The organism is bacterium (assembly GCA_020444065.1).
Classification (GTDB): domain Bacteria; phylum Sumerlaeota; class Sumerlaeia; order SLMS01; family JAHLLQ01; genus JAHLLQ01.
Window position 1 is genome coordinate 1 of sequence record JAHLLQ010000012.1, and the last position, 57,671, is coordinate 57,671.

The 57,671-nt window shown below is 58.7% G+C and carries 46 protein-coding genes, 1 tRNA gene and 1 pseudogene (1 of these 48 running past the window's edge); 23 read left to right on the top strand and 25 right to left on the bottom strand.

The features are described from left to right. Nucleotides 1–39: 39 nt before the first annotated feature. On the bottom strand, nt 40–723 hold the full coding sequence (locus KQI84_19115; GenBank protein MCB2156994.1) for a tetratricopeptide repeat protein: 684 nt from the start codon (nt 721–723) through the stop codon (nt 40–42). Nucleotides 724–783: 60 nt separating this feature from the next. Between KQI84_19115 and KQI84_19120 the strand changes: the two genes are divergently transcribed. Then, entirely contained in the window at nt 784–927 is a 144-nt protein-coding gene (locus KQI84_19120) for a hypothetical protein (protein ID MCB2156995.1), read from the top strand. A gap of 356 nt (nt 928–1,283) precedes the next feature. On the opposite strand, the gene KQI84_19125 is transcribed toward KQI84_19120, so the two are convergent. Next, nucleotides 1,284–2,489, bottom strand: coding sequence for a hypothetical protein (locus KQI84_19125; protein ID MCB2156996.1), 1,206 nt, complete (start codon nt 2,487–2,489; stop codon nt 1,284–1,286). Nucleotides 2,490–2,773: 284 nt separating this feature from the next. On the opposite strand from KQI84_19125, the gene rpsF reads away from it, so the two are divergent. From rpsF to KQI84_19155, 6 genes are all read left to right on the top strand, one after another. Continuing rightward, complete coding sequence (gene rpsF / locus KQI84_19130; protein ID MCB2156997.1) at nt 2,774–3,271, top strand: 30S ribosomal protein S6; 498 nt, start codon at nt 2,774–2,776, stop codon at nt 3,269–3,271. A 100-nt stretch (nt 3,272–3,371) separates the two neighbouring features. Beyond that, nucleotides 3,372–3,851, top strand: coding sequence for a single-stranded DNA-binding protein (gene ssb, locus KQI84_19135; protein MCB2156998.1), 480 nt, complete (start codon nt 3,372–3,374; stop codon nt 3,849–3,851). A 44-nt stretch (nt 3,852–3,895) separates the two neighbouring features. Then, complete coding sequence (gene rpsR, locus KQI84_19140) at nt 3,896–4,261, top strand: 30S ribosomal protein S18 (protein MCB2156999.1); 366 nt, start codon at nt 3,896–3,898, stop codon at nt 4,259–4,261. Nucleotides 4,262–4,293: 32 nt separating this feature from the next. Next, nucleotides 4,294–4,902, top strand: coding sequence for a 50S ribosomal protein L9 (gene rplI / locus KQI84_19145; protein MCB2157000.1), 609 nt, complete (start codon nt 4,294–4,296; stop codon nt 4,900–4,902). A 201-nt stretch (nt 4,903–5,103) separates the two neighbouring features. Beyond that, a complete protein-coding gene (locus tag KQI84_19150; protein ID MCB2157001.1) occupies nt 5,104–6,240 on the top strand; it encodes an LptF/LptG family permease in 1,137 nt (378 codons plus the stop codon). Between the two features lie 46 nt (nt 6,241–6,286). Beyond that, nucleotides 6,287–7,045: a low molecular weight protein arginine phosphatase gene (locus KQI84_19155; GenBank protein ID MCB2157002.1), complete on the top strand. Its 759-nt coding sequence runs from the start codon at nt 6,287–6,289 to the stop codon at nt 7,043–7,045. 100 nt (nt 7,046–7,145) lie between these two features. On the opposite strand, the gene pulA is transcribed toward KQI84_19155, so the two are convergent. The 4 genes from pulA to KQI84_19175 form a co-directional block, all read right to left on the bottom strand. After that, the gene (gene pulA, locus KQI84_19160) at nt 7,146–9,698 is read right to left on the bottom strand and encodes a type I pullulanase (GenBank protein MCB2157003.1); all 2,553 of its coding nucleotides are present in this window, start codon (nt 9,696–9,698) and stop codon (nt 7,146–7,148) included. Nucleotides 9,699–9,816: 118 nt separating this feature from the next. Next, a complete protein-coding gene (locus KQI84_19165) occupies nt 9,817–10,872 on the bottom strand; it encodes a hypothetical protein (protein ID MCB2157004.1) in 1,056 nt (351 codons plus the stop codon). Continuing rightward, complete coding sequence (locus KQI84_19170; GenBank protein MCB2157005.1) at nt 10,847–12,268, bottom strand: MBOAT family protein; 1,422 nt, start codon at nt 12,266–12,268, stop codon at nt 10,847–10,849. The genes KQI84_19165 and KQI84_19170 overlap by 26 nt, the downstream gene beginning before the upstream one ends. 190 nt (nt 12,269–12,458) lie before the next feature. Next, on the bottom strand, nt 12,459–17,090 hold the full coding sequence (locus tag KQI84_19175; protein MCB2157006.1) for a DUF5110 domain-containing protein: 4,632 nt from the start codon (nt 17,088–17,090) through the stop codon (nt 12,459–12,461). A gap of 248 nt (nt 17,091–17,338) precedes the next feature. Between KQI84_19175 and KQI84_19180 the strand changes: the two genes are divergently transcribed. The 5 genes from KQI84_19180 to KQI84_19200 all read left to right on the top strand — a co-directional run bounded on the left by KQI84_19180 (nt 17,339) and on the right by KQI84_19200 (nt 23,232). Then, the gene (locus KQI84_19180; GenBank protein ID MCB2157007.1) at nt 17,339–18,514 is read left to right on the top strand and encodes a substrate-binding domain-containing protein; all 1,176 of its coding nucleotides are present in this window, start codon (nt 17,339–17,341) and stop codon (nt 18,512–18,514) included. 70 nt (nt 18,515–18,584) lie between these two features. Continuing rightward, complete coding sequence (locus KQI84_19185) at nt 18,585–19,070, top strand: LURP-one-related family protein (protein ID MCB2157008.1); 486 nt, start codon at nt 18,585–18,587, stop codon at nt 19,068–19,070. Between the two features lie 124 nt (nt 19,071–19,194). Then, nucleotides 19,195–20,439, top strand: coding sequence for a YgeY family selenium metabolism-linked hydrolase (locus tag KQI84_19190; protein MCB2157009.1), 1,245 nt, complete (start codon nt 19,195–19,197; stop codon nt 20,437–20,439). Nucleotides 20,440–20,607: 168 nt separating this feature from the next. Further along, complete coding sequence (locus tag KQI84_19195) at nt 20,608–22,008, top strand: hypothetical protein (GenBank protein MCB2157010.1); 1,401 nt, start codon at nt 20,608–20,610, stop codon at nt 22,006–22,008. Between the two features lie 120 nt (nt 22,009–22,128). Next, the gene (locus KQI84_19200; GenBank protein ID MCB2157011.1) at nt 22,129–23,232 is read left to right on the top strand and encodes an FAD-binding oxidoreductase; all 1,104 of its coding nucleotides are present in this window, start codon (nt 22,129–22,131) and stop codon (nt 23,230–23,232) included. Nucleotides 23,233–23,304: 72 nt separating this feature from the next. On the opposite strand, the gene KQI84_19205 is transcribed toward KQI84_19200, so the two are convergent. The 10 genes from KQI84_19205 to KQI84_19250 all read right to left on the bottom strand — a co-directional run bounded on the left by KQI84_19205 (nt 23,305) and on the right by KQI84_19250 (nt 37,120). Beyond that, nucleotides 23,305–24,633, bottom strand: coding sequence for a citrate synthase (locus KQI84_19205; protein ID MCB2157012.1), 1,329 nt, complete (start codon nt 24,631–24,633; stop codon nt 23,305–23,307). 138 nt (nt 24,634–24,771) lie between these two features. Beyond that, nucleotides 24,772–26,136, bottom strand: coding sequence for a DUF2029 domain-containing protein (locus KQI84_19210; GenBank protein MCB2157013.1), 1,365 nt, complete (start codon nt 26,134–26,136; stop codon nt 24,772–24,774). Then, the gene (locus KQI84_19215) at nt 26,129–27,820 is read right to left on the bottom strand and encodes a hypothetical protein (GenBank protein ID MCB2157014.1); all 1,692 of its coding nucleotides are present in this window, start codon (nt 27,818–27,820) and stop codon (nt 26,129–26,131) included. The genes KQI84_19210 and KQI84_19215 overlap by 8 nt, the downstream gene beginning before the upstream one ends. Before the next feature lie 4 nt (nt 27,821–27,824). Next, the gene (locus tag KQI84_19220) at nt 27,825–28,223 is read right to left on the bottom strand and encodes a bifunctional nuclease family protein (GenBank protein MCB2157015.1); all 399 of its coding nucleotides are present in this window, start codon (nt 28,221–28,223) and stop codon (nt 27,825–27,827) included. A 105-nt stretch (nt 28,224–28,328) separates the two neighbouring features. Beyond that, nucleotides 28,329–28,808: an NUDIX hydrolase gene (locus KQI84_19225; protein ID MCB2157016.1), complete on the bottom strand. Its 480-nt coding sequence runs from the start codon at nt 28,806–28,808 to the stop codon at nt 28,329–28,331. A 166-nt stretch (nt 28,809–28,974) separates the two neighbouring features. Then, entirely contained in the window at nt 28,975–30,696 is a 1,722-nt protein-coding gene (locus tag KQI84_19230; GenBank protein MCB2157017.1) for a hypothetical protein, read from the bottom strand. An 8-nt stretch (nt 30,697–30,704) separates the two neighbouring features. Next, on the bottom strand, nt 30,705–31,154 hold the full coding sequence (dut, locus tag KQI84_19235; GenBank protein ID MCB2157018.1) for a dUTP diphosphatase: 450 nt from the start codon (nt 31,152–31,154) through the stop codon (nt 30,705–30,707). Then, nucleotides 31,154–32,242: a PilT/PilU family type 4a pilus ATPase gene (locus KQI84_19240; protein MCB2157019.1), complete on the bottom strand. Its 1,089-nt coding sequence runs from the start codon at nt 32,240–32,242 to the stop codon at nt 31,154–31,156. The genes dut and KQI84_19240 overlap by 1 nt, the downstream gene beginning before the upstream one ends. Before the next feature lie 234 nt (nt 32,243–32,476). Continuing rightward, the gene (locus tag KQI84_19245) at nt 32,477–35,185 is read right to left on the bottom strand and encodes a formylglycine-generating enzyme family protein (GenBank protein MCB2157020.1); all 2,709 of its coding nucleotides are present in this window, start codon (nt 35,183–35,185) and stop codon (nt 32,477–32,479) included. 189 nt (nt 35,186–35,374) lie between these two features. Then, complete coding sequence (locus tag KQI84_19250; protein ID MCB2157021.1) at nt 35,375–37,120, bottom strand: hypothetical protein; 1,746 nt, start codon at nt 37,118–37,120, stop codon at nt 35,375–35,377. Nucleotides 37,121–37,500: 380 nt separating this feature from the next. Between KQI84_19250 and rplS the strand changes: the two genes are divergently transcribed. The 4 genes from rplS (at nt 37,501) to KQI84_19270 (ending at nt 42,708) form a co-directional block, all read left to right on the top strand. Then, nucleotides 37,501–37,983, top strand: coding sequence for a 50S ribosomal protein L19 (gene rplS / locus KQI84_19255; GenBank protein ID MCB2157022.1), 483 nt, complete (start codon nt 37,501–37,503; stop codon nt 37,981–37,983). A 96-nt stretch (nt 37,984–38,079) separates the two neighbouring features. Then, nucleotides 38,080–39,465: an MATE family efflux transporter gene (locus KQI84_19260; GenBank protein MCB2157023.1), complete on the top strand. Its 1,386-nt coding sequence runs from the start codon at nt 38,080–38,082 to the stop codon at nt 39,463–39,465. 177 nt (nt 39,466–39,642) lie between these two features. Beyond that, complete coding sequence (locus KQI84_19265; protein MCB2157024.1) at nt 39,643–40,662, top strand: dipeptide epimerase; 1,020 nt, start codon at nt 39,643–39,645, stop codon at nt 40,660–40,662. A 66-nt stretch (nt 40,663–40,728) separates the two neighbouring features. Beyond that, entirely contained in the window at nt 40,729–42,708 is a 1,980-nt protein-coding gene (locus KQI84_19270) for a hypothetical protein (protein MCB2157025.1), read from the top strand. Between the two features lie 2 nt (nt 42,709–42,710). Here KQI84_19270 and pth read toward each other — a convergent pair whose 3' ends face one another. From pth to KQI84_19285, 3 genes are all read right to left on the bottom strand, one after another. Beyond that, a complete protein-coding gene (gene pth / locus KQI84_19275; protein ID MCB2157026.1) occupies nt 42,711–43,295 on the bottom strand; it encodes an aminoacyl-tRNA hydrolase in 585 nt (194 codons plus the stop codon). 87 nt (nt 43,296–43,382) lie between these two features. Next, the gene (locus KQI84_19280; GenBank protein ID MCB2157027.1) at nt 43,383–44,120 is read right to left on the bottom strand and encodes a type II secretion system protein GspG; all 738 of its coding nucleotides are present in this window, start codon (nt 44,118–44,120) and stop codon (nt 43,383–43,385) included. A gap of 147 nt (nt 44,121–44,267) precedes the next feature. Next, on the bottom strand, nt 44,268–45,398 hold the full coding sequence (locus tag KQI84_19285) for a hypothetical protein (GenBank protein MCB2157028.1): 1,131 nt from the start codon (nt 45,396–45,398) through the stop codon (nt 44,268–44,270). Nucleotides 45,399–45,637: 239 nt separating this feature from the next. Between KQI84_19285 and nusA the strand changes: the two genes are divergently transcribed. From nusA to KQI84_19300, 3 genes are all read left to right on the top strand, one after another. Then, a complete protein-coding gene (nusA, locus tag KQI84_19290) occupies nt 45,638–47,176 on the top strand; it encodes a transcription termination factor NusA (GenBank protein ID MCB2157029.1) in 1,539 nt (512 codons plus the stop codon). Between the two features lie 68 nt (nt 47,177–47,244). Beyond that, the gene (locus KQI84_19295; protein MCB2157030.1) at nt 47,245–48,069 is read left to right on the top strand and encodes a hypothetical protein; all 825 of its coding nucleotides are present in this window, start codon (nt 47,245–47,247) and stop codon (nt 48,067–48,069) included. A gap of 17 nt (nt 48,070–48,086) precedes the next feature. Then, nucleotides 48,087–48,671: an aminodeoxychorismate/anthranilate synthase component II gene (locus KQI84_19300; protein ID MCB2157031.1), complete on the top strand. Its 585-nt coding sequence runs from the start codon at nt 48,087–48,089 to the stop codon at nt 48,669–48,671. On the opposite strand, the gene gluQRS is transcribed toward KQI84_19300, so the two are convergent. From gluQRS to KQI84_19325, 5 genes are read right to left on the bottom strand one after another with little or no spacing between them, the layout of a single operon-like run. Next, nucleotides 48,668–49,636, bottom strand: coding sequence for a tRNA glutamyl-Q(34) synthetase GluQRS (gene gluQRS, locus KQI84_19305; GenBank protein MCB2157032.1), 969 nt, complete (start codon nt 49,634–49,636; stop codon nt 48,668–48,670). The genes KQI84_19300 and gluQRS overlap by 4 nt on opposite strands. A 6-nt stretch (nt 49,637–49,642) precedes the next feature. Continuing rightward, nucleotides 49,643–50,710, bottom strand: a complete 1,068-nt coding sequence (locus KQI84_19310) for a 3-isopropylmalate dehydrogenase (protein MCB2157033.1) — start codon at nt 50,708–50,710, stop codon at nt 49,643–49,645. Nucleotides 50,711–50,749: 39 nt separating this feature from the next. Continuing rightward, nucleotides 50,750–51,832, bottom strand: a complete 1,083-nt coding sequence (locus KQI84_19315) for a class I SAM-dependent methyltransferase (GenBank protein MCB2157034.1) — start codon at nt 51,830–51,832, stop codon at nt 50,750–50,752. Continuing rightward, the gene (locus KQI84_19320) at nt 51,829–52,584 is read right to left on the bottom strand and encodes a hypothetical protein (GenBank protein MCB2157035.1); all 756 of its coding nucleotides are present in this window, start codon (nt 52,582–52,584) and stop codon (nt 51,829–51,831) included. Before KQI84_19320 ends, KQI84_19315 begins: the two co-directional genes overlap by 4 nt. 24 nt (nt 52,585–52,608) lie before the next feature. Continuing rightward, nucleotides 52,609–53,286 (bottom strand): riboflavin synthase, encoded by a 678-nt coding sequence (locus KQI84_19325; GenBank protein ID MCB2157036.1) that lies wholly within the window; start codon nt 53,284–53,286, stop codon nt 52,609–52,611. Between the two features lie 240 nt (nt 53,287–53,526). Between KQI84_19325 and KQI84_19330 the strand changes: the two genes are divergently transcribed. The 4 genes and pseudogenes from KQI84_19330 (at nt 53,527) to KQI84_19345 (ending at nt 56,330) form a co-directional block, all read left to right on the top strand. After that, nucleotides 53,527–54,525, top strand: coding sequence for an OB-fold nucleic acid binding domain-containing protein (locus KQI84_19330; GenBank protein ID MCB2157037.1), 999 nt, complete (start codon nt 53,527–53,529; stop codon nt 54,523–54,525). Between the two features lie 264 nt (nt 54,526–54,789). Beyond that, a pseudogene (locus KQI84_19335) lies at nt 54,790–54,882 on the top strand (prepilin-type N-terminal cleavage/methylation domain-containing protein). 760 nt (nt 54,883–55,642) lie between these two features. Beyond that, a tRNA-Pro gene (locus KQI84_19340) sits at nt 55,643–55,719 on the top strand. 395 nt (nt 55,720–56,114) lie between these two features. Continuing rightward, nucleotides 56,115–56,330 (top strand): transposase domain-containing protein, encoded by a 216-nt coding sequence (locus KQI84_19345; protein MCB2157038.1) that lies wholly within the window; start codon nt 56,115–56,117, stop codon nt 56,328–56,330. Nucleotides 56,331–56,686: 356 nt separating this feature from the next. On the opposite strand, the gene KQI84_19350 is transcribed toward KQI84_19345, so the two are convergent. Continuing rightward, a protein-coding gene (locus tag KQI84_19350; GenBank protein ID MCB2157039.1) for an ATP-binding protein crosses the window boundary here: on the bottom strand, nt 56,687–57,671 show its end. Its footprint extends 3,254 nt past the window's final position; the window shows 985 of its 4,239 coding nt (coding positions 3,255–4,239); its start codon lies beyond the right edge, outside the window — the gene reads right to left on this strand; the stop codon is at nt 56,687–56,689.

A 57,671-nucleotide genomic window follows, 5' to 3' on the forward strand; every position in this document is an offset into this window, starting at 1 on the left:
AGCGCTCTCCACCGGCGCAAGCACTTCCAAGCGTGTGCCTCACAGGACGGTTACACCGGGGTAGTTCTGTATGTAGTAGCTGTAGACCTCGATCGTCTTGTCAGTGTTGTTGTCTTTGCGGTATTCGCGGCCTAGGACAAAAAGGTCGCGATCGGCATTGGTAGCGCTCGGGCTATCATAGATCGTTTGTCCCATCCGTTCGAGAGCTTCCTGACGAGCGGCTGTGTATTTCAGGATGTTGCAAAAGTGGATGTCGACATCGTACGCGTTGATGCGCTCTGAGAATTCGTCGCGCATGCGCTTCACCGCGAGCCCCTTCTGTTCCATTCTGTTGGCATTTCCAAGAGACCGAATCAGGCCACTGTGCAGCGACAGCCGCGTGTGCGGGTTCTCGTCAATGTTGTTGAGCGCCAGGCCTTGTTCGAGTTTGGCGATGCCGTTGTCGATGTCTCCTCGTTTCGCGACGGCACGGCCGAGTTCGTTCAGTGCGCGACAGCGCATGTCATTTGAGGATGCGGAGGCGATGATGCCTTCGTAAAGGGCCTCGGCCTCGTCGCCGCGGCCGGCCTTGGAGAGCAGTTCGCCCTTCACCAGTTCGATCTCATCGGCCTCGGCGGCCGGCGGCGTTTCGGCCAGCGCTTCATCGGCGGCTTGAAGGCCGAGCGTCACGTCGCCCCGGTCAAGATAACGCTCTGCCAGCCGGTGGAGTGCCCCGCGGCGCATGGCGGCGTCACCATAGGCTTCGTCGGCAACGGCTCGAAGGTTTCGGATTTCGACGCTGGAATGACCGATTTCCTCGGCCGTGTCTGCAAGCAGGAGGAAATCCTGCTGGCGCTCGACCGCTTGTGCCCGTCGAGCCGCCTCATTCTCCAGCTCCGGAAAGGACTGAACGATCCGATCGTCGGCGATTTGGTTGCGAGGCGTTGATTTGAGGTCCTCGAGGGTGACTCTCTGGGCACAGACATTTGACGCTAGTAGAGAAGATACACAAAGCGCTCCCGAAATCAGGACGCACTTGGATAGGCGGAACCGCGTAATTTCTGCCCTCCTTCTAAATTGAATAGATGTTTATCTGCCAATTGGAGGCATGCTATATCTGTCTACTGGGGGCGCAATGTGTTCATTCAAATAATCTGGATAAATTTTGGGATACATGTAAAACGGTTTAGGACAAGTGTCATACACCACAGGCGTCAACACTGCTCCCTTATTGCTCGTGCCGGCAATAGGGAACTCAGTGGCCGGGGCATGTGAAAATGGGGTTCTGAATTTCGACTGGCCGCTCAGTGGAAGTACTTCTCGACGGCGGCGTCTACTTCTCCGGACTCCGGGGCGCTGGCCTCCCAGAGGACGTTGCCGCCTTCGTCGGCGATCATGACGTAAGGCAGGCGGACGATGCGTTTTTGCCGCAGCGTTTCGCGAAACTCGTGCGCAGGGGTCTTCAGGACGATTCCCCGCTCCAGGCGACTGCGCAACACATCATCGTCATCCAGGTGATTGAGAAAATCTTCGCTGGGCTTCGAGCCGGGCAGGGCAATCACCCAGAAGACGGCCGTGTGCCGGAGTTTGGCCTGACGGAAGCCTTCGTCCATCCGGGTGATCCAGTTGATTCGGCCGGAGTCCCAGACCCATTCGCCGCGCGGCTTGTCCGGGTCGAACCGAGGTGTATAAACCGCCTTCCACCCATCGCTCGCTTTTTCGATGCGGACGATGGAATTCCCGTGGCTGTTGGTTTCCTCCACCACAGGGTCGGAGAGCCAGTTCTTCCTGTCTACGACGAACTTATATTGGATTTCGCCCATCGGAAGAGGCCCGGCCACGTACTCATAGACACCATTGATGGGAGTTTCCCGCATGCGCTGGCTGTCGTCGGAAACGAATGTGTTGCCGGCACCTTTCCAGTCGTTCCAGGACCCGAGCATGTGAACGGTCTCTGCCGAGGTATCATAGAAACGGACGCGCAGGAAGGGCTTCCCGTCCCTGGTGATCACGGTGGGCATCATCTGGCGGCTGCACAAGACCGGCGGCCACGGCGGCTCGTCCAGGCGGAACTGCAGGATAGAGCCTTTCAGGTTGTGAATCTCCTCGCCGCCTTGCTCCTCGAAGAACTCGCTCGCTTTCGGATCGCTGGAGTGTCCATAGATCCGTTTGTTGAAGTCCCCGTTCAGGCAGAACATATAGGCGTACGTTCCCGGCACGAGCGGGTAGTAGAGTTCATAGACTCCATCGGCATCCGGTCCATACATGCGGTCGTTGGCATTCACCGGATCTTCAGCCGCGAACTGATCTCCCCAGCCGTTATGGGTTCCGACGACGAAAACGGACTGAATCGCCGGATTGGTGACCTTAATCCGGAACAGGGCGCCATCCTGTTGGATCTCGACGGGCAGGGGCTCGACGCCTTCGTAGGAGTCCAACTGAGCCGGCGCCAAGACGGGCAGCATCAAACTCAGCACAAGCGCAACTATAGACAGGTGTATGCGAGACATTCCTGAACCAGCCTCCTCCGAATTTGAGGTCCTTCTTCCCAATTCCCTCCAAGAGGAATAGCGACCCGAGAGGGAGTGGTCGAGGCAAAAGCGCCATCTTGCTTCGAGATGATCTTGTCGGAGGCTTTGGCGACGGGAATTATGCCTTGACATCGGCGGGCCCGGGGGCGTGTCTAGGCGCCCGCCTGGAGTAGCTTTCGCTGCTCCGGGTGCCATATTCCCTGCCTCGCAGACTCCCATGGAGTTTCTCCGAGGCCATTTGTCCGAAGGGAGGTCAAACCTCAGTGACAAAATACGAAATGGTCGTGGTCTTGGACCCTAACAAGACCGAGGAAGAGCAGCAGACGGTTCTGGCAAAGCTCGATGAGGTGATCACCAAGAATGGTGGCACGATCGAGAGTCGGGACGTCTGGGGCAAGCGCCGCCTGGCCTATTCAATCGGCAAGCGTCGCGACGGGTACTACGTGTTGTACCTGTTCGATGCGGATCCGAGTGGCTCCGCGCTGCCGGAACTCAACCGCTACTTGCGCATCTCTGAAGATGTGCTCCGCTCGCTGGTCACCAAGGCGGTGGTCGGCAAGTCGACGGGCAAGGCCCCGTCGGAGATGGAAGGGCACGGCCCGTACCGCGGCCGTCCGTCGTTTGGTCGCGATCGCGATTCCCGACCCGATCGGGAGTATCGCCGTCCGAGCAATAGCGATAGCAACAGCAGCGACACGAGCGAGTCTGCCGACGCCGAGAAGAAGGAAGAAGCGCCGGCCTCCACAGAGTCCGCTAGCTGACGATCGCCGTCGATACCACGCAGCACCGGCCGGCTGGACCTCCGCGGTCCCAATGGCCTCGTCGCGATGCCACCCGCTCCCCTAGCCTGGAGGCAAACAGATGGAACTGAATAAGGTCCTTCTTATCGGAAACCTCACTCGTGATCCCGAGACGCGCTTCCTGCAGTCCGGAAGTCAAGTCTGCAAGCTGGGGCTGGCGTCCAACCGACGCTGGCGGGGACGTGATGGCAATCAAGGCGAAGAAACGCTGTTCATCGATGTCGACGCATGGGGAAAGACGGCCGAACTCTGTGGCCAGTATCTGCGCAAAGGCAGCCAGATCCTGGTCGAAGGCCGACTGAAGATGGATCAATACCAAACGTCTTCGGGAGAGAATCGGACGAAGTACGTGATCGTGGCCGATCGCGTGCAGTTCGGTGCTCGCTCGGAAGGCAGCCAGGGCGGCGGCGGACCACGCCAGCAGTCCGGCGGTGGCGGTCAGTCTTCCGGTAGTGGCTGGGGTTCCAGCCACGATTCGTCCCCGAATTCTTCGGATTCCGCTCCCTCGCACGAGGAAACGGAAGACGATCTGCCCTTCTAACCATCGACGATCAACGATGTATGATATCAGGAGGCTGAATGCCCATGAGTGACGAACAAACAACTCGTAATGAGAATAGCGGCGGCCGCGAATCTGGCCGCGATAGTGGCGGTGGTGGCCGAGACAACCGCGATTTCCGTGGTCGTGGCCCTCGCGGCGGTGGCCGTGGCGATCGCCCTCAGCGTGGCCGCCGGCGCTTCCCGCGCCGCAAAGTGTGCTACTTCACCATGATCGGTGCGGAGTACATCGACTACAAGGATACGAAGACGCTGCAGCGTTTCATCACGGATCGCGGCAAAATCATGCCGCGCCGTATGACTGGAACGAGCGCCAAGTTCCAGCGCATGCTGACCACCGCCGTGAAGCGGGCCCGGCACCTGGCCCTGCTTCCCTACGTGACACAAGACTAATCACCCGCCAAAGCAGATAGAGGAGTAGACCAATGAAAGTGGTACTTTTCAAGTCCGTGGATAATCTCGGGGCTGCCGGCGAGGTGGTTGATGTCAAGCGGGGTTACTTCCGCAACTACCTTGGACCGCGCGGCTACGCCAAGATGGCGACCCGTGGAAATCTGGCCCTCGTTGAGAGCCAAAGGAAGAAAATCGAAGCCATGGTGGCGCGCGAGCGCTCCGAGGCCCAGGTCGCAGCCCAGGATATGACGGGCGTCGCCCTGACGTTCCAACTTCGCGCCAACGATCGCGGCCAATTGTTCGGCTCCGTGACAACGACCGATATCGCGAAGGCCCTGCACGAGAAGGGATACGAGGTCGATCGCCGCAAGATCGAGCTCTCCGAGCACATCAAGGCTCTGGGCGACTTCGATGTGAAGATCCGCCTGTATCCGGAAGTCTACGCCGAGGTCAAAGTCACGGTCGAACGTCTGCTTCGCCCGGACGAGATCCAGGCCCTAGAAGAAGCCGAGAAAAAGGCAGCCGAGGCTGAGGCCATCGCAGAAGCCAGCGAAGAGGCTGAGCAGCCCGCCGCGGAAGCGGAAGTGGCTGAAGAAGCCGCCGCCGAAGAGCCCGTTGCCGAGGAAAGCAAGACGGAGTGATTCCGTTTCGCAAGGATGCAATCGCCCGGCGGGAGTTGGCCTGACACCAAGGCCAACCCCGCCGCTTTGCTTTGAGTATGCCCCGAGCTGGGGAAAAAAGGCGTTGCCCCAGTAAGCCTTGGTGCTTTTGGGTATGGAGTTTAGAATGACCCTCGGGGGACGTTTCGTCCGTTATCCCGAATTGCGAGTTCCAGTCTTTACATGAATCTGATCGATCGGGAATTCATCAGCGACTTCTTCAAGGCCCTTGCGACACTGGTCTTTCTAGTGGCCATCGTGGTGCTGATCGACACGTTGCTGGACAATTACCAGGAGATTCTGGGTGGTACGCAGCACGGCGCCTACTGGGCGTTCATGTATTACGTGTGCTCGCTGCCCAAGAAGCTGGTCGAGAGCATCTCCATCGCGACCGCAGCGGCGATTCTGTGGGTTGTGACAACGAAGGCCCGTCACAATGAGATCCTGGCCTACCTGGCCGGCGGAATCAGCCCGCAGCGCCTCGCCGTGCCCCTGGTGGGCGGCGCCGTGTTGGTAGCAGTCGTGGCAATCGGCTTAAACGAGATGGTCGTCGCGCCCGCAGAACGCGAAGCCGAAGTGATCGAGCGCGTCCATATCAAGCAGAAGGACGAAAGCGTCATCACGCGCAACAAGCACATTTACCAGCGCGGCGCGGGTAGTCGAATCTACGTGATCGATAGCTTCGACAGTGCGACGGATTCGATGGTTTATCCCATCATCATCGATCGCCACAAAGAGGTCAATGTCCCGGAGCGCATTCTGCAAGCGGACAGCGCGCGCCTTGTCCAGGAACCCGGAAAGCCCGACCATTGGGAGTTTCAGAACGCGACACTCCGCACGATGGATACGCGGGCACGTATCACGAGCTTTCAAGAGTTTGGGTTGTTGAGCGATCTGGATCTGCAAGCGAAGGACGGCATGCCCAAGATGGAGCCGAACCTGCAGAAGTTCCTGAGCAAGCTGGACGATCCGGATATGATGAATTTCTGGCAGCTCTGGGAGTACACAAACCTCCTTGACTCACAAGGGAAGCAAGTCTCGAAATTGCGGACGACGATGCACATGAAGCTGGCGTTGCCATTGGCGACTGTTGTGATCGCTCTGCTGATGTGTGCACACGTGATGCGTCCAAGTTCGCGCGGCGTGTTCGTCGGTTTCGGAGGGGGAATGGCGTGGGTGATTGGTTACTACCTGACGCTGATCCTGTTCCAGAGTCTGGGTGAACAAGGATGGGGGCTGCCGCCGTCGCTCGCTGCGTGGCTGCCGAACATTGCATTTTCTGTGATTGGGATTGTCTCATTGATCCGTGGAGGACGATGAGGGACGAATGATCCGGCGCAATCGGCCGGAATTGCTGGAGGAAAGAATGCTTCTATCGAAGCGCAAGAAGAAACGAGTTGTCGTGTTTGTCTGCACCGGGAATACCTGTCGCAGTCCAATGGCGCAGGGCCTCCTGCAGGATCTTCTCGACAAAGAAAAGGTCGAGCACATCGAGGTCAAGACCGCGGGCGTCATGACGATCCCGGGTCTCCTGCCGACACCCGAAGCGGTGCAGGTGATGGAGACCGTCGAGGTTGATATCCGCAAACACCGCAGCGCGCCGCTGACCCCCGAAATGGTGCGGAAATCCGACCTGATTCTCGGCATGACGCCGTTCCATGTGCAGTTCGCTCTGCGCCTGTCCGACGATGCGCGTGGCAAGACATTCCTGCTCAAGGAATACACGAAGAGCGATCTGAAGAACTACCAGATCACCGACCCGATGGGAGCGACGCTCGAAGTCTACAAGCGCGTTTTCCGCGAGATCAAACTCGCTGTTGAGAAGCTCGGCGAGATGGACGTGATCCGCGCGCCCCTCGGCGAAGAAATCAAGCACGAGAAGTGGGTACCGCCCGAGAAGAAGCCGACAAAGAAGAAAGCCGCCGATAAGACCGAGGAAGAAGCGGAGAAGAAGCCGGCGAAGAGGAAGTCTGGTGGCAAGAAGGCCTCATCTTCGAAGAAATCCGCGTCAAAGGGCGCTGCAAAGAAATCCTCGAAGAAGAAAGCCACGAAGAAGGCAACGGCACCCAAGTCCGCCGCCAAGAAGACGACAGCAAAGAAGAAGACCACAAAGTCAAAGAAGTAGTCCGGTCTATTCGATCGACAAGAGAACGGGGGACGGAGCGGTGAGCTCCGTCCCTTTTGCATTCGAGAATCCGAAAGAGAAGACAGGCCTCAGTCGAGAACTACTCCACGGCGACCACTGCCAATCCCCTGCCGGGAACCACCAGCTTGCCGTCGACCGTATCCATGGGCTCGGTCGAGGCCTCCTGTCCAAGGATGTAGACGCCATCCTTGCCACTCAGGGGAACGGTGAAATCAAGGGCTTGGGACGTGGGATTGATCAGAATCGCAGCGTCCTTCCAGGCTTCGCCTTCGATCCCGGCGCCGTTCAGTGTGCACACGATTGTCGATGGGGCAGGGCGAATGTCGTCGCGAATCACAAAGCGTTTGCGGATCTCACCGGCATCTCGCATGCGGAAAATCGGGTGGGCCTTGCGCAGCGCGATGACGTTCGTGTGGAACTCAACGCTCGCGGCGTTATCCTTCTTCCACTCCCAGTGAATCGCGTTCACATCGTCGTTCGAGTTGTAGCTGTTTTCTGCGCCCTTCTTGTTGCGCAGCATCTCGGCGCCGCCGTGCATGAAGACTCCGCCCTGGGACACCGCAAGGATCGCGAACGTCAGATCCTGCATCTTGACGAGCTCCTCGCGAGAGGCATTCTGCGAGGAAATCTCAAGCTTGTCCCAAAGGGTCATATCGTCGTGGCAGGTTGCATATTCGATCGCGTTCGTCGGCTTCTCCGCCCAATCGGTGATCGCGCCACTGAGGCCCTTCAGAACGCCATCGCGCTGCGAGGCATTCTGCACGTAACCGGGGTCAGCACCCTTCGTCCCGCCCTTGATCGCATTGCGATAGTTGTCATTAAAGGCGGCGAGATTGGTCCCGGAGATGGCACCCTTGTCCGTCAGGTGACTCAAGCCACTGCCGCTGGCCGCCCAGGGTTCGCCATACACGAGAGCCTCGGGATAAAGCTCGGCGACATCCTTCTGAACTTGCTTCATCGTCTCCAGGTCGACCAGACCCATCAGGTCGAAGCGGAAACCGTCGACGCCGTACTCATCGATCCAGTACTTACAGGAATCGAGGATGAACTTGCGCGCCATCGGGGCCTCGCTACGGAACTCATTACCGGTGCCACTGCCATTCCAGAACGAACCATCCGGCTTCATCCGATGGTAGTACCCGGGTGCAAGGTTTTCAAACGCATTGCCGGGCGACGTGTGGTTGTAGACAACATCGATGATCACGCCGATGTTCTCATCATGAAGCGCCTTCACGAGTTGCTTGAATTCGCGGATCCGCGCATCGCCGTCGATGGTCGAGGCGTAAATGCCTTCCGGTGTGAAGAAGTTCCATGTCATGTATCCCCAGTTGTAGCCGAACTTCGTTTCGTCGTTGTGGCAGTCCATCGGCGGCATCAGTTGGACGTGAGTCACGCCAAGCGCCTTCAAGTGATCGATGCCGGTGGCAATCGTGTCATCATCTGGCAGATGCGTTCCGTGCTCGATAAAGCCGAGGTACTTGCCGGGATTCGCTACGCCCGAAGACGGATCGACAGTGAAGTCGCGCACGTGCATTTCGTAGATAATGGCATCCGTCAGCGCTCCGCCGTAATCGGGGCGCTTCACCGGACGGAAACCTTCGGGATCCGTCTTGCGAAGATTGGTGATGCGCGAACGATCCAGCCGGCCGACGGTGTTTTTCGCATAAGGATCGATGGTTTCCCGACCCATTCCGTGCTGTCGCGTGTTGGTCTTCAGAGCGTAATACCGTCCCTCCAGATCGCCTTCGACGACGGCTTCCCACACGCCATGGCCGGCGTGCTCCATGGCGATCTCCTCGCGTCCCTGCGGGCCATCGGCCTCGTCGTACAGAACAACCCAGGCCTCCGTGGACATCGGCGAGAAAAGCCGGAAAGTCGTGTTCTCCGCCGTATATACCGCGCCCATTTCGCTGTCCGAATAAAACAGGTCGCGATCGTCGAGAATGTCACGAGGGGTCAGCGGGGATTCGCCATAGCCTTCGAATGCAACCGTGTAGTCAGCAAACGGATCCATCGGCGCTGCCATCTTGATCTCAACGCCCATGCGATCGGGTGTCACATTGAGGCGCGCAATCTCGAGCTCCTCATCATCCGTAGTTGCCTTGGCGGCGTCCTTGCCAGGAGGCATTCCTTCGAGGGGATGCGAGAGCAGCAGGAAGATCTTCGACGGGCCGTCCAGGAACGCTCCGGTCATTCGTGGATGGGTATCGGGTTCCGACGTATAGATCTTCGGATCATTTCCAATCAACCAGACTTCGGAACCAAGTTCCGGCGTCCAGTAGCGGTCGGAGCCATCCTTGAAATCCCAGGAGTGCTTGAGGCGCGGAATAAAGCCGATGCGTTCTTCGGGAGAATCGTCGTTTCCATACTTGGAAAGATCGATATCGAAACGCACACCGAAGTCGCACGGCTGCGCTTGAATCTCGCGTTCTTCTTCAGGGGGCATGCGCTGGTCGCGTCCGTCCCATGTCCAAAGCCCCGCTCCACCGTAGTCGCCATCGAAGCGATGGTAGTAAATCGTCAAGTGAGCGGGTGCCTGTTCAGGCTCGGGCGCATCATTCTGGGCGGCTGCACAGGCAGCAAAGCCCCACGTCAGAGCGGCCAAACACATGATTCGAAGAAGCGTCTTCATCGGGATCCCCCCTGAGATCGATGGGTATGGCGTCCGCGGCGGTGCCGGCCGACGGACCGAGGCCTATTCGGTCGTGGCACCGTGCGGAACGCAAGCGATTTAGGGGGGGATGACCGGGTTAGCCGCCGCGCTTCTCCCGCAATATCGACATCAGGTTTTGCGAGAAAGAGAGCGCGTCGGCTCGCGTCAAGTGCGACCATTCGGGGCATTCATAGCCCGCCAGGCTTTCGTAGTCTTCGAAGTGCACCCCGACGCAGCCGCCTTGCTCAACCAGCGGGTCCCAGTATGTCTCTCGGGGGTTCGTTTCCCGCTCGAACTCGCGAATCCATCCGCTTGATGGGCAGCGGACCAGGATCACTTCCCCACCCCGGGACTGGATGGCACGAATGTCAGCCAGGACTTCCCCGCGTATCTGATCGAGCAGCGGCGGCGGCAGCGGCCTTGCGAAGGAGAACAGCACCTGCCAGATTCCTTGGACTTCTTTCTGGAAGGCCGGATCCGTCTCCATCTTCTGCCACATCTTCTCGTCGCGCTCGATCTTGACGCGCGCGAAGTATGGCGGCAGGCGTGGGGGTGCCTGATAGCCTTCGCGCCCTGGCATCGGGATGGTCCGTCGCAGAAGACCTGCAAGCGCCAGGTCCTCCTTTTGAAGAAATGCGAATACGCTCTCGGGGACAAGGGCCAGATACGCCGAAGCCTTCGCCGCGGGCGTGCGCTTCGGTTCCTTCAGAATCCAGTCCATCGTCATCTCCAGGTTCATCCCGCCTGGAGCGTGGAACAGGCTCGGGACGTACCCGAGGAAGACGGTGCCTTTGAAGGATTCGTCTTCGGCCAGCATGTGCAGAACCGGCCGCGGGACGCTTCCATTCATTGCGAGATTGATGATCGGACCATCGCCGAATTCCTCTCGTACAGTCTCGTGATCCAGATCGAATCGAATACGCGAAGAGCCTACGATAACGATCGGCTCCTTGTTCTCTGCAGCACGCAATCGATCAACGGACATGCCCCAGAGTTGAGGCGTGTCGTTGTATGATGGACCGTAGCCCCATGAGCGGACGATGCCCTCCCATGCGGCGATCGCGATCAAACTGAGGATCATCGTGACAACGAATACCCGAATCCAACGTTGATCCGGAATCGGGCGATCAGAACTGGAAGTAGATGAAGGCATCGCCGCCTCCTTGCATGAGGATAATCGAGATAATCATACCAAACCAGATCAACGACGCGAGCCACCACGGCGTGCGTTCGACAAGCCACTCATGGCTGCTGTGGCGCATCATCCAGTGTGCCAGCAGGAGTCCGGCGTTGATGATGAGAACTGCGGCAATGTCGAAGTATGGCAATACCACTGCCCCACCATCGAGAGCACCGAACATCGCCGCGATCAGTCGCCAGGCCGTGGCGAAGTCATCGGCGCGGAAGAAGACCCATGTGATCAGAACCAGGAAATACGTGAGCAGAATGAAGCACACTTCGGCGGCCATGGTCTTGACCCAGGCCTTGTGCCCCAGCCTCATCCGCAACCAGCGTTCGGCGCTGAGATACAATCCATGAAGCCCGCCCCACACAACAAAGGTCCACGCGGCGCCGTGCCACAGGCCACCGAGGAGCATGGTGATCATCAGGTTCGCGTAAATGCGCGGCGTGCTGACTCGGCTGCCGCCTAAGGGAATGTAGAGGTAGTCGCGAAGCCATGTGGAGAGCGTGATATGCCAACGCCGCCAGAAGTCTGAGAATCCAGTCGCGGCGTACGGAAATCGGAAGTTGTTTGGCAGATTGAAGCCAAGGCAAAGCGCCGCTCCGACTGCACAAGTGGAGTACCCCGCGAAGTCGCTGAAGATCTGGGCACTGAAGGCAAGGACGCCGACCCACGCATCAAAAGTCGTTACGGCGTTCGCGGCGCCAAAGACGTCATCTGCCGGCTTTGCGAGGAATCCATCAGCCAACACGACTTTCTGGAAGAGCCCGACGGTCAGCAGCACAAGTCCCCAGATGAACGCGTTGGCAGTGACCTTCGTGGGTTTCTTGCACTGAGGAAGGAACTCCGATGCGCGAACGATCGGGCCGGCGACAAGCTGGGGGAAGAACGTCACGTACAACGCATAGTCGAGGAACGAATGCCAGGGCTTCAGTTCCTTCCGATAAACATCGATCGTGTAGGAGAGAGTCTGGAAGGTGTAGAAGGAAATGCCCATCGGCAGCACAATCGATGGAGCGGCCGGATTGTAGTTGAAGCCCACCGCGTGCATCATGGCCGTGAAGTTCTCCAGCACAAACCCACCGTACTTGAAGAATCCAAGCAGCCCGAGATTCACATACAAACTGACCATCAGACCACCAATCCGGCGGCCTTTCGTCGATGCACCGGCAACCATGCGCGATGCAAACCAGTCCACGATCGTCGAAATCCAAAGGAGGAAGACGAGCGGCGGGTTCCACGCTGCGTAGAAGATATAGCTGGCGATCAGCAGATTGAACTTCTTCAGCCGCCAGGGGAACTTCAGATTGTGAAGGATCAGAACAACGACAAAGAAGACAACAAACGTCAGGGAGTTAAAGAGCAAGGGCCGGGAATCCTCTCGTGGTAGGGTGCCGCCGACTTCGTCGCGGTCCGCCCTCCCGGCCTCTCAAGTGCGCCCATTCCCAGGTTGTCGGGATGGTGCGTAAGGTTCGTGCTCTACGGCAAGCCCAAAAACGAGTGAGGCCCTCCACGTATTCGCGCAGAGGGCCTCGGGTGGGACTATGGGTTGCCTGTTACTTGCTGGGAATGCTCGCCTTCACGGCGAGAGCCGGCGTTCCATCGGGTGCGTCGACGTGAACGCCGAATTCCCAACCGGCAGCCCCCTGCGTGATCTTCAGGAGTAGTTCGTTTGTACCCTTCTTGAGATGAACCGGTACGATATCCTGCTTCGACTTGTACGGGCGGCCCACGGAGTTGCGATGGACTTCCTCGCCGTTCAGCCACGCAGCCACGCCATCGTCGGAACCGATCGCGAGGATAACATCCATCTCTTCCGGCGCTTCGAGCCACGTCACGGCATACGCCGCGGCGTACTCGTTGAAACCGCCGGTTGCCTCGTGCAGATCGACCACAAACTCATCGCTGAGATTTGTTTCCGCATCAATTGTGCGCTTGATCGGGCGCCATGATGCCGTCCGACCGTTCTTGCCAGGATACGTCGCGGCGAGGTCGATCGATTCCTCCGGCGGGAAGACCTTGTCGAGCCCATCCTCCCACGCGTTGTCGAACGGACCGATGACGTACCACTCGCTAATCGAAGGAAGCAGCAGGTCGCGGAAGGGAACGCGGAATTCACGGCCGCCATGACGAAGCAGAATCTCCGCCTCCAGGTAGGTCGTCTGCGGATTGCCGATCGGCGCGAGATCAAAGGAGGCCGTGACAGGCGCCCCAGGCTTCAACTGGCCGATGGGAACCTCGGTCGCTCCCTCGACGCGCCAGTTCTGTGGCGTCTTCAGTGAGATTGCGCCGGACAAATCGCCCGCATCGCGCAGAAGGTTCACATCGGCTTCAACTCGAATGGGATGTGTGGGATCGGCAGAACCAGTTGCCCGAAGAGCTGCCGTCAGCCCGAGCAGACGGGCCGTGGCCTGTAGCACATCGTCTGGATCCGCCTCGCTGTCGCCGATCGACTTCAAGAGCGTCAGCCAGTGCTCGCCGTCCATCGCATCGACGAGCGCATTCGGTGAGTCGGCCTGCTCGGAGAGGCTTTCCGCGAGTTCCAGCGTCGCGCGAAGTTCACTCGGAGAGTTGTCACCCAGCAGGTCGTCCGCCGCGTAGAGACAATGCAGGCGAGACTTCATGGCGTCGGCAAGATCGCTCTCCGACGGCTGGATGATGATCGTGCGCGGCTTGTTCGTCGGAGCGGATTCGATATCCACAACGGTGACCATAGCGCGCGGATCGTGATACCATCCCGCGCTGTCTGAGTTCGCTGCCTTCTGTGGAATAGCCTCGCCATCGCACGTAACCGACATTGGCGCCCAAGTGCTCTCCAGGCGCAACTGCCATGCACGGGTCGTCAGAAGGCCATCGAACTCACCCTTAATCGGTTCGATGGTGATGACAGTGCGGCCATCCTGGGTGCGCTGTGTGAACTGCGTCCATGCGCACGACCCCTTCTGATAGGCGATCGTCTCCCCATCGTCTTCGTACAGACGGCCTTCGCCTTCCACACCGGGATAGATGTGAAGAATCGCCGGATCGAGCGGCTTCTCATTCACGCGATGGCGTTTCGTTGCAGCCGGAATGATGCTGCCAGCTCGCACGAAAATGGGAACTTCGTCCAGCGTCGCAAGGCTGGTGATCACTGCGGGACCTTCGTGCGTTTCGCCGGTCAGCCAATCAATCCACTCGCCGGGAGGAAGCCATGTTTCCTTCAGCGCGCATCCGCTGACGGGGTCGCGCGGCGAGGCCACAGGCGATATCAGTAGATCATCACCGAGCATGTACTCCTCGGTGAATTCGTACGCCTCGTCGAATTTTGCCCAGTTGTAGTACATCGGCCGACACATCGAAACGCCCGTGTCGTAAGCTTCTCGCGCCGCTGTGTAAGTATACGGCAACAGGTGATAGCGCAGGTGAAAGGACTTGCGAGCGCTCTCGAAGACTTCATCCGGGAACTTCCAGATGGCGCGCACTGCGTCGGGGTGTTTGGTCGCATGTGTACGCAGGAACGGCGACAGGGCCCCTAACTGAATCCAGCGCGCATAGATTTCCGGCTCAACCGGGCCCGGGAAGTGACCGCCGATGTCGTTGCTCCAATACCCATATCCAACGTTTCCGGCGGTCGCTGTGAACTTCGATTGGAAAGCCACAGTTTCCCACGTGCTGTACGTGTCGCCTGAGAATCCAATCTGGTAGCGATGATTGCCAAGGCCTCCCCAACGACTGAAGATGACGGGGCGTTTTCCGGCGCGCGCCGGGTTCGTTTCCATGTCCGTCCAATGCATGTAGTTCAACCAGAAGAGCGGATCCAGGCCGGGCGCTCCGGACACTGAGCCCTGCTGCCAATCCAGCCACCAGAAATCGACGCCTTCATCTTCCAGAGGATGATGGAGGTACTTGAAGTAGGCGTCCATGTACTGCGGGCTCGTGCAATCGAACGGGACGCCATCGATCTTGTTCGGATCCAATCCCATCGCGCGGGCGACCTCGGGGAATGCAGCCTCATGCTTCCCGACGCCGGAATGCGGATGCAGGTTCAGCGTCACATGCAATCCCTGGTCGTGCACCCACTTCAGGAATGCCGGCGGATCGGGAAAGAGCTCCCGGTTCCAGGTGTATCCCGTCCAGCCGTTGTCGGGATACTGCTCGCCGACCAGGTGCCAGTCCATATCGACGACGAGGATATCCAGCGGGATGTCACGCTTCTTGTAGGCTTCCACGAGTTCCTTCAGTTCCTCGTCACTGTAGTTCCAATAGCGCGACCACCAGGCACCCATCAGATAGCGCGGCGGCATCGGAATCTTGCCGGCGACCTTTGTGAAATCTGCAAGAGCTTGCTTGTAATCGTGACCATGGCCGAAGAAGTACCAGTCAAGCGCCTTGTCGTTCGCGCGCATGTGGAACCACGGCAGATTCTCATCGCCGAAAAGGAGTCGTTTCGAATCGTCGACGAGAACCCAGCCGTCGCGTGAAAGCAGGCCCGGATCGAGTTCCGTCGGGCCGTTGACGCTATCGAGTGTGCGCGTTGTGCCGCGCAAATTGCCTGAATTCTCCATCCCGGGAACCCAGTGCTTCACTTCGTCGGCAACGTGGAATTCGATGGAGAGATTCTCTTTCGTGAAGCCAACTCCTACACCCGTGTAGTGCAGTTCCAGGTCGTTCGTCTTGATCAGAACGCCGTCGCCTTTGCGTTCGGTCCTAAAGGCGGGCGCGGGGAGATTTCGGTTGATGAAGGCAAACGATTGCCGGTCCTCGAACTGCCCATTCGGAGACCACTCCATGCGAATCAGTTCTGGAGTCAGCACCGTGAACCGCGCATTTCCCGCGATCACGACGGCATCCGGATTGGCCTTGCCATTGCTATTCTTGACGGAAGGAAGCAGATTGTCCTCCGTCAGAATCTTCCATCCCCAGGCAGGAAGTTCGAGTTCATTCCCTTCAACAAGATCATGCGTCAACGTCATGCGAACAGGCTCCTTGGAAAGGTTCACGACAACCAACGCCTGGTCGGTTGGACTGGTGCGTTCGAAGGCGAGAATCTTGTCAGGCTGTTCCGTCTTCAGCAGGTTGAGTTCGCCATCTTGAAGCGCGGGATGTGCATGACGCGTAGCGATCAGATCCTTCCAGAATGCGCGCAAATTGTGCGGGTCCTGAGTGAAATCGATCGGCGTGCGCGTGAAGAAAGTCGCGTCACGATCTGAGCCCTCCCCCACTTCGATTCCGGCGTAAACCAGCGGAACCCCAGGCAGCGTCATCGTCAGAACGGCAGCCGCCTTCATTGGCTCCACGCCACCGAATGCACTGATTGCCCGTGGCTTGTCGTGGTTCTCCAGGAAAAGCACCTGCATGGAGTCCTTCGGGTAATGCAATTGCCGGCGGTGACAATCCTGCCAGACGGCCAAGGCGCTCTTCTTGCCATGCACAACTTCCAGAAGATTATCGCGCAGGCCTTCGTAGTGCACCATGTCGAAGCCATTGGAGTAATGGCTGGCTTCCTGGCTTTCCGCAAACATCAGAAAGTCTGGGTCGAGGTCTCGTAACTCATCGGTGATTTCAGACCACCAGTCGCGCGGAACAAGGTCGGCAACATCGCAACGATAGCCATCAATGCCGAACTCCGTCACCCAGTATCGGAGCACCTTCGAACACTGCTCGCGCACGTCGGGGCAGTCCCAATCCAAGTCGACGATATCCGTCCAGTCGTCGTACTCTGCGCGCGGATTTCCGTTGGCATCTCGAAGGTACCACTCGGGATGCGCCTTTGCCCACACGTGGTCGTGCGCCGTGTGGTTCACGACACAGTCCATCATGACCTTGATGCCCAAGTCATGCGCGGCGGCGATGTACTCCTTGAAGTCCTCCTCCGTCCCCAATGCGGGATCGATCGCGTAGTAGTCGCTGATCGAGTACGGGCTGCCATCGGGGCCTTTGCGTTTCTCTTTTCCGATGGGATGAATGGGAAGCAGCCAGATGATGTTCGCGCCGAGGTCTTTGACCTCGGGCAGACGTTCTCGTGCCGCATCGAAGGTGCCTTCCGGCGTGTAGTTGCGCACATAGATGCAGTACATCACCAGATCGCCGTCGTCGTGCAGCGTCCGGCGCACCGGCATATCGTACCAGTCGCTGGTTTGTGCCTGAGGTGCTGGGGCAGGTTTTGCGGTTTCCGGCGCAGGGATCGCCGGAGGTTCGGGAGTCGTCATGCTGCAGCCTCCGAGAATTCCGATCAGAAGAAGGGCGAAGAGGGCGCTCGCCGGGCGCTTGGTTCGTATCAACATGGGGGTCGCTCACTCCACTGACAATGGGCCGGCGGTCCTGGTGCGAGCCGGCTGAAGACAGAGTAGACCGCTCCACCACCAGACTCAATTACGTTATTTGGCAAATGTATTACGAATTTCAGCATTGCCCGCCGGAGGTAATCAGAGGGACGATCTGATCGGAGGCACTTCCGATGACCGTCCACCGCATCGCGCTCGATATCGCCCGCACCGGATTCACGGAAACGTACCGGATCGGGGCGTTCCACGGCGTGATCCAATATGCTCGCCGGCACACGAACTGGCGACTGTTCTACAACGTGCCGAGTTTCTCACTCGTCGACAAGTTCGAGGAGTACGAAGACCTCGTCGCTCTCGGGGCTTCTGGAATCATCTTTTCGCATTGGTCGGAGGAGAAGCTCGACCGCATTCGCCGTATCGGCGTGCCCGCGGTCAGCATCTCCAACGACGAACCGGAGTGTCCCTACTCCTGCATCGTGACGGACGATCTGGAAGTCGGACGCTCGGCCGCAGAGCATTTCCTGGAACGCGGCTACCACAGCTTCGGCTTCTGCGGCTCGGAATGGGTTCCCTGGGAAACGGCCCGACGGCGAGGCTTCGAAGAGATCCTCCGCGGCCACGGCCTTGCATGCTCATCCTATCGCGACGAACCCGTTGATTCGCCCCAGACGGATATCGAAACCGCCGCCGGCATGGCCCAGTGGGTACGCGAACTGCCCAAACCCGTTGGGATTCTCGGGGCCGATGATACACGGGCTCTGCATGTTCTGGAGGCGTGCCTTGCCGAAGGCATTCGCGTGCCGGAACAGGTCGGGATCGTTGGCGTGGACGACAATCGGCTGATCTGCGAGTCGCTTCTGCCTTCGCTCTCCAGCGTCGAGCAGAACACCCAACGCGTCGGATGGGAAGCGGCCGCGCTGCTGGATCGTCTGCTGGCGGGTGAAACGATTCCGCCGCGCGTTGTGGAGATTCCGCCGCGAGGAATCGTCACCCGCATGTCGTCGGACATCGCCGCAGTCGAAGACCCTGCTCTTGCCCAGGCACTTGTCTTCATCCGCGATCACCTGGGCGATCCGCTGAACGTGCCGGCTGTCGCGCGTGCCGCGGGGATCAGCCGTAGCGCACTCGAGAAGCGTTTTCGCGCACGCCTGCACACCACCGTCAACGGCGCGATCCGCCGGCAACGCCTGGCGAAGGCCAAGACGCTCCTGATCGAATCGACATTGACCATTCAAGAAATCGCCGACGCCACCGGCTTCCGCCGCGCCACCTACTTCTGCAACGCCTTCAAAGACGACACCGGCATGTCGCCCGGCACGTGGAGGGCAAAGCATCTGCGTTCATCCTGAGAATTTGTGGCCATTGACACCTTCGCCCTGCTCGCGCGCGAATAGCGACTACTCCCCCACCGAGGCCCCGATGGTTTACCAGATCGAAGAGAAACTCTGGTCTTGGGCTGATCAATTCACGATCCGGGATTTGGATGACCGGCCGGTTTACTACGTCCACAGCAAGCTATTCTCTTGGGGGCACAAGCTGTCCTTCCAGGACCTGAAGGGCAACGAACTGGCCTTCATCGAGCAGAGGAAGTTGAGCCTGCTCCCGCGCTACCGGATCTATCGCGACGGCAAGCTGTTCGCCGAGATGACCAGGCAGTTTACATGGCTGGAGAAGAGGTTCACGCTCGATGTGCCCGGCCCAAACGATTACACGATCGAGGGCTCGCCGTCGGACCACGAGTTCATCTTCACGCGCGCCGGGCAGAAGGTCGCCACGGTCAGCCAGACGTACTTCAGCGCTACGCAGCTCTACGGCGTCCACATCGTCGACGGCGAGGACGACGTCTCCATTCTGTGCGCCTGCATCGTGATCGACCAGGTCATCGATGACGAAAAGAACGAGTAGGGGCACTCCGTTCCGAGCACCTCTCCCCCAGCTTTTTTCGGCCGGATGCGGATTTTCGTTGCTCTGCCGCTACATGTTTCGGGATGCTGAGGGGTTAAACTTTGCACGAAAGGCAAACGAGCAAATGGCAGAATCGACTACACAAGCTCCCGACGTGACGGCGGTCCGCGCCGCGGCGGAGGCGAATCGCGAGCAAATCACTCAGTTCATGATGGATGTGGTGTCGATCCCGTCCCTGTCCTGTCAGGAAGGCGACGTGATCCGCCGCATTGAGAAGGAAATGAAAGACGTCGGCTTCGACGAGGTCATCATCGACAAGATGGGCAACTGCCTGGGCCGCATCGGCAACGGCAAGACCGTCATCATGATGGACGCGCACATCGACACGGTCGACGTGGGCGACCCGGACGAGTGGACCGAGAATCCCCCCTACCCCGCCACGCTGAAGGATGGCGTGATCTACGGACGCGGCGCTGCAGATCAGAAGGGCGGCATCGTCGGCCTGGTCTACGCCGGCAAGCTGATCAAGGACCTCGATCTCGAAGACGACTTCACGGTCTGGGTCGTCGCCTCGACCCTCGAGGAAGATAGCGACGGCATCGCGCTGCTGCACATTATCGGCACCGAAGGCATCAAGCCGGACTACTGCGTGCTGACCGACTCGACGGACATGAACCTGTACCGCGGGCATCGCGGCCGCATGGAAATCAAGATCAACATCAAGGGCCGCAGTTGCCACGGCAGCGCCCCCGAGCGCGGCGACAACCCGGTCACCAAGGCCGCGCCGATCGTCCTCGACATCGACAAGCTAAACCATCGTCTGAAGGATGACGCGTTCCTCGGCAAGGGCACGATCTGCGTGTCGAAGATCGAGTGCAAGACGCCGAGCCTGTGCGCCGTGCCGGGCGAAGCGACCATCTACTGCGACCGTCGCCTGACCGCCGGCGAGACGCCCGAAGGCGCCATCCAGGAATTGAAGGATCTGGAAAGCGTCAAGGCCGCCAATGGCGTCGTGGAGATGCTTCAGTACAAGGTCACGACCTGGAATGGGTACGAGATCGGCCAGGAGAAGTTCTACCCGACCTGGGTATTCCCCGAGGATCATCCGCTGGTCCAGGTGGGCGAAGTGGCAGCCTCCATGGCAAAGGGCAGCCCGCAGAAGGCCGGAAAGTGGATTTTCTCCACGAACGGCGTCGCCTGTGCCGGCCGCATGGGCATCCCATCGATCGGTTTCGGCCCCGGAGCCGAAGCGGTCGCACACACGACGAAGGAATACTGCCCGGTTGACGACCTGGTCACCGCGGCCACGTTCTACGCCATCTTCCCGAAGATGATGGCCCAGAAGGTCAACGCCGAAGGGCTGAAATAACCCCCTGTCGAAGAGCCCTGCTCAACCGAGCCTCCCGTCGTTTGGCGGGAGGCTCGGTGCGTTTTCAGCGGCGGTGCTTTCGTATTCTGGTTGCCTACCGCTCACACATTCAGCAAATTAATAGGCTTTGGACTCGGAGCGAACTCCACGGGGATGACACGTAAGCACATGAAAACAACGATCCTGTCTCGATACACTCTCGGCTTCTGCCTGACGATACTTCTGGCGTGGACTTCGGTCTTCGCAGAACAGGTTCCAATCTCGGAGGTCGGCAGCGAACTCAAAGGACAGCAGGTAGAGATCGTTGGCCGCATCGCCAACAAGATCGCACCGATGGCCGGCGATGCGCCTTATCGCTGGTACCTGACGGATGATGAGGGCGCGATTACGATCCTTCTGGCGCAGTCAGTGGGCAAGGAACTCGACAGCCTGAACGCCGGCCAGGTGATCACAGTCACGGGACCCGTGGAACTCGATCGCTTCTCTCCAGTCATTCGCGTTTCGTCGAGTTCCCAGATCAAGCTGGGTGGCGAGCTTCTCACTGCCAAGATGAAGCGCGAGCGTGCGCGCGCCTCGCAGGCAACGCCGCGTCCGCCTGAACCGGCACGCCGCGTCCCCCCAGTCGCAACGATGGCACCGACGCCCCGGCCGACTCCCGCCGCAGCCCGTCGCCAGCAGAATCCGCCTCGCGCGCAGGCAACGCCGGACTGGGCGATGGTCACTCCGACGCCTCGGTTCTCGTCGGCTCTGATGGCAACTCCCGATCTTGACAAGGGTGACCCCTCGGCCAGCCGCTTCGATCTCAATGCCCCCTTTGAAGGTTTCCCTGGAGCAATCGCCCCTGAAGATCTGACCGAAGATATGATCGGCAAAGAAGTGACGATGACCGGCAAGATCATCAAGGTCTACGCCTCGCGCCATGACCGCATGCCGAATGCGCTCCGCATGCTGGAAGAGCCCCGCGAGATTGGCATCGTTTACTATCCGGACATCGCGCCGGAAGTCGAGCGCGGCCTTGGCGTCGCCATGCCCGGCCAGATGGTGACGGCTCGCGGCACCGTGGGAACCTACAAGGACCAGTTGCAGGTCCGCGTAACGCAGCCCAGCGACATCATTTTGCAGGGCAGTGGCCGGACGCTTGATTCGGTCAAGAATGAGCTGGTCGAGGGCGTCTCGGCAGACATGGTACAGGCCTTCCGCGCCGCCGAGTCGCTGCCTCAAGTGACGCCCGTGGGCGAAGCCGCCGATCACGTCGGCGAGGCGATCATCATCGTGGGATTCATAAACGACTTCCGCGCAGCTTGGAATGATCGTGCCCCGAACATCCTGTCTGTCCGCGATTCTTCCGGCAGCACAGAGGTCGTGTTCTGGGATGACATCGCCAAGAACTTCGACGAGGCCAAGTATGGCAAGACAACACCGATCGTCATCCATGGTATGAGCGACAAGTACCGCGATCGTCTGCAGATCAAGCCGGGTTCGATCGAGGATATCCAGATCCTGGATCCCCAGAACTTCCAGAAGCAGATCGAGGCAATGGCTGCTCGCCGGATCAGTTCCGGCCGCTGAGACAAGCACACTGAGAACAAAGTTCGGTTCCTGTCCTTGACCGGAGCGGCCCTGGCGTAGGGAATGGCCAGGGCCGTTTCGCGTTGGCCCCATCTTTTTGCCAGGATTCTCCCGTCCCTGATGTCCAGTCCCCGAGTCGTCATCATCGGAGCAGGTTTGGCCGGCGCTTCCACTGCATGGCAGTTGTCTCTCCGCGGAGTCGACCAGATCGCAATTCTCGAGAAGGAAGCTGTCATCGGTTACCATTCCTCCGGCCGCAACGCCGCGATGATTCGGCAACTGGTGGAGGACACGGAGATTGCGGCCCTCGCACGGGAAGGTGGGGCCTTCCTGCGCGATCTGCCGACCGATTGGGTGCGCCAACCGCAGTTCGACCATTGCGGATCGTACCTGCTGAGTTCAGGCGACGATCTCGGTGCGCTGCATCGAATGGTAGAAGCCGCGCAGCAAGCTGGAGTTCCAGTGGATTTGAAGGATCGCACTCAAGTCGCCGAGACCTTGAGCGTTCTGCGCGACGCAGACTTCGAACTGGCTGCCTACTCCCCCACTGACGGCGTGGTAGATGTGGCGGGGTTGCTGGGAGCTTACTTGAAGGAAGCCATCTCCGGCGGTGCGCAACTTCACGTGAATTGCCGCGTGCAACACATCGCGCGCAAAGTGAATGAGTTCATAGTTGAGACGAATCAGGGCGAGTTCACCGCCGATGTCATCGTGAATGCAGCCGGCGCATGGGCAGGACGCGTGGGTGAAATGATGGGTTCGCGCAAGCTACCTCTTCGCCCTTGCCGACGGCATCTCTACGTGACCGGACCGATGGACTGGGTCGACCCCAAGTGGCCATTCGCCTGGGATGTCGCTCATGGGCTCTACTTCCGACCGGAGTCGGGCGGCCTGCTGCTTTGTCCGTGCGATGTCGTGGATCATCCACCAGGCAGTCCTAACACAGATTCCGGCGTGACGGATCTCTTGGCCGAGAAACTCGACCGCCACATGCCTGGCCTGTCGCACGTGACAATCCAGACGTTCTGGGCGGGACTGAGAACGCTGACCCCGGACTCGCGGTTCGTGATCGGATGGGACCAGGATGTCGATGGCCTGTTCTGGGTCGCTGGCCTTGGGGGGCACGGCGTGACGACCAGCGCAGCCGTCGGGCGATTCGCCGCTGATCGGCTGTTGCGCGAAGACGCCGGCGAGAATCCTCTCGGTCCCGGACGTTTCAAGTAGTCCCGCGGCAAACAAATGCCGGGCCCGCGAGGGCCCGGCGCTTTCGTTTCAGCAAGTTGATGTGACGCTCGATCAACGGCCTTCGATGGGAACGTAGTGCCGTTCCGTCGGGCCCTGATAGACCTGGCGCGGACGGTAAATGGCCTGGTGCGGATTCTGGTGCACCTCGCGCCAGTTGGCAATCCAGCCGGGCATGCGGCCCATCGCGAAGATGGTCGTGAACATGCTGACCGGAATGCCCATCGCACGCATCAGAATGCCGCTGTAGAAATCGACGTTCGGATACAGCTTGCGCTCGACGAAGTACTCGTCCTCAAGCGCGGCGTCTTCGAGAGCCTTGGCGATCTCAAGCAGTGGGTCTTCGCGATTCAGGCTGCTCAGCACCTGGTCGGCGGATTTCTTCAGAATCTTGGCGCGTGGATCGAAGTTCTTGTAAACGCGGTGCCCAAAGCCCATCAGGCGGAAGTCGTCGTCCTTGTCTTTCGCGCGAGCGACGCACTGCTCGATGCTCATGCCGGACGTGTGAATGTCTTCGAGCATGCGCACCACAGCCGCATTCGCGCCGCCGTGCAACGGTCCCCAGAGGGCGCAGACACCAGAAGCGACGGATGCAAACAGGTTCGCGCGCGAGCTGCCGACCATACGCACGGTTGACGTCGAGCAGTTTTGCTCGTGATCCGCGTGCAAGATCAAGATCAGGTCGAGAGCGCGGGCAACCTGCGGGTTGATCGGCTTCTCGTTATTTGGCTCGTCGAACATCATGTGCAGGAAATTCTCTGTGTAGTTCAGATGCGGGTTCGGATACCGGAAAGGGCGCCCGTTCATCTTCTTATAAACATAGCTGATGATTGTGGCGGTCTTGCTCAGCAAACGTGCCGTCGCTTCCATGAAGGAGGTCTTGTCGTATGGAGACTCCAGGAGGTGGGGCGAATAGCAGGAAGCCGCGTTGATCATGGAGGAAAGCACAGCCATCGGATGCGCCGTGGGCGGGAAGCCCATAAAGTGGTGCCGCATATCTTCGTGAACGAGAGCATGCTCACGAAGGAGTTTGCGGAATTGCTCCAGTTCAACGGAGCAGGGCAGTTCGCCGAAGATGATCAGGTAGGCCACCTCAGCAAAGGTGGACTTCTCGGCGAGTTCCTCGATGGGATAGCCGCGGTAGCGCAGAATCCCCTTCTCACCGTTGATGAACGTGATCTTGCTCTGGCAAGAGCCAGTGTTCTTGTATCCGTCATCGAAAGTGATGAAACCGGATTGCGCCCTGAGTTTCGAGACATCGAGCGCCTTCTCGTTTTCGGTTCCGACAACGACTGGAAGTTCGAAGTCGGTCCCATCCAAGTTCAGCCGAACAGAGTCACCCATTATCTTTCTCCATACATCCGTTATAGTGGTGTGCCGCATGTGTGGGGGAAAAGCCAAGCAGGCGATTGCCAGGCGATGTGCCTCCGCTCCTCGCCCCTCACCTCGGTGTGCTGCGCAATTGCCTCCGGACCTCTCCAGCACATCGGATACCAAGACTTGCCAATATAAGCGCAGGAGTCAAGGATTCCCGGTCACGTCTTTGTCGATTTTGGATGCTGATTCGCGATTGCCACAAGCCGGCTGAATTTGGATCGCGCAAAGGGCAAATAAGACAAGTGTCGGCCAAAGTTTCAGGCTCATCAGAAGGTATCCTGCACCGCCCCAGGGATTGAGAGTAATGATTGGCTTCTGCAACCCAAGCAGGAAAGATCCGAGCCCCCCAGATCCGAAATTGTAGTTGAAGCAATAGATCGTAACTACTGCGATAACAGCAATTCGAGCCCACTTGACTGGAATCTTGCCATTCGAATTCCACAGCAGAATCGCCGGGATCAGAGCCTGGACCAAGTAGTGATCCCAGAGAATACTTGGCGCGAGTAGGCCAGTGAGAACGGCCAGCCCGAAGGATGCGGGATCCACAGAAGAGTCCTGGCGATCGGATGCGATCCAAGTCCTCCACGCGAACACGCCAAGCAGGCAAAGAGCCACGATCCACGTCGCTGCGTTGGCAATGCGGGGTCCTGCATTTACCCATACGGGACTTCCATCCCACGAAGCGAATATGTGATGAAAAAACGCGTTCAGGGATTGATTGAAGGGATCTCGCCAAAACGTCTGGCCGAATTCCGACCAGGTGGATTTGCCGAATCCCATGTCTGCCAGGATGGGGAGGAAGTTCAGGTGAACCTTCAGCCCCGCGACCAGAACAGTCAGGATAGTCAAGGCAATCGCCCAGGCCACCATGAAGGCGGCCTCGCGCCGGCGGCGAGAAAGCAGGAACCAGATCAGAAAAATCCCCGGCGTGATCTTGAAGAGCATCAGGAAGGCTGCAATCCCGCCTGTCGCCGCCGGGTGCCATCCGCGGACGAGACCGAAGAAGAGCAGTGCCATGCCGAAGAAGAGGACCATGTTCAATTGCCCGGCGCTGTTTTGACGGAAGATTGTCCAATTTAATACGACCGCCAGTCCGAGCAATGCCACACTCTGCCAGGTCCATTTCCACCCTGCTGCCGCCGCAGCCAGGAAGAGCCCGGCAGCCAATAGCAGATGATTGATCATCTCCCAGGTTACGGCCGCGTTGGCGAATGTGAGCTTTGAAAGCGGCCAGAGCACGATACCCGTGAAGGGAAGGTAAACGTATGGCAGGATCGTGCGAAACCGCGCGTCCTCGGATGTGAGAATTCCGGCGGTCTCCTGGACGAGTCGCGCATCGTACGGGTCTTGTCCTTCGCTTAGGAGAAGCGCGCCGATGTAGATGTGTTTGAAGTCGTTCTGATTGCTGTGGCGGAGGGTGGGAATGACCTGCGTGAAAATGTAGATGGACAGAACAACCGCGAGGGCAGCCCACGGACGCCAATCGATCCGCTTCTGCCCGTCATCCATCGGTGATGCTCCGACCGTACTGGCGACTGAACATCCGGCGAGCGCGCTCGATCAAATCTGCGTTCTTGCTGTTGTCGCGCACCCAGATCTGCCAGCCACTGCGCATGGTTCCACTGCTGAGCTCCGGCCAGTGTGCTACGAGCGCCCAGCCGGAATCGGGAGCCGACGCTTCCGTGGCCAGACCCGTGTGGCCTTTCGTGATGATCCAATTGACGTCCCAGTAATCGAGACGCGAGCGCCAGGATTCGTTGTCCGGTGTGAACTCGACGCCTCCCGAGATGATATTCTCGTCGCGAAGAATATCGCCGCCGAAGATGTCGAATCGCGAATCGCTGAAGACCAGGTGCTCTTCTGGAGCAAGACGCCAGATCAAGTAACCGGCGTAGTAGTTCTCGTTGAACATCCGGCCGTCAAAACCAACGAGCTCAATGAAGTCCACCACATCCGATGGATACGCGCCGCGCTTGTAGCCTTCCTCCGTGCGAAGGTAATCGAGATTGCGTTCAGGATACGATTGTCCCTCGGGTGGATTCCGAAGCGTAACGGCGACAATCAGAACTCCCATGCCGAGAAACAGCAGGCCGGAGTATTGACGTTTCTCGACGAGCCACTCGTGCAGTTCCAGGCGGAGCCCAGCAAGCACACGCGCCAGGATCGGCGTCATCGCCAGGCCGAACAGAACAAGGTGCCGCACGTGCTGGATTCCCTGGTGCGCGAAGAACAGCAGAATGCCGATCTCCGCGAGCCGCGGCCGATAGCCGCGAACGACAGCGAGCAGAAAGATGAGACCGAGGAGGGTGAATTCGCTAATCCACGCGAAGTAGAAGTCCGGCGAGCGCAGTTCGCCAATTCCACGGGTCAGCGCGGGCTCTGACATGACCCGGGCGGGCAGCTTGTAGAGTTCGATCCCGAATGGGTTGAACAACGTCGCCAGCAGACATGCTCCGAACAGGGCGATCCACCAGCGGGCCTTTAGACGCCCAGGCGTGTCCTCGAAGAACTCGAATTTCGGTGCAAAGCGATCTCGGAAGTACAGGAAGACATCCTGGCCAACATAAGCGGCCAGAATCACGACTCCTGCCATCCAAGCGCCATGGAGATTCGTCCACAAACCGACAACAAATGGAAGCGCGATCAACCAGCGTGGCGACCACCACTTCTCGTTCACGCCGGTCAGAAGCAGAATCATCCCAGCGAGCAGGAAGTCACTGACCACGGGAGGACGCGGATAAAAGCTCCTTCGGCCAACAGCCAACGCAAGCGCTGCAACAATCAGCGCAATCCACCAGTCCTTCGAGATGCGCTGCGCAAGAATCAGAATCAGAATATAGGTGAGCCAGAGGGTTATCGCTTTCGCCAGGATGACAGCTCGCCAGCCACCAAGACGTGACGAATCGCCGATGCTCCAGATGTGCCACATGGCAACCTGGGTCAGCCATTCGTGATTGTGCCAGGGATACTCGGCCGCCGTGTAGGAGAAGACATCGTGCTCGGGCAGGCCGTTTTCCGCGATGTACTTGCCTGACTTGACGTGCCACCAGACGTCGTTGTCCGCGCGAATCGGAACCAGCGTCACGGAGAAGGCCAGAATCGTCAGAAGGATGAAAGAAATACAGCCGGCCAAGAGACCTTGGCCGGCAAGAAAGCCATGCTGGGATTCGGTGTTGGATGAGGCGGAGGTCACGCCTTCACTCTTCATCTTCCCCGCTGACCTGCTCGAGGACATCTTCGTTGACGTAAATGGGGACCTTGGATTTCACCGCGAGAACGATCGCATCGGAGGGCCGCGAGTCGATCTTCACGTGCTTGCCATCTTTCGTCCGCAACAGGAGCTTGCCGTAGAATGTATCGTTGGCAAGCTGATCGACGAGGACGCCTTCGAGGCTCGCGCCCATGCCCTCGACGACGTTCAGAACAAGATCGTGCGTCAGGGGCCGCGGATGCTTGCGTCCACGAACGGCCTGGTCGGCCGCTTCTGCCTCGAAGTAGCCAATGAAAATGGGGAAGGTTCGCTCCCCCGCCTTTTCCTCCAGGATCACGATCTGGTGCGGCGTCACGTGACTGATCTGGAGTTCTCGCAGTTCCATTTCGACCATGGATCCATGCCCTTCCGCATGAGTTCGCTGCGGACACATTGTTTCCGAGAGGGCATCACCCGCAATGGTTTTCCTCCCGATGGACAGGGAGAAAAGTCAGGAAGCGTACTGGCTCATCTGGGAGCGCGGGGAACGCAATCGGTGCCAACTGCGGATGTGTCGAAGGCCCAGTTCGAAGACCTCCTGGGCATCTTCGCGAGAGTGCATTTCTGCCGCACGGTCGAGTGACACCCAGACGCGGCGACGGTTAGCCCGCTCTGGCCAGCGATCGAGAGTCTCTCGCACAAACATCAAGTAGACTTCGACCTCGTAATCGCGCGAGTTCTTCGCGTACTGGAAGGTTCCAATCGGAGGATCCAGCACTGTTCCGACGATGCCGGCCTCCTCGTAGGCTTCGAGCGCAGCCTGATCGATGTGGGAACGGCCGGAATCGATATGACCCTTGGGGAAAATCCAAAGCCCGCCGCTGGAATTGGTGACCAATAGAACTTCAATTTCGCCGTTCGTATTTCGACGAAATGGAATGGCACCGGCCTGGAAGACGGGGGAGGGGGAACGGTTGGAATCAGCAGTCACGGGAGCTCTCCTTCTTCAACGGATCAACTGGAAGATGTGAATATCTCAATGACCGTTGCTGAATGTCCAGCATAAAACAGTCCAAAGGTTGCCCGCGATCTTAGCAAGACGCAGAAAGTGCTGATTACTTCGTTTGGAAGTTGTTGAAAAGAGAGGTTGGCGGCAACTACTCCAGAACTTCGCCTCGTGCAAGGCGGACACTCTGGCGATTCGCCTCGTTCATCAGTTCTGTCCAGATGCCGTCGAAAGCCCGTGCCATCTTTGGCCCCTCGATCGCCTTGGTATACACCACATCGATGTCCACGGTGCGATCCTCTCCTGGCAGACGGAGGCGCTCGATGGTGCCCGACCACCATGAAGACCCATCACTCTCTTCCCCGATGGAGGTCAGGCGATTCCAGAGCGATCGTTCGTGCGGACGGAACTTCAGCTCATCGAATCGGAGATTGATCTCGACGTCGACCTGCTCGTTGGCCACGGAACCCTCCGAGGTGGCGAACGCGCGTGCGTTCTCAAGCCGAGGCGGCTCGGGTTGTTCCTCATCCTCAATGTCGTAGTCCACCTGCAGCGGTGTGATCAGCATATCATCGATCGACAGGCCCCACTGCAGCGTTCTCTGTCCCGGAGGTGCAAGGGGGCGTCCTGTCGCAGTCGCTTCAATGCGGCCGCGCTGGTCGTTCGCGATGGCGGACAGTTCCAGTCCAAAGGGGCGATCTTCTCCGGTGGACCCAAGACCATGTAGTGAGAGCGTGACGTCATCCAACCAATGATCCTGCCATCCATCGGGCGTCCACCAGCTCTTGCGCCAGTATCCCATCGCGAGTTCAAGCTCGTCGATCTCCCAATTCGTCCCTTCCTGTTCATCTGCAGGAGAGGGTGGCTGGTCTTCTGCCGAAGTGACAGCCTCTGCTTCTCCTTCTGAATCACGCGGTGCTTCGGCGAGTTCCTCTTGGGTTTCTTCGTTCTCCTCGTCGTCGTCCTTGGGAAACATCGCTTTCGCGATGCGGCGTATGCGCCCCTTGTTGTCTTTGCCGAAGGAATCGACGCCTTGCTCGATGATGGGTTGCTGAATGCGAATGGAAGGAAACCGGATCCGATCGTTCGCCAAGGAAGCCGCATCGAATTGAGCGTCGATCTTGTCGACCCACAGGATCCGTGGCTCGCGGAAGAAGCCCTCGGGACCGCGCAGTTTCAGATTGTCGATTCGAATGCGGACAGGCTTCTCCCCTGCTGGCCTGCCATCCTGAAGTGTGATGCTATCAATCCGAACGTCATCCCAGGCGAGTTCGATCGATCCGCCGTACTTCCGGCTCTTGCCATCCGATGCGCGAAAGGTCGCCTCTTCGATAGAAATCCGATGGATGGTGACCCTGCGGTGCCGTTCCTTGGGCCTCGGCTCTGGCTTCTTCTCTTCCTCTGGCGCCGCTTCGTCAGGTTGGTCTGTTACTTCTTCATCTTCATCAAACAGTTGCGGCAAGACCTCTACAGCATTGCGCCGGCCGTCCGGCAGCCGCTCAAGAAAGATCTCCGGCTCCTCGACCTTAATCTCATCGATGACTACATCATTTCCAAGAATGGACAGGATCCGTCCATCGAATGTGATGCTCCGTATCGCGAGAATATGCGGTTCGGTGAATTGATGGGGATTCGAGATGACCAGGCCATTCAGGACAATCTCCCCGGATAGGGGATTTAATTCGATGCCGTGAATCCGTGCACTATCGCCGAATTTCTCCTGCAGCGCCCCCTCGAGTCGCTTTCTCGCCATGCCGGGAAGGATGATTTCAACAAGGCAGCATAGGACGATTAGCAAAACGGCCGCGGCGAGTAAGATTCTCCGCGGCCACTTCGACTTCTTCCCTGGCGATGAGGTCTTCTGTGCTGCCATTGGCAATCCTAGACTCCTGTGTGCCCAAAGCCCCCCTCGCCGCGAGGCGTCTCGTCAACGCTTTCCACGACCTTCCACTCGATGCGATCGACGCGCGCCAGAACAAGTTGGGCGATTCGGTCGCCACGACAGACCGTGAAGGCATCCGGCCCCAGGTTGATCATGATGATCTTGATCTCTCCGCGGTAATCGGAATCGATCGTCCCAGGCGCATTCACCAATGTCACGCCGTGCTTCGCCGCCAGGCCGCTCCGCGGTCTGACCTGTACTTCATACCCACGCGGAATTGAAACCTTCAATCCGGTCGGCACCATCGCCATCTTGCCAGGTTCCAGGACGACCGACTCGTCAACAGCAGCGCGGACGTCGGCACCAGCCGACCCCTCGGTCTGGAACTCCGGCAACTCGATGCCCGCCGCGGAGGGCAGGACCTCGATCGGGACAGTAACGCGATCCATCAGCCCAGAATGCCGCCGCGGTCGCCGGAGGACGAAATGCCGGCGATGAATCGTTTCAGAGCGTAGAAGTCGTTGCAGTACCTCGTCCCTTCCTCAAGCGTCACGCGCTTCTCTCGGATGAGATCGGCGATGCCCTGGTCCATGGTCTGCATGCCCTCTTCGCGAGTACCCATGACTCCGGGCAAATCGGATTCGCGCTCGTCGAGAATGAGCTTTGAACCGACGCCGGTGATGACGAGGATCTCCTGCGCTGCACAACGTCCCCTCCCATCGGCAGTCTTGAGAAGACGTTGCGTGACGACGGACTTGAGGTTCATAGCGATCTGCTCACGAAGAAGCTTGTGTTCGCTCTGGGGGAACGTACCGATGATTCGCTGAATCGAGTGGACAGCGCCAGTCGTGTGCAGCGTGGAGAAGAGCAAGTGCCCAGTCTCGGCGGCCTTGATGGCGATACGAATGGTCTCCGTGTCGCGCATCTCGCCAACCATGATGACGTCCGGGTCGGCACGCAGAGCCTGGCGAAGTGCGGTGTTGAAATCCCCGACGTCCTGGCCAAGTTCGCGTTGGCTGATCACGCACTTCTTGTTCGTATAGCGATACTCGATCGGGTCCTCGACCGTAATGACTCGGCGGGCCTCCATCGAGTTGAGTTCGTTGATGAGCGCCGCTAGAGTCGTCGACTTGCCGGAACCCGTAATCCCCGTGACCAAAACCATTCCGCGGTGCATCAAGGCAATCTTCTTCAGCGTCTCCGGCATCGAAAGATCGTCGATGGAGGGAATCTTGACCGGGATGTGACGCAGCGTCGCGCAGAGCTTCGCATCCTGGTAGTAAACGACCACGCGGAAGCGGGCGAGGTTCTCCAACTGATACGAACAGTCAACACCGCGGAACTCTTCCAGATCGTGCCGCAAGTTGTCCGGCATAACCTCCTTGAGAACGCCTCTCATGTCGGTGTGCGACAGGGCCGGAGTCTCCACTCTCTTCAGATCGCCGCGGATACGGAAGTAGGGCTGGACGCCCTCCATGATGTGAATATCGGACGCGTTGTTCTGGACGGCGGCCTGGAATAGTTTCTTGATGTCCATGTTTACCCTTGTTCTAGTCTAAAACTCGCCCGTCGACTCCTCCAGCCGGGGGCGGGGCGGCAGGCTGGATACCGCTGTCCGCCGTTGTCGCGGCGGAGACTCTACTGTTTTGTCCGCCAAATGCCCGGACGCAAGTCCAACATCGTTTCTTGCCCTGTTTGGACCGACGGCGAACGGCCCGAGCCACTGAAGGCTCGGGCCGAGTCAATTCATCCTGCCGAATGACGCCGCAATCTACGGAACGAGAACAATCCGGAACCCGTTCGAGGGATTCGCGCTGTACACGTTAACAACGCCTCTCGTGGCAGAACGCATATTGGGCGGCAGATGTGTCCAACTTCCACCTTTGCAGACTGCTGCGAGCCCACTGCTTGGGGCCTTGATCGATCCGGGAGGGTCGACCTCCGGCATGACATCGTAGTATCGCGAGCCGTACCAACCGCCGCACCATTCCCAGGCATTCCCGATCATGTCGTAGAATCCCCAGGCGTTTGGCAACTTCCTACCACCCACCTCGGCGTAGTCCAACCGATTGTAGTAGTGCCACGCAAAGTCATCGATCTCAGAGTAATCGGGATCGTTGCCCCAGGGGTAGCGTGCAATTGAACCCGCGCGGCACGCGTATTCCCACTCCGCCTCGGTTGGCAGACGCGCCAGCGAGAATTGGCTGTCGTTTGCTCGAACGTATGTCGTCAGTTGCTCTGCGAAGTACTTGGCGGAATCGAGATTGATTACGACCGCAGGGCTATTCGGATCCCAGGAGATGTATGCCGCCTGCGACCACGGCTGCGTACCGATGAGCGCCTCCCACTGCGCCTTCGTCACTTCATAGCGCCCCATGTAGACGTCGCGGCTGAAACGAACCTGATGACGGGGATACTCGTCGCTGAACGCCTCATCCTCATCCGGATAGGCGCCCATCATGAATGACCCTGCCGGCAGGCGAATCAGTTCCAGAGGGACATCGCCCGGCAGCATGACCGTCCTGGTCTGCTCGGGAATCGGAACCGAGCGCACCTCAACACGATCCAAGAATACGGACCCATCGAAATCGACATACTGAGCTTGCGGAATCGCCAACAGGTCGAACGAGCAATAAAGATTGCCGCCCTCACCCATGTACGACGGGAAGAAGACTCGGTACGTCTTGGGGTTGCCGATAGACGGCACGTCCGGAGTCAGTCCGGAAGGTGGAAGGTTGAGCAGTTGGCCCGTCCGGAATTGCGATTCATTGAGCCGCAGGCGGAATGTCGGAAGCAGCTTTGTGTTCTCGATGTCAGTGCTGACGGTGAATTCCGCGAAGTAGAGCCGGCCGGGTTCAATCGTCACATTGTTAGCCGGGTCCAGACTCGATCCCCAGAATCCAAACATGTATCCTTCCGCAGGTTGTGCGGAGAGTCCCAGTCGACCATTCGTCGCATCGTACGCAAATTCGGGAACGGCAAACAACTCGGCGTACTCCGCGGTGATCCAGCCATTCACATCGCTTTCGAAATCGTAGACGCGCTCCGTTCGGGGATCTGCCCACTGTTCCTCGGGAACGGCCGTGACCGATGTGCTGTCCAACATGATCGTCGCGACCGAAGCATCCAGCGGATTGTTGTTCACGAGATCGAACTGCAAGCGGAAGAGCGTGTTTGGCTCCGCGGGCTGAAAGAGCAGCGAATAGTCATGTCCGGTGGGAGTCGGAGAGTACGCCGAGTCTCCATTCGACTCGATGGTAAGAAGAGTCGTGTTGAGACTCTCCTCCGCGGTTGCACGCATACGAATCTGGGGTACCAGACTCGGGGTTGTGAGATTGCTCATGATGCGAAAGTCGGCTTTATAAACCGTGCGGGCATCGAACGCGCGGAACGCGTCCCCATGGCGTGAAGTCTCCTCCTGAAGAATAAACACAGGAGATTGCCAGATTCCGGCCTGGTAATCACCGTCGGTCGAAGAAATGTCCAATGTGCCGGGGTATCCGGTGGCTTCATTGAACTGCGCGTCGCCGAGGTTGCCAAACACATGGGCTGTCCAGGCGTCGTGGTCCACGAAATCGTAGTCGACATAAGGATCTGGATCAGGATGCGGCGTGAGTGCGGAAACATCAGCGACAACCCGGAAGCCCAAGTCGCTGAAGTTGGTGGAGGCTGCGGCTCCCCTTCGACTCGCACTGCGGCACATGTCTGAGGAATCCCCCCAACTGCCGCCACGGACGACGATGAGGTCGCCCGTTGCTGGGCCAGTCGGGTTCACGGTATCGGGATTCGAATAGTAGTCGTAGTCATACCAATCGGAACACCACTCTTCGACGTTTCCTGCCATGTCGTACACGCCGTAGGCATTCGGGAGCCGGACGCCAACAAGGTCGCCCCCAATTACCTTATCGCCGTTGTAGCAGGCATAGTCTCTCACCCGCTCATTCCCAGAATCGTTGCCCCAGTAGTATCTCTCAGTTTCCATGGCACGGCATGCACGCTCCCATTCAGCCTCGGTCGGCAATCTAAAGGCCAGATGTCCCTGGCCTGTCGAATCGGCGTGGGCATTCAGAGCTCCGATGAAGACGTTTGCATTCTGGAAGGTAATATTGATCGCCGGCGTGTTGGGATAGTCCAGATCATAGGCGGAGCCACTCCATGGCTCCGTGCCCATGATCGCCTCCCATTGGGCTTTTGTGATTTCGTACTTCCCAATGTAATATTGCGACAGCGTGACCTGATGAGCGGGCTGCTCATCCGCCTCAGCGCCCAGTTCCCCCTCCGGGGCACCCATCGTAAATGTTCCAGCTGGAATGCGGATGAGTTGCAGCGGAATATCGCCGGGAAGCATCACGCTGACTTCCTCCCCTGCCTTCGTTTGAGCCGTCAAGACGGTGGGAACTGACAGCAGCCCAATGGCAAGAATGAAGGCCGCAAATCGGCCCCACGAATGACACGTGCTTGAAATGGAACGACTTCTCATGTTATTCCTCTCCCTCGACTATTCATATCAAAGACTTCTCAAACCGACTGGCTGCAATGGAGAGCGTGAGAATCCTCCTCTTCCCTTGCTCATCCACGACAACTGGTAATTTCATGCCACACTGTAAGGACGGTGGCAAGAGAAACAACTGTAGATGCCATGTCAGAGGCTCGATCTCCCCTGCGCGCTTCATGGAGCCGGATAGGGCACCGAATAGATGTCCAGGCGTTCGAGATAGACCGATCCTCCGACGGCCAGGTTCTCGAAGCTGGGGTCGGCCAGGATATCGAAGGAGGAGAGCAGGTAGCCGCCGACTCCGATCCCGGGACTGAGGAAGACCGTGTACTGACGCGATCCCTCGCTGGTTGGGCTATTCTCAGCGGTCCCAGTAGAGGCAATCACGGTGATGTGACACGCACGGAAGTGATCCTCGTTGAATCGAAGCCGGAACGTCGGAACCTGGTCGGGATCCTCAATATCCGACCCGATCGTGAAGACGCCGTAGTAGAGGCGGTTCTCTTCGATGTAGACATTGTTCGCCGTATCAGTCGTGGACGACCAGAAACCGAACTGGAAACCTGGTGTTTCTGCCACGGTAAGAGCAAGCCTGTCCTCAGCCTCATCATAGCTGGAGAGGGGCTCTTCAAATGAGTCCGGAAGCGCGTAGTACTCCCAACCGTCCGTGCCGCCGGAGAAGTCGTAGCTGCGCTCCAGTCGCACCTGGTCATAGGCGATGCCGGTCATCGGCCTGATCACGGCTCGATCGAGTTTCACAGTGGCCCAAGGCGAATCGCTCGGGTCGAAATTCAGGAGATCGAACTGTGCTCGGAAGATCGGACTCGTCGAGGGCATCTTGAGGAACAGCGTGTACTCGCGACCTTCCGGCGTGGGCGAATATGCGGCATCGGCATACGACATGACGGAGAGAAGATCGCCCTGCTGGCTGTTGTCGGCGCCGACACGGACGCGCACTTCCGGAACGCGAGTCGGATCGGTCTCATCGGTCAGAATCCTGTAGGTCACCGCCACAGCGTAGGTCGGGGCAATCAAGTCGCTCTGCCTGGGCAGGATTGCGAGCGACTGCCAGCACCCGGCTTCCGAATCGTTCGTCTTCGAAGTCATCTCCAGCGTGCCCGGCGATCCCGTCGTCGAATGGAATGTCGGAGCTGAGAATGGGGGGAGATTGAAGGGTTGCCACCCTTCCCGATTGTCCGTGAATTCGTAATTCCGGTAGGCCGAGACCGTGACCGGTCCAGGGTATTCCTGCAAAGGAACGAGGAAGATTCTCAACCCGACATTGGCAGCCTGATAGGAGGTGGTGGCAAGCTGGTACGCGAGACTCTCAGTCGGTGCGGCAACATGCCAGGTCTTCTGTCCAGCGAAACTGCAGCCGTCTCTGGCATGAATCCTTGCAATCCAGACGTAAGTGAACGGTGCGACGTATTCCATGTAGGTTGGAATCTCTTCGGACCAATCCATTGTCTTGTCGTACAACTCTTCGACGCGATCAAGTTCTCCCTCTTCACAGATCACATCGACCAACTCATTCGGAGGCCGCTGGACTTCAACAGACCATTGCTGGGCCTCCTCCAGATAGGTCTCCAGGAGTTCCTGGAACTCGATGCACTGTCCAAGGGTCAGGTTCACCGCACCGGTCGCGGCGTAGGGTTCCTCAAGATCCTCCCATGGCCGACTGCTCATGAGCGAGAGCCACTGCTCGCGCGTGACGGAGTGCTTCGCGAAGTACGCGATCCCGTAAGCTCCCCCCCCATCGGAGACTCGAACGAACTCCATTGGAACGCCGCCAGGCAACTCGATCGAGATCTCCTCGGGGAATGATTCAGTCGTCTGGGCCGCTGCCACTGCCGAGAAAAGCATCAGGCAGATCAGGAATGCCGATCTTGCGAGTAAGTCTGTTCGTCTGCTGGTTCCCAAGAAACACCTCCCCGGCGGGTTCTCTTCCGTTTCCCACCCGCCTGTACAGTGGATTGCACGGTGCGGATTCCGGCGCAATAAAAACATCTGTAAACAACGCTCGGACGAGCGGATCTCTCGATTCCCTCCCTTCCTCTCGAAACTGGGCATAAATCGCCTGATACGAATGATTTTTCCATTGCCTCGCGGGGCTGAATTGGGTTTGATCCCCGCGCTGTTGCGGACCGCGGTGGGCGGTTCGGGCAGCTTGCGGACTTGAGCAAATGAGCCGCAACTTCAATAGACTCAAATTGTCAGGTGTATGCCTCCCCACCCCAGAGAGGCCGCTTCGCCCAAATCAGAGAGAGTCCAAATGGGACTCGTTTTGAGGAGTAGTCGTCATGCATCCGCTTATTCGCGAAGTCGAAGCCTCGTACTTGAAGACCGATCGGCCGTATTTCCGGCCCGGTGACACGGTGCGCGTTCACGTACGCATCGTGGAAGGAAACAAGGAGCGCGTGCAGCCCTTCGAAGGCCTGGTGATCTCGATCAAGGGCTCCGGCCTGCGGGAGACGTTCACCGTGCGCCGCATGTCGTTCAACGTCGGCATGGAGCGCATCTTCCAGTTGCACAGCCCGCGCATCGAGCGCATCGAGGTCATCCGTCGCGGTGAAACACGTCGCGCCAAGCTGTACTACCTGCGCGCACGCCGTGGACGGAAGGCGCGTCTGACCGAGCGCCGCGTTTCGGCCGCCAAGCTGGCCGCCGAGGCGTCGGTTTCTCAGAAGGCCACGCTGGACCACGCAGCCCTCGCCGAGCAACAGCCCGCCGCCCCCGAGGCGCCGCAGGCCAATGCGCCGGAAGGGGCCGAGAGCACCGAGTAAGAATCTCGGGCTCGCGCCTGTGTTGTTTCCGCCCCGGAGCCGGTTTGGCTTCGGGGCGTTTCTTGTTTGTCACCTCGCGGGAGGCGAGGACACGGAATGAGTCGAGAAACAACGAATAGAATCCATCGAACGGGCCGTCGCATGATATCCGGTCGCCTGAGTCGGGAACTCCTTGGGCTGTCGTTCCCCGTCTTCCTTCAGTCCCTTTGCTACACGCTGCTGGGGCTGATCGACCGCGTCATGGTGGGCCAACTGGGGGAAGACGTCATCAGCGGCGTCGGCGTCGGCAACCAGGTGAACTTCCTCCTGATGATGGTCGGTGGTTCCGCGGCCGCCGGCACGTCGATTCTGACAGCTCAATACCGCGGTGCGAAGAACCTCGGTGGCGTTGCGCGATTGACGGGCACTTCGCTTTGGATGGCTGCGCTCGTCAGCTCTGCGCTTGCTGGAGCTATTGTCTTCCTGGCCCGCCCGATTTGTCTGCAACTTGCCGACAGCGAGCAGATCGCCGAGGTGGGCGCGAGCTACTTGTCGATCGTGACGCTGACACTCCCGATGATCCTGCTGATGTTTGTGATCACCGGAATCATGAAGGCTCTCGGCGATACCCGCACTCCGATGTACACAACCGTGGTCGCGATCTGCCTGAACACATTAGGCAACTGGCTGCTGATCTTCGGCGTCGGCCCGTTCCCGGAACTCGGCTACGTCGGGGCGGCATGGTCGACGTTCTTCTCGCATACCGTGGCATTCGGGCTGACGGTTGCTTTCTTCATGCGAAAGCCCTACTCCGGCTATCGATTCGCTCTCACTCACTTGAAGGAAGTGTCGCTTCGCACCGCCACGAGCGTGATGAAACTGGCGATGCCGATCGCCGGAGACATGGCCGTCTGGCAATTCGCGATGCTGGCCTATATCAAGGTCGTCTCCAGGATCGGTCCCCAAGCGCTGGCGGCGTACTTCATCTACATGGCAGTGCGATCGATCGGCTTCATCCCGATGAGTGCACTTTCCCAAGGTGTTTCGGTCATCGTCGGGCGCGAGATCGGCGCGGTTCGTCCGAAGCGCTTTCAAGCGGCTGTCGGGCGGGCGGTGAACCTGGCGCTGGCCATCTCGGCGCTCATGGCCATCCTCTTCATTCTGATCGCAAAGCCGTATGTCGGAATCTACGATGTCGATCCGGAAGTGAGTCGAATGGCGATCTGGCTGACGATGCTATTCGGCGCCATCATCCCATTCGAAGGGCTGATCATCATCTTCTCGTCGACGCTGAGAGCCGGGGGCGATGCTCTTCGCGTCAGCGTGATCTCGTTCTCGAGTTTCTGGCTTGTGGGCGTTCCGTTGGCGTGGTTCTTCGGTGTGTTCCTGCACGGGGGGATGTTGGGCGCATTTATCGGCATCGGACTCGAGAGCGTGGCAAAGGCATGTCTTTTTGTGTGGCGGTATCGGGGTGGCAAATGGGTCCGAAATCTGACGGATTGACGCACTCACGGAACTTGGCAGAATCGAACTTCCTTGAAGCGCAGCACCGGATGACGCACCGATGGCGGAACAACAGACACTGCAGCCTGCGTGGTTTGTCCTCCGTTCGACAGCGAACCCGTTGGCCTGGCAGAACTCTCCAAATCCGGCAGACGGATTCGACAAAGAGGGTATGGAATGAAGACTGAGGCTTGGGTCGATCTCCTGCAACTGCACCATCCCTTCGGAATCTCGCGCGGCACGACCTCGGAAATGCCGGTCTTCTTCGTGGAGTTGGAGGGAGGCGGAATCGGCGAAGGTTCGCCGGTCCGGTACCACGGTGAAAAAGCAGAGGAAGGAGTGCGTCTCGTCCAGCAGATGGCCGAGCCCGTGACGGAAGAGAACCTCTTCGATCTCTCCGAGCACATGCAGCGCGCCCGCGAGATCGCCCCGAATCACTCCAGCGCACGAGCCGCCTTCGATATCGCCTTGCACGATCGCATCGGGCACCAGCTTGCAATGCCGCTGCATCGCTACTTCGGCCTGCCGCCTGCAAGGAATGTAAGTTCGACATTCACGATCTCGTTGGATTCGGACGACAAGATGGTGAAAAAGACCCTCGAAGCTGCCCCATTCCCCGCGCTGAAGGTGAAGCTGGGAAGGGACGCTGCAATCGACGGGGCGACGTTGCGCGCCGTTCGCGAGGCTGCTCCGGACAAGATCATCCGCATCGACGCGAATGCCGGTTGGAGTCTCGCCGACGCGCGCGAGATGCTTCCCGTGGCAGTGGATCTGGGAATTGAGTTCATCGAGCAGCCCCTGGCGATCGGGAACCTGGAGGAGTTGGCGATTCTGAAGCGCGAGTCTCCCCTGCCGATCGTCGCCGACGAAGATGTTCAGGATGCGTCGTCCCTCCCACGGCTTCTTGGCCTGGTCGATGGCATCAATATCAAGCTGATGAAGTGCGGCGGATTGTGGGAGGCGCGCCGCATGATGGCGTTCGCCCAGACCGTTGGCTGGCAGGTGATGTTAGGCTGCATGATCGAGTCTTCGATCGGAATTGCCGCAGCTTCACACCTGGCCGGAGCCGCCGATTCCTTCGACCTGGATTCGGAGTGGCTGATCTCGAACAACCCGGCCGGACCAAACGTACTGAATGGCGAAGGTCTGCTGAATACTCCCGATGGCCCGGGCCTGGGTGTGGGGTGGTTGGGGTAGGGAATTCCGCTCTTGCCCTGCCCCAGGTCCCCCGGCAGCATTGCGCATTCCTTCGGGAGCCTTGAAGTGTCCACAGAACAGGCCCAGCAAACCCAACAGGAAGTGACGCTCATCCAGCGCATCTCGACAATCCGTCGGTTGGATTGGTGGATCTTCGCTGTTCTGGCGGCGCTGACCTTCCTGGCGTACATTCCGGCATTGAGCACAGGCTTGCTCTCCGATGACTGGGGCCTCGTGTTCCCGCAGTACAGCCCATGGACTGCCTGGCACGGCCATTGGTTCTTCGGCGGCCATGGAAGCTATTATCGGCCGATCGCACGCCTCGTCATCTTCTACACGGCTGCGATCTTTGGAACATCCGGCGTTGCGAGCCATCTGCTCTCAATTTTCCTGCACATTGGATGCGGTGCCTGGATCTTCGTCGGACTGAAGCGTCTGGGACGACCGACTGCCGGATTGATCGGATCCGGAATCGGAATGCTGCACCCGGCAGCGGTGGAAACTGTCGCTTGGATCGCCAGCCAGACCGATCTTCTTGTGATGTTCTTCTTCCTGGGAACTCTGGCCACGGCAGTTGGACCGTTGAATCCAAAACGCTATGTAATCACGGCCGTATTCGCGATCCTCACGTATCTTTCCAAAGACACATCCCTTCTCCTGGGACCCTCCATTGTCGGAGCCTGTCTGTATCTGCTCCTCTTCGTACGTCCGTTACCGGCCGAGAAGAATCGTATCCTGACTCTGCTCGGTATCCACGCTGCTCTCTGGATCGTCTATCTTTGCGCCAGGAAGATATTCCTTGGATCCTTCTTCTACGAGACTCCTAGCAATCCAATCTCTCAAATGGTCGCCAATCTGATGGCCATCATTAACGAATTCCTCTGGCCAATTGGCCGCTTGTTCGAGGAGCGCGGATTCCTGCACAAAGAAACTGTCCCGTTTTTTGCAGGTCTGTTGGCGCTGCCCTGCCTGTTCTTCTGGTGCATTGCATCGAAGCGTCACATTGCGGCCATCGCGATTGCGCTCATGTGCCTTGGGATGGGGCCCTACATGAAGGCGCTGGATGTGACGACATGGACGGGCGGTGGCGAGCGGTTCTTCTACCACCCACTGTGGTTCTTTGCGATACTCTGCGGACTGCTTCTGCAGCCGGCATTTGAAATGGCCTGGAAGAAACGCGCCTATCTCGGCATCGGGGCGATCGTGGCCCTCTTCGCGGTCCGACTGGCGTTCCAAACGGGGATGGAGTTGGATGACTTCCGTCGCGCCGCTCTCGTGCGCGATCAGATTCAGGGCGAGCTGGAAAAGAGCGTCCTGAAGGCCAAGAATCCAATCATCATCGTGGAGCGTTATCCCGACCGAATCGGTGGAGCGTTTGTTTTCCGGAATGGTTTCCGCGATTTCGTTGAACTTCTCGCAGATCGCAAGATCGAGGTCTTGATGGTTTCGGACCTGACGCCGGAAAAACTCGAGCCCGGCATGCAGGTCTTCCGATTCAACTTCAAAGACGAAGGCGTTGCTCCGATCATCGAGTTCGATCCAGTGATGACGCGATTGGCCCAGGGGCCGCAGCAAGATGAGAGTGGAGAAACGCGCCCCGCACCTTACGTCATGGACTTCTCGGATCCTGCTATGCGGCGAATGCGCTTCTCGCTCAGTCCCGATCTGAAGTTCGTCCAGCCCAATCCCGATGGCTCGTTCCGATTCGAGATCACCGGCAAAGATCCACACATCGGAATTCCCCTGACCCAGAACTTCGACCAGCGCCCCTACAGGACAGCCTTCTTCGAGTTCGCGCTGCCAGATGCTACGGAGAATGAAACACGCACAGATACATTCGACCTGATTTTCGTTCCGGGAAAACCAGACTCCGCCGCGGTCACACTCTCTCAAGAGGTGGATATCACGGCGCAGAAGCAACGTTTTGAGGCCGATCTCAGCAGGAGTCTCGCATGGCGCGCTGCTCCAGGTCTCAGTTGGATTCGTTTCGATCCGGGCAGCCAATACCGCGGATACATCGACATTTACCGGATGGGACTTGAGTAGGATTACTCGGCCGGTTTACCGGACCAGCCGTTGTAGCGTGCCATGGCTTTGATTGTGCCATCGGAAAGCACCGTCTCGATGCAGTCTGCGGAGACTTCGATGGCAAGCTCCGCCAGTTCGAGCCCCTCGCCCCACATGCTGCCAAGCACGTAGGCCGCCAGATCGTGGACGGGTTTCATCGGCGCGCACCCGATGCGCAGCCGCGGAAAGTCCTGCGTCCCCAGGTTCTGAATCAAATCGCGCAATCCGTTGTGACCGCCGTGGCTGCCGGACTCACGAAGACGAATCTTGCCGAACGGCAGATTCACATCGTCGCAGACGGCAAGGCAATTCTTCGTCGGGATCTTGTAGTAGTCCGCGAATGGACGCACCGCGTCGGCCGAACGATTCATGTACGTCAACGGCTTCATGAAGTACAGCTTGTCGCCATCGAAATTGCCTCCGGCAATCATCGCCGGCCATTTGCTCAGATTTTGCCAGCGCAGCCCGTGACGACGTACGAGCAGGTCCACAACCTCGTAACCGAGATTGTGTGGAGTGCGGTTGTATTTTGCGCCGGGATTTCCCAGTCCTGCGATCAGCCACATGAAGCGCGTGCCCTCGTCAAAGAAATGCGGGCGACAGGGTGTCGTGCCCCCCTGTCGCCCGCCAAGGACAAAGTGCCCTCGATCGAGCTATCTCCGGAAACGGACTACATCGCCGTCACTGATCGTGCCATTCGTGGGATCATATTCGAGGTCCGCCAACGCGTTTTCCAGTCCACCGTACTGGGAATCGACCTGGCTGGTTATGGGGTGATTGTATTCTTCGATATATCGAATCACAGCACGCTCGTTCACATCGCCCATTCGTGCAGGACTGCCTGAGTCGGTGGCTGTGCTGAGCGGATTCGTCGTGTTGAACGAGCCAACGCCCACCTGGCCCCCGATCTTCTGCAGGGCATCTGCATCCGGGCCGAAAGACGTCAGAATCCAGCCATTCTGAGTGTCTTTTGCGTTCCGGTACGCGTACGTCAGGCGCCCACCAACCTGCTCCGCGAAGGGATCCAGGGGAATGCGGGTCATGTAGGCAATCGGGGTTGTGAGCGATCCGACAAACTCGCCGGAAGTGCCTTGGGATGCGAACGTGTAGTGCCCACCCGTCAGACCGTGAGCTGCAATGAAGTCGCGAATGTCCTGGGGTTGTTTGGCGGGATTGTCTGTGCCCTCCGGATAGGAATTGTTATCAACCCGATAGGATTCAAGGCCGGTGACGATGCTGCGCATGTCTGCGAGCGATCGTGAAACCTTCGATCGGGTCTGGGCCTCAAGGAAGTTGGGAACGGCAATCGCAGCCAGGATGGCGATGATGGCTACGACGATAAGGAGTTCTATCAGTGTGAATGCGTTGCGAGTTCTGGGAGAGAAGATCATGCGAGTCTTTATGCCTCCGGGGGAATGGATTGTTTGAATCAAGCGAACGCATCGCTTCCAACCCAAACGCCCTGCCGGTCAATGCAAAATAAGTTTGGCATGCCAAACATTGTGTCATAAACGGGCCGGAAACAGCCCGTTCGTGGACTATTCCCGATCGTCGATCAACCCCCTGTAACGAACGAATACGGCCTCAATCTGCGCCTGTATCCTCACCATTTGCGGCGCCGTTATGGAATAGAGCCTCGCGGCGGAGGTCTTCTTCTGCACGATTGAAAGAAGCCCCTGGTTGCTCCTCCATGCGGCGAGTTCCTGCTCCAGCAGTTGACGCCTCGTCCCGTCTTGGGCGTTGGGGATTCGGACTTCTTCGAGAATCGCAATCTGAGCCTCAGACGCCGCATCCATCCAATCACGACCGGTCGCATCCTCGGGGACTTCGATATCAATGCCTTGCTCGCGAGCGGCCCGGACGAGTGCGACTGGGTCGAATATCGAAGGATCATACGCCTTGTCGAATCGGATTCCCTGCAATGGCTCCCAGTTCTCGTGCAGGACTTGATACACGCCAGCACGCAATTGGGGATCATCCGTCTCTTCAAGAATGTATTCGGCAGTATCGAGTCCCCAGTCCAGAATCGTAGAGCCGCAGAGCTTCTCGATGAGGGAAGAGAAAGGGCGACACCTGGCGCTGCGGAACAACACATGAAGTTCAGCCAGCGTGTCCTCTCGATTTCCATCCTGGAATTCCGCGAGGACGCGAGCTTGCTGAGCCTTCGCCGACCCTTGAATGGCAATCTGGAATTGGACGAGATCGCTCTGGGACTGGTGTGCGGCGACATTTGGCCGGTCTGCAGTCCAGACTCCCAGAAGGTAGTCCGGTTGCTGGATCGTCTCGACGAAGCAAAGCCGCGCGGGTTCCCAGCACTCCAACGTGCTGGCGGGAATGGCGGCCCCAAGATCGGTATTCAGAGCGGCGCCCAGTTCTTCCATGCTCTCCACAGCAGCCTGCCGATTCATGGCTTCCCATTGCATCCGGAACTTGTCGACGCACGCCAGGGTTTCTTCCGAGAAGCTCGATGGGACGAGTGCGGAGTCCGGGACATTGGCAGGCTCATTCATCCAGCGCCCGAAGGACGTCTGCTGAGATTGCGACAGATTGGCCAAAGCTCGGGACTGGGCATACATGAGGAGCCCTGTGACCAGGCCAATGACGAGCAGAATGATCCCAACGGGAATCAGTATCCCGAGCAAAATCAGCTTTCGGCGGCTTCTCGGCATTTCGCTCCCTCACGAGTGAATGTTTGTAGCATCCCTACTGAGAAGCGCCAAAGGTATTCATTGAGAGGTGCAACCTTTTTTGCCATGATGGCGCTGATTTTGCTTGAATCGGCGGCGAGGGTGACTCACCCTCCCAATCACTCTTCTGCGAAGGTTTCGGAAGGTGGGTCGCGTTGTCGACCCGCCTTTTTTTGTCGATTGCCGGGGATGGAGAGGAACTCGAAAGGGAGCACACGATCGTGGCAAAGAAGAAGAAACAAGAAATTCGGCGGCTCAATGTGAAGCCGCTCATCAAGCAGATCTCGAAGGAAAAGGAGCTGGAACCGGACATCATCAAGTTCGCCATTGAATCGGCGATTCTGTCCGCCGCCAGCAAGCGCGCCAACACGTTCTCCGATCCCCGCCCTGATCTGGACATCGAGTCCGGCGACATGCGCATCTGGGTGAAGAAGAAAGTTGTGGTGAGCGTTGACGATCCGCGACACGAAATCGATATTCTCTCCGCCAAGGGCCTCAACCCCGCCAATATGCTGGGCGACGAAGTCGAAGTCGAGATCGACCCGGAAGAATTCGGTCGTATCGCCGCGCAGTCCGTCCGCCAGGGCATCCTGCAGCGTCTGCGTGACGCAGAGCGCGATCGCATTTACAACGACTACAAGGACAAGATCGGTCAGGTCGTCACCGGTATCGTGCAGCGCTACGAGCGCCGCGATGGCATCGTTGCACTCGGCAAAGTCGAATGCCTCCTTCCATCCCAGGAAATCCCGATGGGGGTTCGCTATCGTTACGGCGATCGCATCCGCTGTCTGATCATCGACGTGCGCCGCACGCCGAAAGGCCCGCAGGTCATTCTGTCGCGTACGCGTTCGGAACTCGTGAAGCAGCTCTTCGCGATGGAAGTCCCGGAAATCAGCGACGGCACCGTGAAGATCGTGGAAATCGCCCGTGAGCCTGGCGTGCGTACGAAGATCGCCGTCAACAGCATGGACCCGAACGTCGATCCCGTCGGTGCGTGCGTTGGCATGAAGGGCTCGCGCGTTCAGATGATCGTGCGCGAACTGGACAACGAGAAGGTCGACATTGTGCCGTACTCGCCGATCTCCGAAACGTTTATCAGTTCCGCTCTGAATCCGGCCCGTATCATCAGCATCAAGCTGAACGAAGTCGAGCGACGCGCGGAAGTCGTCGTCGATAGCGAGACGCTGGCAAAGGCAATCGGCAAGCGCGGCCAGAACGCGAAGCTGGCGGCAAAGCTGACCGGCTGGAAGATCGATATCTCTGGCCAGGAAGACGAAGCCGAACTGGCTCGCCTGGAAAGCATTTCTCTCCAGTACCTCGAGGACTTCCTGTCGCAGATCGAAGGCCTCTCGCAGTTCAGCCGCGAAGCCTTGGCACGCAGCGAATCTTACAACTCGGTCGAGAAACTGGCCGAGATCGAGCCACAGCAGCTCGTCAGCTTCACCGGCGACGATCTGGAGCTTGCCGAAGAAATCGTCGAAGGCGCCCGGGAGTACCTGGATGGCCTCGAAGAAATGACGGCCGACTCGGAAGCGGGCCTCAGCGAAGAGCTGAAGAAGCGCCTGAACGAGGTCAGCACCCTGGCCGATCGACTGGCGGGCAAAGAAGTCATCTCGGTCACGCCGGATGATGTCAGCGAACCACCGGCAGTAGGCGCCGATTCTGAAGAGGCACCTGCAGAAGAGGCCTCAGCGGAGGAAGCTCCAGCGGAAGAAGCTGCTGCTGAAGAGCCTTCCGAAGAACCTAAGACCGAAGGGTAATCAGACCAACAGGCCGGTCCGCTCCGTCGGATCGGCCTGCTTCTTTGCAGGGACCGTTGGGGGAATCTGTGTCGCACCCGTTTCAAACTCCCGAAGAACTCGTCAAGTTCATCGAGACGCGTCTTGAGCGAGGCGAACTCGACGCCGCGATCGAATCGGTCGCCGATGTCGACTCGCGATTTCCGGACAGCGCCCTGGCACATCACGTCGCCGGGCTTGTTCACGAACGCGCTTACATCGAGTGGAATGCCAGAGGCGAGACGCCGGAGTTGAGCCTCTACGAAGAGGCCGAACGGCAGTATCGCATCGCCCTTGAACTCGAAGAACACGACGAGTTTCTCCATCTGGAGCGGCTGTACGCGTGCCTCTTCGTCTTGGGCACTCAGCACAACGACGCCGATCGGCTGCGTGAGGCGCAGGCCGCGGCGCTGCGATTGCTCGACACCGAAGATCGCGAAATTGAAGCGATCTACAGCCGAGAGTCCGCGATCGTCACAGCAGCGTTGGCTCGGACGGCGAACGATCCGGCGGAATGGGACCGTGCGGAACAACTCTTCAATGAAGCGATCGAACCTGTGTCTGGGCGGGAAGTGTTTTTCTTCTACTACTACCGTGGCCTCACCACGCGGGAACTGGCCCAACGCGAGCAGGATCAGGAGCGCTTTCGCAAAGCAGCCGGGTATTTCCGCCAGGCAGGAGCCCAAGGAACAAACCGCGCCCTGGAGTTCCTGATGGCCGATTGTCTCGTACAATTGGAAGAGCCCACGAAGGAAGAGCAGCAGGGGGCGGAGAACCTGGTCGGGGTACTGATGGACATTAATCCGGCGGATCCCCTCATCGAGTCCTTGCATAAGCGCTGGGAAATCCGCAAAAAACTGCTGGAAGGTAACTGACGCGCGAGGCGCCGCCAATGATTCTGGTCATCGACAACTACGATTCGTTTACATACAACCTGGTTCAATACCTGGGTGAGTTGGGGGCGACGCTGCACGTCGTGCGCAACGATCGCGTCGATGATGCGCTGATGAAGCGTCTTCAGCCGGATCACATCGTCATCTCGCCGGGACCGGGCACCCCCGACGAGGCGGGGCTTTCCTGCCACGTTCTGACAGAGTACTCGCAGCACATCCCGACCCTGGGCGTCTGCCTGGGGCACCAGTGCATCGGCCAGGTGTTCGGCGGACGCGTCGTTCGCGCGCCCCGTTTAATGCACGGCAAGACGAGCCAGATCCGCCACGACGACACGGGCGTTCTGGAAGGTCTGCCCAATCCGTTCACGGCGACCCGCTATCATTCGCTGATCATCGAGGACGGCTCTCTGCCGAAGTCCGTCGAAGTACTTGCCCGTGCCGAGGATGATGACGCCATCATGGCGGTTCGCCACACGGTCTTCCCCATCCACGGCGTTCAGTTCCACCCGGAATCGATCCTGACCGGTGACGGGAAGAAGATCCTGAAGAACTTCCTGGAGATTCCGTCGCGGATATCTCTCTAGCGTTTTTCTGCAAATGACTGAAGGACAGCCTTGCTGAAGGTCACGGGTTCACGTGGCACGCGATCGAGGTCGAATCGCGCCGTGAGTTGATCCATCGTCACGCGCTCCCCCACTTCGCATTGCCCGAGCGTATGTGCCAGATAGCTGCGGATTGCCGCGGCATCGTATCCGCCATTCAAGAACGCAGTGAGGTCATCATCACCGGAACGCTTTGAGAGGCGACGGCCGTCTTCGCCGAGCATCAACGGAATGTGCAGGTACTGTGGGATTGGCAAATCCAAGCAATGAAGCACCCATGCCTGGCGCGCTCCGGAATCGAGCAGATCGTCGCCGCGGAGAACCTCCGTCACGCCGGAGCGAGAATCGTCGACTGCGCAGGCGAGTTGATATGCGAACAGCCCGTCGCCGCGCTTGATAACGAAGTCTCCGCAAATGCGCTGCAAGTTGACGATCAACTCGCCAACGAAGAGGTCGCTATATGGGAAGTCGGAGTCTTCGACGCGAAGCCGGTAGGAGTGCTGCAAACCATCAACGATGCGCTCATTTGCTTCGTCGTTACTCAGCTTGCTGCATGTCCCCGGATAGCCAATGATACCGTCCTCAGAGTGTGGCGCTGAGAGCGCGAGTTGGATGTCTTTGCGGCTGCAGAAGCAGGGATAGGCCCACCCCGCCGCGATGAGCTTTTCAAGAGCTTCAGCATATAGATTGGATCGTTCCGATTGGCGGAGTGGCTCTTCGTCCCAGTCGATTCCGAGTCCGCGAAGATCTTCAAGCTGTTGTTGCTCGGCGCCTTCGCGCACCCGTGGCGCATCCAGGTCCTCGACTCGCAGCAGGAATTGGCCGCCGCGCGATCGCGTGTAAGCATACGCAGCCAGGGCCGTGCGCAGGTTGCCTAAATGCAGCGCGCCCGTTGGGCTCGGTGCATACCGGCCAACGGGGCGCTGATCAGACTTCTCGGACAACATGAACGATCACTTTCCGCCGGCAACGATCTCCGCCACGCGGTCGCCGACATCGGTCGTCCCGCAATTCATCTCGCCAATGTTCAGTCCGGGCAACTCGCCGGCCACTTGCGCAACGGCGGACTCGATTGCAGTGGCGGCGTCGTCTTCACGCAAATGCCGCAGCATCATCGCACCAGCGTTGATGCAGGCAAGCGGGTTGATCACATTCTGACCGGTGAATTGCGGAGCCGAACCGCCGACCGGCTCGAACATTGAAACGCCTTCCGGATTGATGTTGCCGGAAGCGGCAATTCCAAGACCACCCTGAATGATTCCGCCAATGTCCGTAATAATGTCGCCGAACATGTTGTCGGTTACGATGGTGTCGTAGACTTCGGGCGACTGCACCATGTACATGCAGCAGGCATCCACGTGGTGATAGCCACGCTTCACATCGGCGTAATCCTTCGCGCCCATCTCGTTGAAGGCGCGCTCCCACATCTCAAAAGCGAATGTCAGCACGTTGGTCTTTCCGACAAGATGCAACTGCTTGCGCGAGCGCGTCTTTGCCAGATCGAACGCGTAGCGCAAACAACGATCGGCGCCCTTGCGCGTATTGATGGATTCCTGCACGGCCACTTCGTCCGGCGTGCCCTTCTTCAGAAAACCGCCGGCTCCTGCGTAGAGCCCTTCGGTGTTCTCGCGCACGACGACGAAGTCGATGTCCTTGCCCGTCTTGCCCGCCAGCGGCGTTTTGACGCCATCGTACAGTTTGACCGGACGAAGGTTGATGTACTGGTCCAGTTCAAAACGAAGCCGCAGCAGAATGCCGCGCTCCAGAATACCGGGCTTCACATCCGGGTGACCGATCGCAGATAGGTAGATCCCGTCCATCTGCTTGAATTCTTCCAGAACGGAATCCGGTAGGGTCTCGCCGGTGCGCAGGTAGCGCTCTCCGCCCAGATCATAATCGGTCAGGTTCGTTCCAAAGCCGAATCGTTCGCCTGCGACCTTCAGGACCTTCAAACCTTCGGCCATGACTTCCGGCCCGGTTCCGTCGCCGTGCAGGACGGCGATATTGTGTGTCTTTCCCATGTCGATTCCTCGTATCAGTTCATTCCATTCGTGCGGTTCTTAGCTGCCGCGCCTCAGCCGCGTCAATCGCCGGCGCGCACTGTGACTCAACCACCAAAGGGGCCGCCATGGCTCGCCGCGATCCGCTCGCTCCAGTCGCATCCGCAAACCGGCCAGAAGCAGTTCGTCCGGCCCGACGCCACGGAGCGCCTCGCCCAGGCGCAGTTCCCGTGCGAGATTCCGGTGCAGTTCGTGGACGATGTCAACCCAGCCACGGACTTTCCACGGACCATGACGCAAAACACCGCGCAATCGGCTCGGAGGCATGAAGTTCAGGTCCTCTTCGAGGATTCGCTGAACGTGATGCGCCTGCAGCGGCTCGCCCGGCGCCCACTCGCGCCCCTCCCCCGCTTCGCGAACGACGATCTCAGCGAGTTCTGCGGGTCTCCACAGAAGATGCCCCCAAGGCACTGGAAAGATATCGTCCAGGTGATGCCCCATCGCGGAGAAATACAACGGCTCGGTTACTGCGTAATACATCCCACCGAGACGCAATGCACGCGCGCATTCAGCGAAGTGCTCTGCCGTTCCGCGAATGTGCTCGAGGCAATTGACCGTATAGAGGAAGTCCTGGCTGCCCGTCGCGACGGGCAATGCTTCTGCCCAGGCTTCGGCAAAAGTGAGATTCGGGGGAAATGTAATGGCGGTCAGATTGCCTTCATCGTCGCGATCGAAGCGAAGCGAGTCCTTCAGCAAAGGCTCTCTCTCCGCAAGGCGATACAGCGTATATATATTGCCGATGTTGTGCGGCGTGGATCCACGCCAGGAAGGTTCAATACCGAGTACGGACTCTGCCCTGCGGGCAGCAACCAGAGCGGCCACCCACCCCATGCCGGCTCCGATCTCTGTCGCACAGAATCCGGCAGGCAATGTATCGATGATGGGTGCGAGTTCGTCGTGGAACAACTGCGCCTGCCAATGCCCTGTGTGAGCAGCCGCCATGACTTGCGCGGTCGATTCAGCAGAAGCTTCACGGCGATGCCGCAGTTCGTTGCGCGCAAATGTCAAGGCGGCCTGGCGCGCATGCTCGAGCGCGCGAGAGTTGCGCCATAGTCCACTTGGATCGGGAAGTGCAGCCGTCATTCGTCGGGGTTCTGGCGCTCCGGATGTCCCCACCAACTGCGAGGCTGGTTCTTTCCTTCGGGATACTTCTCGGCCATCAGCTTCGTGACGTCGGCCATCTTGCTCGCGGGGGACGCCCAACGATCGATATCTGGGAAATCGAGGCGGCAGTTCTCGCACTTCTTGTTCGAGTAGAATCGAATCGGGCACCAGAAGCTCTCGACATTGCGAAGCATCTCCGCCCCGAGAGAATACACCCCGGTCATCCAATCGCAGTACAAACACCAGACCAGATCGTGCCCGACAAGTCCCTCGAATTTCTGGCGAGAGATATTCACCCATTCCGCCTGGCGATAGCGCGGAAACCCAAGGACCCAAATCAGGCCCTGGTAGGTCGTGATCTCTGCCAGACGAATCGACAGGAAGACCGGCAAAGCCGGAATGGTCAACCAGAGCCCAATGTGATTGCGAACCGGGCCGACAACCTGATCGAGGACTCGTCGGATCTTCGGTCCATCTTCATGCCCTGAGGCTTTCGTGTGGACAATGCAGAAGACCTGGAGCGCAATGAACTGTCCCACGAGACAGCCCCAGAAGCCACCCCATCCCCACTTCGCGCCGGCGTAGAACCAGGGCACCCAGGTCAGCAGGCTGACGAGAATATCCAGGAGCGGAGCGCGCGTCGCCGCCTCTGTCAGGCGAGTCAGGCGCACACACAGAGCGATCACTAGAATCTCGTAAATCAGGATCTTCACGATGGCGGCGAAGAACATGACGGGCTCCTTGTGGGTGTGAGTTCAGCTTCGGAAGTTCTTCCAAACGTCGGCAAGGCGCGTCTGCCCTTCCGCGATTCCCATCTGCTCCAGGGTTCGCCGGACATACTTGCCGATCATATCGGTTTCCAGGTTCACGCGCTGGCCAGGCCGGCGACGCGAGAGCGTCGTCCGCTCCCAGGTTTCCGGGATCACGGCTGCGGACAGACCACTCTCGTCGATCTCAACAATCGTCAGACTGATCCCGTCGATTGCGATGGAACCTTTGCGAATGCACTGGTCCAAAATATCCAGCGGCGCGTTCACCCAGACCTCCCAGGATTCCCCAAGATTTCGGGCTTCGCGCAGGGAGCCAGTGCCGTCCACATGGCCTGAGACCATGTGTCCACCCAGCCGATCCCCCAGCGCCAGCGCCCGCTCCAGGTTAAGTGCATCTCCGATCTTCCGATCGGAGAGCGTGGTTCGCTGCAGCGTCTCCGGAGAGGCAAAAGCCACGAATCGATCCTGGGAGAAAGATTCCACGGTCAGACAGCATCCATCCACCGCGATGCTCTCCCCATCGAGGAAACGATCAATAAATCCAATGGCTTCAATGACAAGCTCGTACCCTCCGCCGCGGGGGCGGAGCTCCAGGAGACTTCCAACATGCTGGATCAGCCCGGTAAACATGCGCAGAATCTGCCACGGCAATGGGTCCGACACAAGCGACTTTCAACGGGCTGTCCGGGTCCGGCAAAGAGGTTTCACCAGAGAACAGCGAAATGCTCGCAACCTCCCGGCAAACCGCCCTATCATCTGTAAGGTCAGTTGGGTAGCTGCAGTCTGAAATCCGGACAATTGGAGCCCTCTAGAGAAGAAAAGTCTCGCCTTGCACCGTTGGGAGACCTTATGATCTTTGACTAGAGATGCAGCCGAAGCACCTTCGGAAAGAAGGGGTGTTTTGTGGCTAAGAACCTCGATCTGAAGACCAGGGAAGAAGAGGACGTGATGAGAATGCATACACTCCGCGAAAAAAACAGCCCCGGAGCCGGCCACGGCCGGCGCACCCATCGAGGCGGCGCCCACAGCGTCGTCACCCTGTCCAGCATCATCGCCATGGCCTTCATGCTGATCGGAGGAGCCCTCTCCGCTCAGGCGCAGAATCCCCAGGCGGGCACCCAGGCGAATCAAGGCCAGAGCAGTCCTCCGCCAGCGATACAATGGACCTCGCTCTCAGAGACGGAGACGCTTCCTCTGCAAAGCCATGTCTTCATTCGTGCGAAACTGGTCAGCCTGGTACCGCCGGATCCGGGCAGCAAGCAGCCCTATTCCATGTACATCAGCGACAATACCGGCACCCAGCGCGCCGTCATCTGGCAGAATATCTGGGAACGCGTTCCGAACAGAAACGAGTTTCAGGCGGGCCTGATCATCGATCTTTATGCAGAAGTCTCGGATTTCCGTGGCGACCGCCAATTGGAAATCAACCGCCCGCAGGACATCCGCATCGCGCCAATTCCACAGACGCTTCCAAACTCCGCATACCGAGAGGAAGCGAGTTCCGACGAGCGCGACGAGTATAACGAAATGAGCATAGGCGCGATCTCGTTCGCAACGATCGGCAAGAAGGTTCGCGTCCGTGGCACCGTCAGTGAACTCTCCATCTCCCCCGCCCCCCGAGTTCCAACAAAAGTTGTCGTTCGGGACAATACGGGCGAGATTGAAGTGGTGTACTGGAGCGAAATCTCCGACGCGCTGTCCTACGAAAACCAACCCGTCGTTGGTCAGCAGATCGAGATGGGCGGCGTCATCAGCGAATGGCGCGGTGCACTGCAACTGAAGGTCACCGAACTCAGCCAGGTTCGCAAGCCGCGCGCGCGGCAAAGCCAGCCGGCACAACAGCAACCGGCCTGGGGAATGCCGGATCAACCGCAGTCGAACACCGGATACCCAGGACAATGATCCCTGCAGGCGGACGGGGGGTCCAATGTCCGCTCTCAGGATACCAGGAACAGTGAAGCCTTGTCGGTTTGTGAGCAGCATGCTTTTTTTTGATTACGAGGGAAAAAACCTGTTGCTCTAGCACCCTGATTCGGTAACTGTACCCGGTTTGGGAAGGTTACCGCAAGGTGAGCAGGCATCCAAACCGGCAACCAACTCACCCGGCCGTCGCGCCACCCAAAAATCCACTTTCCCTCAGGGGGTAATACCGTGACGAAACAGATTCTGTCTAAGTCGAACAAGGGCTTCACGCTCATCGAATTGTTGATCGTGGTTGCCATCATCGCGATCCTGGCGGCTATCGCCGTCCCCAACTTCCTTGAAGCGCAGGTCCGCTCCAAGGTCAGCCGTGCCAAGGCCGACATGCGGACCATGGTTACCGGCCTTGAGTCCTACCGCGTCGACAGCAATGCGTATCCCAAGTGCAACAACTTCGGACTCGCCGGCCGCCGCGACAGCGATCCGACCACCACGCAGTACGAAGTGCTCGAGAAGCTCAGCACGCCGATTGCTTACATTACGAACGCCTTCCTCCCAGATCCGTTCGAGTCCCAGTTCCGCAGCGGCTCCATCAACCCGAACGATGGCTCCTTCAATCCTGAGGCACGTATCGTCGGAACCGATGAGCACCTCTGGAAGGTCCTGAAGTACTACACACCGGGACCCGCCGGCCTCCAGGATGTTGAGACACCCGCCGAGAAGGCCAGCTACTACGCAGTCGTCGTCTGCACCGGCCCTGATCTTGTCTACCCGAACATGGGTGGCCTGTTCTCCAGCAGCGCAACTCCCGAAGCCGTTTGCAACTGGGCATACGATCCCACCAACGGCACCGTCTCCACCGGCTCGATCTTCAAGGTCACCGGCGTGACGTCAGGCGACTCCACCGAGTACGGCGGAACCTTCTTCTCGACCATCCAGCAGGTTCAGGAATAAGCAACTCCGCAACACAGAAACAGCATGCCCCCGGGATTCAATCCCGGGGGCTTTTCTGTTCCCACGACGATCCCCCACCGCAACAAAATCGTGACATTCCCGATTGACGGCCACGGCAGATTACCCCAACAACATTGCCACCTGTCGGGGTGTGGCGCAGTTGGCTAGCGCACCTGCTTTGGGAGCAGGGGGTCGCGAGTTCGAGTCTCGCCACCCCGACCACCTTTATCTCCACACAACTCAAAGGTCCACGACCGGCTCTGAAGGCAGGAGCGGCCTTGTGCGTGTGCAACAGGTGCTACTTGCACCTCAGAAGTTGCTACTCCACCAGCAAGCGAATCATTGGCGATACACACCTTGTGAAGCCCGCTCCCCTGACCGCCGCGCAGGTGCGCGATCGAAGCCGGCACCCTCAAAACGTGCCGCCAGCGTGCCCTCAGTACGCCCCTTACGTGCCCCGAGCGTGCCTCGACAGGGCAGTTGCACATCAAATCGGCCCTATCGACCTCTTTTTGAAGGGGTTAGGTGCTGGGGACGCCGTGACATATTAGCAGGTGGATCGCGCCATTCACAGGTGCCCATGAAGAGTCCGTTGCCGGGTTTCTTCGAGGCTAAGTATGCAAGACCTTGCCCGATTGGTGGGAATGGCAGTTTGCTGGAGGCAACTGGGGCGGGCACGCCGCCGGGAAGTCCTTCGTCCTGGTCGAAAGCGCTCGCAGAAGCGGGCCAATCCCTTCGAGTACCTGCTGGACCTCTTCACTCGCCTGCCCGGCAACAACATCCAACGCCTCGAAGAATTCCTGCCCGACCACTGGCTGGCCGCGGTGAACTGAACCGATCGAATCGCCAGTGTCTCCCGCCAAGTCTTCTCGCCTCCGTTCGGCTCTCAACTGGCGCAATCAGTTCAAGACTTGTGACCCGTAGGATTGGCTACTTGCTTCGCAAGCTCGGCAAGCCCTTGTTCTGCTCCAAGCCATGGATCGTTGAGCAAGATGTCAAGAAAGCATGTGCCACATTCCGGCCGGACTTCCAATAGTGGTTCGCAGGACGATCACAGAATGCTCGATCCCCGCAGGGAACGTCGGTGTTCAGAGCGGACGAATGGGAATCCATATGCCCTGATCACTCTTTCTATCATGTGGCGTAGAACCCCGTGACAGACGGAGTTGTGCAAGGGGCAATACGAGGTCTATTCCTGGATTCGCCTAACATACGTCTCCGTTTCTGGAAGGCCGAAGGCACGAATTGTCTCCTGCGCTCCAGGGCTGTGAGATTGTGCTTCCAATACGGCCTCGTAGGGCGATGCGCCTTCTTCGATTGCGGTCCGATATGTCTCTTGCCCCCCTCCAAGCACGGCCCAACGGATATTCTCTCGCGCCGCATCGAAGACGGGATCCTGGGGCGAGTCGCGTTTAACTATCTCTAGCTGTGTCCCTTGGCTAGCCTGCACTGATTCGGTCTCAGGGAGTGATCCGTTTTCCGGAGTTGCTGTGTCTTCTGGCACCACAAACGGAACGAGAAGCAAGGCCAGAATGAATGCAGCCATCCCCCCGGTCGCATTGAATCGCACCGTGTTTCTGGTCCCAGGTATTGTGACCGTCCCCTTAGTTGAGACCTTGCCACCGAGGATTCCTGCGCCAGCAGCAACGCAGAGAATGACGAGCATGACCAATAAGTAGCGCTCTGAGGAGGGTACGCGCAAACCAAACACAGAGAGGAAGATCAGAACGACGAGAACGAGGACCAGAAGAGAGAGTAGAAATATCCCGAATACCTGAGCGATAGTTGGTCGAGATTCATTCCTCATTGAAGGCTCCTCTGCTAGTTCGCGATCGCAAATCAGGTGCTCGACATCGGATGCGGAAAGCGGGCAACTTCGCAGACGATTCTCCTCGGCTTTTGCAATCACTCGACCGATCCAGTCATCGCCTATGCCTTGTTGCTGAAGTTGGGTGAGCTCATTTACCTCTCCGCGCTGTTCGAATAGAGTCAGCAACCCATCTCGAAGTCGCCTGGCCTCCTCCTCAGGACCGACAAAATGAGCACCGTCAAGAATGTGTCTGGAGTCATCCTCTCGTGCGAAGGTCTTTTCCATAAACAAGGACAGGCGCAGCCGCTGTTCAGCGCTGAGATCACCGAATTGGCCGTCACTACGGAACGAGTCGGAAGCAGTT

What these genes read in the sequence shown, in the direction of transcription:
- KQI84_19115 (MCB2156994.1), bottom strand. Translation starts at nt 723, where the DNA reads ATGCGCCGCGGGGCACTCCACCGGCTGGCAGAGCGTTATCTTGACCGG.
- KQI84_19120 (MCB2156995.1), top strand. Translation starts at nt 784, where the DNA reads ATGACCGATTTCCTCGGCCGTGTCTGCAAGCAGGAGGAAATCCTGCTG.
- KQI84_19125 (MCB2156996.1), bottom strand. Translation starts at nt 2,489, where the DNA reads ATGTCTCGCATACACCTGTCTATAGTTGCGCTTGTGCTGAGTTTGATG.
- ssb (MCB2156998.1), top strand. Translation starts at nt 3,372, where the DNA reads ATGGAACTGAATAAGGTCCTTCTTATCGGAAACCTCACTCGTGATCCC.
- rpsR (MCB2156999.1), top strand. Translation starts at nt 3,896, where the DNA reads ATGAGTGACGAACAAACAACTCGTAATGAGAATAGCGGCGGCCGCGAA.
- rplI (MCB2157000.1), top strand. Translation starts at nt 4,294, where the DNA reads ATGAAAGTGGTACTTTTCAAGTCCGTGGATAATCTCGGGGCTGCCGGC.
- KQI84_19150 (MCB2157001.1), top strand. Translation starts at nt 5,104, where the DNA reads ATGAATCTGATCGATCGGGAATTCATCAGCGACTTCTTCAAGGCCCTT.
- KQI84_19155 (MCB2157002.1), top strand. Translation starts at nt 6,287, where the DNA reads ATGCTTCTATCGAAGCGCAAGAAGAAACGAGTTGTCGTGTTTGTCTGC.
- pulA (MCB2157003.1), bottom strand. Translation starts at nt 9,698, where the DNA reads ATGAAGACGCTTCTTCGAATCATGTGTTTGGCCGCTCTGACGTGGGGC.
- KQI84_19165 (MCB2157004.1), bottom strand. Translation starts at nt 10,872, where the DNA reads ATGCCTTCATCTACTTCCAGTTCTGATCGCCCGATTCCGGATCAACGT.
- KQI84_19175 (MCB2157006.1), bottom strand. Translation starts at nt 17,090, where the DNA reads ATGACGACTCCCGAACCTCCGGCGATCCCTGCGCCGGAAACCGCAAAA.
- KQI84_19180 (MCB2157007.1), top strand. Translation starts at nt 17,339, where the DNA reads ATGACCGTCCACCGCATCGCGCTCGATATCGCCCGCACCGGATTCACG.
- KQI84_19185 (MCB2157008.1), top strand. Translation starts at nt 18,585, where the DNA reads ATGGTTTACCAGATCGAAGAGAAACTCTGGTCTTGGGCTGATCAATTC.
- KQI84_19190 (MCB2157009.1), top strand. Translation starts at nt 19,195, where the DNA reads ATGGCAGAATCGACTACACAAGCTCCCGACGTGACGGCGGTCCGCGCC.
- KQI84_19195 (MCB2157010.1), top strand. Translation starts at nt 20,608, where the DNA reads ATGAAAACAACGATCCTGTCTCGATACACTCTCGGCTTCTGCCTGACG.
- KQI84_19200 (MCB2157011.1), top strand. Translation starts at nt 22,129, where the DNA reads ATGTCCAGTCCCCGAGTCGTCATCATCGGAGCAGGTTTGGCCGGCGCT.
- KQI84_19205 (MCB2157012.1), bottom strand. Translation starts at nt 24,633, where the DNA reads ATGCGGCACACCACTATAACGGATGTATGGAGAAAGATAATGGGTGAC.
- KQI84_19210 (MCB2157013.1), bottom strand. Translation starts at nt 26,136, where the DNA reads ATGGATGACGGGCAGAAGCGGATCGATTGGCGTCCGTGGGCTGCCCTC.
- KQI84_19220 (MCB2157015.1), bottom strand. Translation starts at nt 28,223, where the DNA reads ATGGAACTGCGAGAACTCCAGATCAGTCACGTGACGCCGCACCAGATC.
- KQI84_19230 (MCB2157017.1), bottom strand. Translation starts at nt 30,696, where the DNA reads ATGGCAGCACAGAAGACCTCATCGCCAGGGAAGAAGTCGAAGTGGCCG.
- dut (MCB2157018.1), bottom strand. Translation starts at nt 31,154, where the DNA reads ATGGATCGCGTTACTGTCCCGATCGAGGTCCTGCCCTCCGCGGCGGGC.
- KQI84_19240 (MCB2157019.1), bottom strand. Translation starts at nt 32,242, where the DNA reads ATGGACATCAAGAAACTATTCCAGGCCGCCGTCCAGAACAACGCGTCC.
- KQI84_19245 (MCB2157020.1), bottom strand. Translation starts at nt 35,185, where the DNA reads ATGAGAAGTCGTTCCATTTCAAGCACGTGTCATTCGTGGGGCCGATTT.
- rplS (MCB2157022.1), top strand. Translation starts at nt 37,501, where the DNA reads ATGCATCCGCTTATTCGCGAAGTCGAAGCCTCGTACTTGAAGACCGAT.
- KQI84_19260 (MCB2157023.1), top strand. Translation starts at nt 38,080, where the DNA reads ATGAGTCGAGAAACAACGAATAGAATCCATCGAACGGGCCGTCGCATG.
- KQI84_19265 (MCB2157024.1), top strand. Translation starts at nt 39,643, where the DNA reads ATGAAGACTGAGGCTTGGGTCGATCTCCTGCAACTGCACCATCCCTTC.
- pth (MCB2157026.1), bottom strand. Translation starts at nt 43,295, where the DNA reads ATGTGGCTGATCGCAGGACTGGGAAATCCCGGCGCAAAATACAACCGC.
- KQI84_19280 (MCB2157027.1), bottom strand. Translation starts at nt 44,120, where the DNA reads ATGATCTTCTCTCCCAGAACTCGCAACGCATTCACACTGATAGAACTC.
- KQI84_19285 (MCB2157028.1), bottom strand. Translation starts at nt 45,398, where the DNA reads ATGCCGAGAAGCCGCCGAAAGCTGATTTTGCTCGGGATACTGATTCCC.
- KQI84_19300 (MCB2157031.1), top strand. Translation starts at nt 48,087, where the DNA reads ATGATTCTGGTCATCGACAACTACGATTCGTTTACATACAACCTGGTT.
- gluQRS (MCB2157032.1), bottom strand. Translation starts at nt 49,636, where the DNA reads ATGTTGTCCGAGAAGTCTGATCAGCGCCCCGTTGGCCGGTATGCACCG.
- KQI84_19310 (MCB2157033.1), bottom strand. Translation starts at nt 50,710, where the DNA reads ATGGGAAAGACACACAATATCGCCGTCCTGCACGGCGACGGAACCGGG.
- KQI84_19315 (MCB2157034.1), bottom strand. Translation starts at nt 51,832, where the DNA reads ATGACGGCTGCACTTCCCGATCCAAGTGGACTATGGCGCAACTCTCGC.
- KQI84_19320 (MCB2157035.1), bottom strand. Translation starts at nt 52,584, where the DNA reads ATGTTCTTCGCCGCCATCGTGAAGATCCTGATTTACGAGATTCTAGTG.
- KQI84_19345 (MCB2157038.1), top strand. Translation starts at nt 56,115, where the DNA reads ATGCAAGACCTTGCCCGATTGGTGGGAATGGCAGTTTGCTGGAGGCAA.